General features: G+C 63.2%; 32 protein-coding genes (1 of these 32 cut by a window edge). 24 read left to right on the top strand and 8 right to left on the bottom strand.

Annotated features, from left to right (window positions below; all coding sequences use genetic code 11):
- The 17 genes from AC24GY_RS25680 to AC24GY_RS25760 all read left to right on the top strand — a co-directional run.
- Window positions 1-498: the 3' portion of a putative polyvalent protein kinase domain-containing protein gene (locus tag AC24GY_RS25680; protein WP_487688870.1), read on the top strand. 18 nt of this gene lie to the left of the window's left edge; 498 of the gene's 516 nt are visible here — the last part of the coding sequence; the start codon falls outside the window, past its left edge; the stop codon is at window positions 496-498.
- A gap of 246 nt (window positions 499-744) precedes the next feature.
- Window positions 745-2,265 (top strand): hypothetical protein, encoded by a 1,521-nt coding sequence (locus AC24GY_RS25685; RefSeq protein ID WP_487688873.1) that lies wholly within the window; start codon window positions 745-747, stop codon window positions 2,263-2,265.
- Entirely contained in the window at window positions 2,262-2,534 is a 273-nt protein-coding gene (locus AC24GY_RS25690; RefSeq protein ID WP_487688876.1) for a hypothetical protein, read from the top strand. The genes AC24GY_RS25685 and AC24GY_RS25690 overlap by 4 nt, the downstream gene beginning before the upstream one ends.
- Window positions 2,535-2,635: 101 nt before the next feature.
- Window positions 2,636-2,908, top strand: a complete 273-nt coding sequence (locus AC24GY_RS25695; RefSeq protein ID WP_487688878.1) for a hypothetical protein — start codon at window positions 2,636-2,638, stop codon at window positions 2,906-2,908.
- Window positions 2,909-3,960: 1,052 nt separating this feature from the next.
- Entirely contained in the window at window positions 3,961-10,173 is a 6,213-nt protein-coding gene (locus AC24GY_RS25700) for a zeta toxin family protein (RefSeq protein WP_487688881.1), read from the top strand.
- On the top strand, window positions 10,145-10,339 hold the full coding sequence (locus AC24GY_RS25705) for a hypothetical protein (protein WP_487688884.1): 195 nt from the start codon (window positions 10,145-10,147) through the stop codon (window positions 10,337-10,339). Before AC24GY_RS25700 ends, AC24GY_RS25705 begins: the two co-directional genes overlap by 29 nt.
- 611 nt (window positions 10,340-10,950) lie before the next feature.
- Window positions 10,951-11,229, top strand: coding sequence for a hypothetical protein (locus tag AC24GY_RS25710; RefSeq protein ID WP_487688886.1), 279 nt, complete (start codon window positions 10,951-10,953; stop codon window positions 11,227-11,229).
- A gap of 507 nt (window positions 11,230-11,736) precedes the next feature.
- Window positions 11,737-11,997, top strand: coding sequence for a hypothetical protein (locus tag AC24GY_RS25715; protein WP_487688890.1), 261 nt, complete (start codon window positions 11,737-11,739; stop codon window positions 11,995-11,997).
- Window positions 11,998-12,376: 379 nt separating this feature from the next.
- Window positions 12,377-15,733, top strand: a complete 3,357-nt coding sequence (locus AC24GY_RS25720; RefSeq protein ID WP_487688893.1) for an SEL1-like repeat protein — start codon at window positions 12,377-12,379, stop codon at window positions 15,731-15,733.
- Between the two features lie 364 nt (window positions 15,734-16,097).
- Window positions 16,098-16,253 carry a hypothetical protein gene (locus tag AC24GY_RS25725; RefSeq protein WP_487688896.1) on the top strand — a complete coding sequence of 52 codons (156 nt, stop codon included), beginning with the start codon at window positions 16,098-16,100 and terminating at the stop codon, window positions 16,251-16,253.
- 48 nt (window positions 16,254-16,301) lie between these two features.
- Entirely contained in the window at window positions 16,302-16,724 is a 423-nt protein-coding gene (locus AC24GY_RS25730) for a hypothetical protein (protein ID WP_422318506.1), read from the top strand.
- 218 nt (window positions 16,725-16,942) lie between these two features.
- A complete protein-coding gene (locus tag AC24GY_RS25735) occupies window positions 16,943-18,070 on the top strand; it encodes a sialidase family protein (RefSeq protein WP_487688899.1) in 1,128 nt (375 codons plus the stop codon).
- Window positions 18,071-18,332: 262 nt separating this feature from the next.
- A complete protein-coding gene (locus AC24GY_RS25740; protein ID WP_487688901.1) occupies window positions 18,333-20,558 on the top strand; it encodes an RDD family protein in 2,226 nt (741 codons plus the stop codon).
- A gap of 340 nt (window positions 20,559-20,898) precedes the next feature.
- Window positions 20,899-21,585, top strand: coding sequence for a CerR family C-terminal domain-containing protein (locus AC24GY_RS25745; RefSeq protein WP_422316249.1), 687 nt, complete (start codon window positions 20,899-20,901; stop codon window positions 21,583-21,585).
- On the top strand, window positions 21,582-22,682 hold the full coding sequence (locus tag AC24GY_RS25750; RefSeq protein WP_487688905.1) for an efflux RND transporter periplasmic adaptor subunit: 1,101 nt from the start codon (window positions 21,582-21,584) through the stop codon (window positions 22,680-22,682). Before AC24GY_RS25745 ends, AC24GY_RS25750 begins: the two co-directional genes overlap by 4 nt.
- A gap of 252 nt (window positions 22,683-22,934) precedes the next feature.
- Window positions 22,935-26,075 carry an efflux RND transporter permease subunit gene (locus AC24GY_RS25755; RefSeq protein WP_487688908.1) on the top strand — a complete coding sequence of 1,047 codons (3,141 nt, stop codon included), beginning with the start codon at window positions 22,935-22,937 and terminating at the stop codon, window positions 26,073-26,075.
- A 471-nt stretch (window positions 26,076-26,546) separates the two neighbouring features.
- A complete protein-coding gene (locus tag AC24GY_RS25760) occupies window positions 26,547-27,953 on the top strand; it encodes an efflux transporter outer membrane subunit (protein WP_487688911.1) in 1,407 nt (468 codons plus the stop codon).
- Between the two features lie 495 nt (window positions 27,954-28,448).
- On the opposite strand, the gene AC24GY_RS25765 is transcribed toward AC24GY_RS25760, so the two are convergent.
- The 4 genes from AC24GY_RS25765 to AC24GY_RS25780 are packed head-to-tail and all read right to left on the bottom strand — an operon-like array spanning window position 28,449 to window position 33,185.
- Complete coding sequence (locus AC24GY_RS25765) at window positions 28,449-29,693, bottom strand: ABC transporter permease (RefSeq protein ID WP_422316606.1); 1,245 nt, start codon at window positions 29,691-29,693, stop codon at window positions 28,449-28,451.
- A complete protein-coding gene (locus AC24GY_RS25770; protein ID WP_422316608.1) occupies window positions 29,690-30,466 on the bottom strand; it encodes an ABC transporter ATP-binding protein in 777 nt (258 codons plus the stop codon). The genes AC24GY_RS25765 and AC24GY_RS25770 overlap by 4 nt, the downstream gene beginning before the upstream one ends.
- 2 nt (window positions 30,467-30,468) lie before the next feature.
- The gene (locus AC24GY_RS25775; protein ID WP_487688914.1) at window positions 30,469-31,596 is read right to left on the bottom strand and encodes an efflux RND transporter periplasmic adaptor subunit; all 1,128 of its coding nucleotides are present in this window, start codon (window positions 31,594-31,596) and stop codon (window positions 30,469-30,471) included.
- Window positions 31,593-33,185: an efflux transporter outer membrane subunit gene (locus tag AC24GY_RS25780; RefSeq protein WP_487688917.1), complete on the bottom strand. Its 1,593-nt coding sequence runs from the start codon at window positions 33,183-33,185 to the stop codon at window positions 31,593-31,595. Before AC24GY_RS25780 ends, AC24GY_RS25775 begins: the two co-directional genes overlap by 4 nt.
- 4 nt (window positions 33,186-33,189) lie before the next feature.
- On the opposite strand from AC24GY_RS25780, the gene AC24GY_RS25785 reads away from it, so the two are divergent.
- Both AC24GY_RS25785 and AC24GY_RS25790 read left to right on the top strand, forming a co-directional pair.
- Complete coding sequence (locus AC24GY_RS25785) at window positions 33,190-34,341, top strand: sensor histidine kinase (RefSeq protein ID WP_487688920.1); 1,152 nt, start codon at window positions 33,190-33,192, stop codon at window positions 34,339-34,341.
- Window positions 34,338-35,066: a LytR/AlgR family response regulator transcription factor gene (locus AC24GY_RS25790; protein ID WP_487688922.1), complete on the top strand. Its 729-nt coding sequence runs from the start codon at window positions 34,338-34,340 to the stop codon at window positions 35,064-35,066. The genes AC24GY_RS25785 and AC24GY_RS25790 overlap by 4 nt, the downstream gene beginning before the upstream one ends.
- Window positions 35,067-35,285: 219 nt before the next feature.
- On the opposite strand, the gene AC24GY_RS25795 is transcribed toward AC24GY_RS25790, so the two are convergent.
- Window positions 35,286-36,188: a LysR family transcriptional regulator gene (locus AC24GY_RS25795; RefSeq protein WP_487688926.1), complete on the bottom strand. Its 903-nt coding sequence runs from the start codon at window positions 36,186-36,188 to the stop codon at window positions 35,286-35,288.
- A 129-nt stretch (window positions 36,189-36,317) separates the two neighbouring features.
- Here AC24GY_RS25795 and AC24GY_RS25800 point away from each other — a divergent pair, with 129 nt between their 5' ends.
- The 4 genes from AC24GY_RS25800 (at window position 36,318) to AC24GY_RS25815 (ending at window position 43,138) form a co-directional block, all read left to right on the top strand.
- Window positions 36,318-37,217 (top strand): carbonic anhydrase family protein, encoded by a 900-nt coding sequence (locus AC24GY_RS25800; RefSeq protein WP_422319203.1) that lies wholly within the window; start codon window positions 36,318-36,320, stop codon window positions 37,215-37,217.
- An 848-nt stretch (window positions 37,218-38,065) separates the two neighbouring features.
- Entirely contained in the window at window positions 38,066-40,249 is a 2,184-nt protein-coding gene (locus AC24GY_RS25805) for a peptidase domain-containing ABC transporter (RefSeq protein ID WP_487688930.1), read from the top strand.
- Window positions 40,212-41,627, top strand: coding sequence for an HlyD family secretion protein (locus AC24GY_RS25810; RefSeq protein ID WP_487688933.1), 1,416 nt, complete (start codon window positions 40,212-40,214; stop codon window positions 41,625-41,627). Before AC24GY_RS25805 ends, AC24GY_RS25810 begins: the two co-directional genes overlap by 38 nt.
- Complete coding sequence (locus AC24GY_RS25815; RefSeq protein WP_487688936.1) at window positions 41,624-43,138, top strand: TolC family protein; 1,515 nt, start codon at window positions 41,624-41,626, stop codon at window positions 43,136-43,138. The genes AC24GY_RS25810 and AC24GY_RS25815 overlap by 4 nt, the downstream gene beginning before the upstream one ends.
- 660 nt (window positions 43,139-43,798) lie before the next feature.
- On the opposite strand, the gene AC24GY_RS25820 is transcribed toward AC24GY_RS25815, so the two are convergent.
- On the bottom strand, window positions 43,799-44,812 hold the full coding sequence (locus AC24GY_RS25820; RefSeq protein WP_487688939.1) for a hypothetical protein: 1,014 nt from the start codon (window positions 44,810-44,812) through the stop codon (window positions 43,799-43,801).
- A gap of 437 nt (window positions 44,813-45,249) precedes the next feature.
- Here AC24GY_RS25820 and AC24GY_RS25825 point away from each other — a divergent pair, with 437 nt between their 5' ends.
- A complete protein-coding gene (locus AC24GY_RS25825) occupies window positions 45,250-45,753 on the top strand; it encodes a hypothetical protein (protein WP_487688942.1) in 504 nt (167 codons plus the stop codon).
- A gap of 146 nt (window positions 45,754-45,899) precedes the next feature.
- Here the strand turns inward: AC24GY_RS25825 and AC24GY_RS25830 are convergent, their stop codons facing one another.
- On the bottom strand, window positions 45,900-46,424 hold the full coding sequence (locus tag AC24GY_RS25830) for a hypothetical protein (protein WP_487688946.1): 525 nt from the start codon (window positions 46,422-46,424) through the stop codon (window positions 45,900-45,902).
- 244 nt (window positions 46,425-46,668) lie between these two features.
- Window positions 46,669-48,384 carry a hypothetical protein gene (locus tag AC24GY_RS25835; RefSeq protein ID WP_487688950.1) on the bottom strand — a complete coding sequence of 572 codons (1,716 nt, stop codon included), beginning with the start codon at window positions 48,382-48,384 and terminating at the stop codon, window positions 46,669-46,671.
- Window positions 48,385-48,681 lie beyond the last annotated feature (297 nt).

Below are 48,681 nucleotides of genomic sequence, written 5' to 3' on the forward strand. Positions count from 1 at the left end.
GTGCGCTCCTACATGGACCAGCACAAGATGAAGGGCGGCAGCGAGCATCGCGTGTCTCATGTTATTGATGCAGGCCGGGTTCTTAAAGACCTTGATGCGCACGCCATCGCCACCGAGTCCATCTACGATTATCTCACAGACCAGCAACTTGCCAATCACTTCTTTGGTGACGACATCCGGATAGAGGGCTTTTATCAGCATCTTGGACGTCTGCATGTCATCACCTCGCAGCCTTTTGTGAAGGGCACACATCCGACTTGGCCTCAGCTCAAGGCAGGACTGGTCAACCAAGGGTTCATTGACCCTTCACCGTACGGTCAAAGCGGATCATTCATCCTTCCGCATCCTGACCTTGGCCAGGTGGATGTCATCGATCTGCATACCAACAATGCAGTTTTAGGCACGGACGGTAGCATTCATCCCATTGACGTTCATTTCTACTTCGACAGCCATGCCGATAGAGTAAAGGCTCTGCAGAGTCTCGGATTGCAGCCGTAATTCAACAGGCCGCCTCGACCATTAAAGGGAGCGCTGACGACCGCGCCAGCACGCACCCCCGGTTCGCCATCGCAAACCCCGGCCACTAGCAGCCAACCATCACAACCTTCAATACCACAATCTACCACTAAGAGCGAACCGGGCTCGGGCCAACAACCGCAAACGCCTCCCTCCCGAGTGCCCACATTCGAAGAAGCAATCGAGGCACGCAACACCGCCGACAAGCTCAAGGCCCAAAAAGGCCCTTTGAGCCCGGACCAGCGGCAGACGCTGGATGCCGCAGAAAAAACCTTCGCCAGGAGAACCGAGCAAAACATCCTCAATCAGCAGGCCGGCATTGAGAAGCGCGGCGGAAAACTTCACCCCACCACCGCCAAGGCCCTGGCAGATGCCCAGGTCATCCTCGCCAGACCCGGCCCCGGGGGAAATCAAGGCAACTCCAGCCCCGCAGGTAATACCACTTCCCACCAGCCCCAAGCCTCCCCCAGCAATTTCAGCGGCGCGGACCTTGGGACCACCGGCAAGACGGCGGATGGAAGACTTCCCGGGCAGGCACCTGAACCGCAGCTGCAGGCCTCCCCCAACCAGTCACCACAATTCAAGGACTCACTGTCTTCGCCTCCGCCAAACCCCGGCTCTTCCTCACCCGGTCTCGGGCTGTCGCAGATGTCGTCATCCGGCGCAACCTTGCCATCACTGCAGCTCCAAAATCATGTGCGTGCTGCCATCGGCGGCCTCTCCGGGAAGTTTCCGGGACTCCAGGCTCATCTCCATGAATCCGCTGGACCCAATGGGTATAGCAGTGGGATGTGGCTGAACCCAGACAAATCCATCAAGTACCACATTCCGACTCTCGCCAAGCAATTCGTCGGAATGGATGCCCAAACGATAGGTCGGCATATTGAAGACTTGCTCGGCGCAAATGTGCAAGCGGCGTCTGGATATGTGACCCAAGCACCGAAGCCGAAATCCTCTCCCACAAGCCAGCAGGCACAGGGAATTCCCGGCCAGACAGCCCCTCATGCTCTGAGCACCATCAAGACCGCGCTGGATGCACACACAGACCATTGGAAGACATTGGCGAAGGATTTAAAGTCGGTGGAAGCAGGGATGAACGCCGCTGTTAAGCAGGGTGATCTCGCGAAGAAGCAGTTGCTTGAGCAAAAGAGATCCCACCTGAAAGAAGAAATTGCGAAGCTCGCAGAGAAGACTCGAGATCATGTCATGGTCCCGGAGGCAGTCCGAGGAAAAGTTGTTCTGACTCACGTCACACCGACGACGGCGGCCAAGGCGCAGGCGGGAGCGGAACTCACGCAGATGTACACCCACGCCAGCCTGCTGCCCACCGTCGGCGTGGTGGATTTCAATCGTAACCGAGCGGGCTACTTGCATGGCATGGTGCTAATCAATAGTCTGACATCACCGAGCCACGTTATGCACGAAATCGTCCATGGCATCGAGGAGCAGAACCCACGTGTGCTGAAGGCTTGCCTGGAGTTTCTCAAACTACGTGCCGGAAATGAGGGTCCGCAATCACTCGAAGATCTGACAGGCAATCCCGACCACGAAGACACGACGGTTTACAAGGATCGATTTGAAGAACTTGGCGGCGAACATTACATGGGTAGAATCTATCCAGGAAGCGATGGCACAGAGATCCTGACCATGGGCATCGAACGCCTTCACCGCAACCCAGTCGAATTTTACGTCAATGACCCTGAATACTTTGAGTTCGTCATAAAAACTCTTCAACACCCACATCCATGACTCCCCCCTATACCACAAAATTTGAGGCAAAAGCAGATGTATGGACCCTCGCCTTTGATGGCGTTACATGGACAGGAACGGGACCGGGATTTGAAGATGGCATTCTCCCGAGATTGATCGACGAAACCCCCTGGCACCAAGGCACTCATATCTTTGTGGATAGCGTAGCTAAACGCGTGCTCGACAGAGTGTTTCCAGAAGGCTGGACGAAAACCTCTAGCTATCGTGGCGAACTCGACGAATTGCCCCCATCCTGGATGAAAGGCTGAGGAGTTAGGATGAGTTTTCAGGGCCAGGAACGCAACCCTGTTGAGTTTTATGTCAATGACTCGGAATATTTTGATTTTGTCGTCCAAACCCTGCAACAACCATGAGCCTGCCCCATACCGGAAAATTTGAAGCCAAAGCGGACGTCTGGACAATGTCATTCGACGGAGACAACTGGACCGGCACCGGCCCAGGGTTTGAAGATGGCATCCTCCCGATATTAAAGCGCAGAACTCCTTGGCATCAAGGCACTCACATCACCTGCGACACCGTGGCCACGCGCGTCCTCAATGAAGCGTTTCCTGAAGGCTGGACCAAAACATACAGCAAAAATGACACCTGGGACTTCGAAATGCCACCGGGCGCGAAGGACTGACAAATGAACCCACGCGCCAACCAATAGCGCGGGACGTGCCAGCCTATTTGAATAATAAAGTCAGGACAGCTGCTCGGTGATGAATGCTCCTATGATTGAAGCCGCCTCAAAAAGAGAAATCGGTCGGCGTTCAGCTTTGTGACCGATGCTCTCTCCCTGAAACGGCAACGCTGTTGGCGGAACCAAGTTAACCTACGTCTAACTGAACATGCCAGCACCTAGCCCCCCCTCGGAGTAGTTGATTCACCTGCTCCACGCAGGTTCACCCCTGCGGGGCAGTCCTTCGGACTGTCTGAAACGCCTCCGTCCCTCGGCGTTTGTCCCTGATCACTCTGCCAAAGTACTGACGAACGCGTGTCGTGGTCAGTTTCAGCAACAACTTCGGCAGGCATGCGACCGTCCTGATGATGTCTGCGGCTGTTTATCGCAGAACAGTCCAAAGGACAAGTTGTGAGGATTTCGACAGATCATGTTACCTCCCTGCTGCGCACTGCTGCCATGCGGCTGAGGCGCCCTGATCCACCATCCGTCGAAAGCTGAATGTCCTACGCCAGCCCCGGCAGCCAGCCGTCCCCACCACACTTGAATACCATCATCTACCACTACAACACATTTTCCACTTGCATTCCCAAATCACGGCCCAATCCTTTTCAGATCTTTCAAACAACCTGACGCTGTGAAGAACTCGGAAGGTGCCACCGCCGCCCTGCGGCCATGCACTTCACATGCGTTCCTCTTCATCTCTCCGCCGCCCCCTTCCCTGCGCCACTGCCCGCCTGAGGCATCCGGCCAGCCTGCCTGCGCAGGGGCGGCACGCGGCGCCCTGCGGGCCACGGACTCCGTGCGCTGAACCCCGCCGCGCGCAGGAGCCGCAGTACAGCGCCCGGCCTGCAGGGATGCCGCTGCCGCATGCCCCCGCGCACGGGCGGCACAGCCCGGACCACGCGACGGCCATGCGCCTGCGCAGCCACGGACCCGCCCCGGCATGCGGGCTGAAAACTGACCTCTGAACACGACCCCCGCTGACACGGAAAAACTCACTGCTCCTACCCATGGCTATTTATTCTCTTCCCCTCGCCACACGCCCCCTCCTGATGGGAGGGAAGAAAAGTCTCGAGACTGACCCGGAAAAGCCAGACCCGGCCCTGCTCGCCAAGAAAGCCGCGCAAGCACCCGCTGCCACACCACCCGCTGCCGCACCACCCGCTGCCGCACCACCCGCTGCCGCACCACCCGCTGCCGCACCACCCGCTGCCGCACCACCCGCTGCCGCACCACCCGCTGCCGCGCCACCCGCTGCCAACACACCGCCGCCTGTTTCCAAGCCTTCCGCTGCCGGCACACCGCCTACCGCTGCCAGCACGACGACGCCTGTTTCCAAGCCTACCGCTGCCAACACGACGACGCCTGTTGGCAATCCTTCAGCCGCACCAAACTCCGCTGCGGCAGCACAGCTTGCCACCCTGCCCCCTTGGCTCAATGGACTGCCTGCACAGAATCCCGCCAGCAGCGGCGCGGCCAGTTCCCCCCTCATTCCCCTGGGTCCAGAGGCAGCCTCCGCTGGAAAGACCGCGCAGCAGCCGCAGCAGCAGCAGCAGACACCCACGGCTCCAGCCGCAGGGCAGCAGCCTGCCGCATCGGCTCAAACCCCAGCCACAGGCCAGCCAGCCGCCGCAGCGCCTCGGCCCGCAGGCACGCCTCCACCTTCCACCCCGGCCGCAGGCCAGCAGCCCAATGGCACACCGCCTCCCGCACCAGCCGCAGTCCAGCAGCCTGCTGCAGCCCCACAGCCCAGCGGCACGACTCCACCGGCAGCCTCAACGGCACCGGCAGCCCCAACGGCACCGGCCGCTCCGACAGCACCCGCAGGGCGTGCCGCAGCCACAGCATCGCAGGCCCAGCCGCGTGGCATTTCCGCCCATGGACGCGGAGACGCCGCCGCCGCAGTCAAGATGCAGAGCGACATCGCAAACGGCAAAGTCATCCAAGACGGCAAGGTCGTGCAGCATCCGGACAAGAGCGGAGATCTCTACCAGACTGGCTTCATCCAGCCCACCTTCACCGATGACGCGAAAAAGGGCACCACCATCCCCTACCGCGATGACCACGGCAAGGTGCACCACATCGGCGTGCAGGACATGCGCCGCATCACCGACGACGCCGGCAATGCCAGCTACAGCTTTCAGGTGAATGGCAAATACGTCCGCGTGCCGGAGGACAGCAAGGCGCCGCTCTTTCAGATCGATCCCCAAGACGGCAGACGCTTCACCACCGCCCCGGACGGCACCCGGCGCGAGCTGGGCTATGACAAAAACGCCGCCGCGCAGGCCGGCATCGCCCCGCGCGAAAAGGCGCGCAATGAAGCACGCGAAAAGCTGCTCACGCAGGGCGCAGCCCTCTCCCGCCAGCTGCAGGAAAAGCAGGCGCAGGCCGCCGCCGCCCAGCAGCGCATGGACGCCGCCAAGCAGAAATACGACAACCCCGGCAACGCCACCGATGCAGAGCGCCAGGCCAACTACGACGAACTCATGGGCGCCTTTGACGCCCATAACCAGCTGACCTCCGAGGTGCAGACCCTGCAAAAGCAGCACGATGATCACTACCAAAACCTCGTCCGCGATCAGCGCGCACGCCAGGCGGAGATCGACCAGTACAAAGCCTCCGCCGCGGAGCACCCCGAGGATGAGCAGTGGCGCAAAGACTCCCGCCACACGCGGGGAGACACCCGCCATACAGACGCGGACCTCATCGCCGAGGCGGAAAAGAAAGACCCCGCCACCGCCGCCGCCATGCGCAGCGCCCTCACCTCCCAGTACAACCAGCGCACCCTCGCCGCCGCGCAGAGCGCCTTTGGGAACCATGGCCGGACAGCAGGAGCAGGAAATACCATGACATTGCATGACATGCTCATGCACGCCCCGGAAATGAAGCAGGGCGGGTGGAGCCCCGTCAATCAGGCAGACGCCGCACGCGCCACCGCGCAGGGCACCTTTGGCATCACAGACCCTGAAAACGTACACGTCACGCCCGGTGCCGGCGGCGGCTACAGCCTCTCCCGCAAATCGGCCGATGGCAGCCCCGGCCAGCCCTTTGCCACCATGGATGGGCAGACCGGCCGCATCACCCTCCTCCCCGGGCCGGACGGCAGGTACAGCCAGGCCGCGCAGGATCTCGCCGCCCGCAGCACCCCCGGCAGCGCCCCCATTTACCTCGGCAAAGGCACCCCGCTTACCGAGGCGGAGCGCAGCGCCCTCATCGCCAAAGGCCAGCAGGCCACCGCCGCCGCCAAAGACCGCAGAGGCGCAGACGCCGCCCTCACAGCCGCAGGCCTCTCCCCGGAGGGCATCCAGAAACTGCGCAACGAAGGCCGCCTCTCCGTGCAGGACGCCAACTTTTTAAACAACAAGTTCAACAGCGGCTTCGGCTCCTACGCCCAGCGCGATGCCCTCGAGACCGCCCAAAAGCAGAGCGCCGGGCTGCAGCAGATGTACCAGGACACCAAAGCCCCTGCGGGCAAGCCCAGCTTCAAAAGCTGGATGGAAAAAGGCGATCCCCAGCGCGATGCCCAGGTGCAGGCCAAAGCCAAAGAACTCGGCATGAGCGAAGACGACGTGCGCCGGGCCATGGAAGACCAGCGCCGCACGGACTTCGCCACCCCGCTCACGCAGGAGGGCCACGATCAGCAGAGCGGCATGGCCAATGCCTTCCTGCGCGGCAGCGGCTTCTCCGGCCATGATCAGGACTCCACCCGCACGCTCACAGACGGCAGCCTCGTGGTGAATCCCGCCCTCACCGATGACAAGGCCAGGTTTGAAAAAGCCATCCAGGACAGCAACGCCAGCCCGGAGGCCAAAGCAGCCGCGCTCAAGAGCTGGCCCGCCCAGCATGACGCCTGGCTCACCCGGGCCACTGAAACGCTCAAGGCCAGCAAGACCCTCCCCGGCGTGGAGGACTACAATGAGTGGCTCACCAAAAACACCCAGGCCGGCCACTTCTCCCAGAAAATGCCGGACGGCAGCGTGCGCCCGTACACCGACAACGAGAAGACCCAGATCTACCTCGATGCCATGAAGAACCGCAGCGGCGTGCGCAAGTTCATGGACAACGTCAGCACCGCGCTCGTCGCCGGCGGCGGCCAGGTCGTCTCCGGCGTTCTCGGCGCCGCAGCCCTTGCCGGAAACACCTTCCAGGACATCACCGGTGTGAATGTGGGCGGGGAGGCAGCCAGCGAAGCCGCCGCAGCCATGGCCGCGCAAAATCAGGCCCTCACCCAGCCTCACGAGCTCACCGGCACCGTCGACGGCCCGGTCGGCCGTGTCGCCAGCAACCTGATCCAGGCCGTCCCCAGCATCGGCGTCACCGTCGCCACCGGCGGCACCGCAGGCCTCCTCCTCGGCGCGGCCCAGGGCGCAGGCAGCACCTACACAGACCTCCTTCAGACCCACATCAAGGCCGGAGACAGCATTGAAGAAGCGCACAAAAAAGCCGCCGGCGCCGCCATCGCCAGCGGAGCCGTCGGCCTCGCGCTCAGCAAGATCATGCCCGGCGGCGCCCAGGCCCTGAACAACCCCGCCGCCCAGGAGGCCGCCAGAAAGAGCTTCGGCGCCGCGGTCAAGTCCGCCATCAAAGGCGGCGCGGAAGAGATCAGCCAGGAGGCCATCGACGGCGGGTTCAACCACATCCTCACCGAGATGCACAAGGGGAAAACCTTCGAGCAGGCCGCCACCAGCTACGCCGAGCAGTTCCCCCAGAGCGCCCTCACCTCCGCCCTCCTCGGCGGCGGCGTGCAAGCCATGGCCGACAAAAAGAACGGCGGCCAGAACAGCGCATCCCCCCCCACAGAACCTTCCCCCTCCGGCTATGTGGACCCCGCCCAGCAGCGCGACGGGCCGGTGACATTCACCACCGTGGATGCCGAAGGCCTCGAAGTCACCCCGCCACCGCCCGGCTCACCGCCACCGCCGCCAGGCCCCCGCGTGCCCATCACCCCCATTGAGGTCGAACGCCGCGCAGCCACCGCCGCCCCTTCTTCACAGCAAACAATACCACAACCTACCACCCTGGACGCTTCCGGCTCCGGCAAGCCACCCCAACCCGCCGCCCCGGACAGCCAGCCACCGCAAAAGCCCGGCACCACCCCATCTTCACCCGCCGGAATACCAGATACTACCACCCCAAGCACCGCCGCTGCACCTCCCGGCATGGAACCCTCCAAGGAGGCGGCCTCAGCCGGCCCGGTCATGACGATGGAAAACGGCGGCCAGGTGCTCGACACCATCGATCGTCTCAAGGCCAAGGAGAAAAACGGCGCACTCACCAAGGACGAGCAGATCAATCTGCACCATGCCGAAAACATCCTCGCCCGCACGCAGGTCACCAATCTGGAGGCCAAGCAGAAAGCCCTCAGCAAACTGCCCATGCCCCGCGATCTTCATTCCACCGAGCTCACGGCCCTGGCAAAGGCCAAAGCCATGCTGGCAAGACCCTGGCCCGGCACAGCTCCCAAGCCTGAGCCACAGACAGCCCCCGCCACCACCACCCAGTCCAGCAGCGGCAGCCTCCCGCCCGGAGACACCTCCACCACCCACGGCGTCACCCCGCCCACAGGCAGCTCAACCGCCACCAGCAGCCATGCAGGCACGGGAAACACCACCGGCACGACAGCCACCGGCAGCACCACCTCCACAGCCAGCTCCGGTGACACCCCCGCCCCCGGCAGCGGCACCCACACCACCAACGGCGTCACCGCGCCTCCGGTCGGCCACGGCAACCGAATACCAGAGGATACCACACACCCCGAACACATCGACCTCGCAAAAAAGCGGGTGGAGAACCTCGGAAAAATCGCCGCCAAGCGCAAGCTCAACCCCCATGAGCAGGACATCTATGACAACGCCCTCCGCGTCCGCGACCGCAACACTCCCGCCCAGCCCGGCGACCGCAACAGCCCACTGCCCGAAGGCAGCCGCGACACCTCCAATCCCCAAGACCTCGTCATGGCCGGAGGCGACGGCCCCAGCAGCCATACTCAAAGCGCGTCCGCAGACGCACCACCACCCGCAGCCCCAGCGCAGCCGGCGAATGCCATCGGCACCACCATCAACGGCCCCAGCACAGCGAATCCCGATGCACCCCGCGCTTCCGTCAGCGACGGCTTGGGCAGCTCAAGGCCCCCCGCTGCGCCACAACAGCAGCCGGTTCCTCATGGTGGAAGCCCGACAAACGGTGGGGCAAGCAGTAGTGGCCAGCCGCCTTTGGCACTTCCAGCCTCCACTCAGGCTTCGACCTCATCAGGTCTTCCTCAAAGCGGCACAGCGCCTGCAGTTCCTCATCGTTCCGGATCGCATCCTGAACACACGGATCCGCGCCTGAAAGAGGCCTTCAAAAACTGGCCGCATGGCTGGGACGAGCAAGGCTTCCCCAATATGCCGCATACGTTGCCGGATGGTCATGACTTACTACAACCGACGCATGAGAAAGACACGGCCATCCTACCTGCCGATCATCATTTAGTCCAAGCGGGGCTGCTACCTGCGGGCAAGGCAGTTCCACGTTCCGTGTTGCATGCTGCCATCATGAACTACATCATACATAGAGCTGCACCACTGGCTCCGGGAGTTCGCCCAACTATCTATGTCAGTGGTGGCGGCGGCGGCGCTGGAAAGTCAACCATCTTGCACTTTTTGCACGAGCGTGGCGATTTGAATACTCATGGAGCAGTTGAAATTAATGCCGATGACATTAAGGAACTCATACCGGAATATGATGCCGTCAAAGCGACAGGGGACGGGCGTGCGGCCGATGTGGTGCATGAAGAATCCAGCACAATTAGCAAAGCTCTTCTTGAGCGCGCCATGTCAGCGAACGGACCACGTTACAACATAGTTTACGATGCAACACTCGCCAATGTGCCTAAGACCCGCAAACTCCTCGCCGCCTGGAAAGCGCGTGGTTATAACACACATCTCGTCGGAGTTACCATCGATCCGCGTGAAGGGATCACTCGTGCTTTCTTGCGTGCAAAAGACAGCGGACGGTGGGTGCCTGCATCCGTGCTTAAATCGGCGCATGACAGATTCAATTCTGCCGTGAAGGAATATGCCGACATAGCTGATAGCGCCAATATTTATGATAACACACAATCAGTACCTGTAGAGATAGCAAGCAAGACGCCTTCGCAGCCCCAACTATCCGTTGTCAATAAAGCTTTGTGGGATACCATCAACACCAGAACCAATGAAAAGCCGACCCATTACAGCAAGTGAGTTTAATGCCCATATAGCTGGCCAGAAAGCTGTGGACAAACTACGCTTTGGAAAATTCCATCCCAAAGCGGAAGAAGTACGTAGAGAGGCGATCGAGGCTTACCAGCAGCAGGCGCTGCCCGAAGCAACAGACCATGTAGTTAACTCTCAAAAGAGCAAATGCTGAACAAGATGTCCTGCATGAATGGCACTCAGTTAACAGCCTGAATCGTGGTTTATGAGAGAAAATGCCAGGTTGTGAGAGAAGATGCCAGGCATTTTGTAAGTCTATCGACATAAGCCATTGATGGATAGATATCCATGCTCGCTACAAGTGGCGATCCTTGCCGCGTGAAAGCATGCCGCAATGATCGCTCCGCCACCTCGCGGCCCGGCCTCCCCAACTCCCAGAAGCTGCATTCAGCCCCTGTCACGCGCCATACCCCGGCGGATCCAACCTGCTTTTTGAATTGTGAATGAATGACTTGCACATTCATCATACACTAAATGCCTGGCATCTTATTTGGCATCTTATTTTTTCCTGCGGTACCGCGCTGGAACTGAACAACCAAAGTTCCTGAGTAAACTCACAGGAGACCAAAGTTATCGCGCAGATGAATTTGCCTATGAAGATCAGTTTGCTGCCCGCGGTGGCGATCACTACATGGGGAAGGACTACGGGGGCCGGGGCACGGAACTCTTGACCCGAGGCATCGAAAGACTGCATGCTGATCCTGTCAAATTCATGCAAAATGACCCAGAATATTTCCGCTTCATCCTTCAAACTCTGCAACAACCATGAGCCTACCCCATACTGGAATTTACATCGCCGAATGTGACGGCCACCAAATCTGCTTCGACGGCAATAAGTGGTGGAGCGACGACTGGCCCTATTTTAATGAATGGCTGGCAGATGACTTTGCCGAGGAGTCTGAAAGCGAAACTCAGATGCACCGCACAGTAGCGGACATAGCGCGGCTGGTTTTAAAGTCTTGGTACAAGGACTACAAGGAGATCTACTTTAAGTCAGACACATGGGGACCTGAAGATGAGCTGCCGGAAGGAGCCATCGACTGACGAGGTTGAATTTTATCACTCGTACGCATCTAGGTTGTAGCGGCTAAGAGGCTGAAGTTTGAAGCTATCGCAGCAGAAGGAACTGCTGGGTATGGCCAACAACATTCTTGGCCGCCGCGCGCCTGCTGCGAAAGTGCAGAGATCGAGAAGACGGATTGCAAATCAATGCTTTGAACCGTGTCTGCTGCACAGAATGCCAGGCATGAATGGCACTCAGTTAAGAGCATGGATCGTGGGTTTGGCGACCAGGGAACCAAGCCACGCGACAGCGTCTTGGAGTGCGTGCGGCAAGCCTTGGCGCGACGCCGCTTTCGCAAGCCGGACGGTAATCTCAGACCAACGGAGCGCGCTACCCCCCGCGAAAGCGGTGTCGTCGATGCAGGCTTGCGCCGTGCATCTCTGTCACCGCACTCCAAGAAGCTGCCGCGTTCGCGTCAGTGCCTCACCAAAACACTGCCTAAGGGACTATGAAAACGAACGACGGCCCGCCTTAACTGAGTGCCATTCATGCCTGGCATCTGCTTTCCGTCTTCACCGGCCGGAGTACCAGATAATACCACCCCAAGTACCGCCGCTGCGCCTCCCGGCATGGAGCCGTCCAGGGAGGCCGCCGCCGCCGGGCAGGTCATGACGCTGGAAAACGCCCCCCAGGTGTTTGACGACATCGAGCGTCTCAAGTCCAAGCAGCAAAACGGCGGACTCACCAAAAAAGTTGCCAGGCATTTTGTGGAGACTTGCTGCACAAGCATTTCATTTTCAGCCTCATGACTCAGCATTGACGAAGCCTGCAGAGCTGCGCGCTTGGATGAGAAGCCGAGTCTATCGGTTGCAGACGCTAAGAAGCTGACCGGAGCAGATGCGGAAGAGTGTCAGGCGGCAGCCATTCTCGCCAGAGCAGGGAGGAGGTCGGTGGAAACGAGTCGGGCAGTAGCACGGGCAATCCTGCCCGTGAAGAGTGCGCCGCTTACGGGCAGGATGGCCCGTGCTACTTTTCGCGGTGGTGCGGCACGCCTGCAGAGGTGTGGGAGACGGTGGTGTGGAGGGGGATCGAGGTTCAGGGGAGCACAGGCGGCGAACGAGGGGCACCTCCAAGATATTCGGCACGTGACAGAGGTTTGCTTTGATGCTTCGATGAGAGTTAGGCACGATGACTACTCATGAAGCTTTGGATATTCTCGATCTTTCCGCACCCATCAGCCGGGAGACTTTGACGAGGGCGTATGAACAGGGAGGCCTGGTGTGGCAGCCGGACCGGTTCGAGGGAAATGCGCACCTGCAGACGAAGGCGGCGGCGATGCTGGAGCGCATGTATGAGGCCTATCTTTGGCTGCATGAGCTGCCGGACACGGAGTTTCCCTATCAGGGTCAGGGGGCGGCGGCGGCGGCCGGGCCCATGACGGCGCCGCCGAGGGTGCCGCAGGCGAGCACGCCCCGCCCGCAGACGCCGCTGGCCCGGGCCCCTGAGCCGCCGGTGATGCCTGCCATGCCACCGCCACCGCCGCTGGAGAAGGCGCCGCTGCCCGACAGTCAGGCCCAGCCGCTGCCGCCGCTGCTGCGGTCGGCCCCGAAGCCGCGGAAGATGGGCGCGATGACGAAGGTGGCCTGGGGAGTGGCCGCTGTGGGCGTGGTGGCGCTGCTGGGGCTGTTTGCACTGCTGCTCGCCCCCTCCAAGCGAGGCCGCGAGGCGGAAACCGCGCCTGCGGCTGTCGCGCCTGCGGACAGGCCACCGCAAAGCCTGAGCCTGGCGGAGGTGCAAGCGCTGGATCTGCCGGGGCTGACGGCGCTGGCGGAGCAGGGCAATGCAAAGGCGCAGCTGGAGCTGGGCAGGCGCTATTTCACAGGCGAGGCCGCGAGCCAGGACCCACAGGCGGCGGTGAAATGGCTGCGCAAAGCGGCCGAGCAGGGCGATGCAGAGGCGCAGCTCGGCATGGGTGCGGCTTACACTGCTGGCACCGGCGTGCCGCAGGATTTCGTGGAGGCCATGCGGTGGCTGCGCAAAGCGGCGGACCAAGGGCATGCGGAGGCGCAGCATATGCTGGGCATGGCCTACTATAATGGCCAGGGCGTGCCGCAGGATGCGATGGAAGCCGCCCGGTGGCAGCAAAAGGCGGCGGAGCAGGGCCTTGCCGACGCCCAGGCTGAGCTGGCGGCCCTGTACACCCTGGGCAAGGGGGTGCCGCAGGATTCTGCGGCTGCCGCACAGTGGATCAGGCAGGCGGCGGAGGGCGGCAACTTGCAGGCGCAGAACCGCCTGGGGCTGATCCTGGCCCAGGGCGAGGGCGTGGCACCTGACCGGGTGGAGGCGTGCCTGTGGCTGAGCCTTGCCGAGTCCCAAGGGCTCGCCGTGGCGCAGAAGAATCTGCTGGTGGTGCAAAAAAAGATGACGAGCGCCGAGCTGCAGGCCTTTGAGCAAAAGTCAGCCGAGTGGCGCAAACGGCAGAGTGAGAGGCAGCAGGAGCGTGCCGCTGGGCTGGCCATGACCGCCCCACCGAGCGTTACACCTGCACCTGCGGCGACGGTGGGCGCTGCTCCTATGCAACCTGGCAACGCCATAGCGGCGCCTGCTGCTGCGGTGGCCAATTCCCCGTGGCGGGCAGATCTCCCGCTGGAAGAGCAGCGCACCCTGGCGGAGCAGGGGCTGCCTGAAGCGCAGTTTGAACTCGGCACGCGCTACGAAGACGGGAAAGGCGTGCCGCAGGATGCCGCCACCGCGGTGCAGTGGTATGCCAAAGCCGCTGAGCAGGGCTTTGCCAAGGCGCAGAACTACCTGGGCACGTGCTGCCTGCAGGGCATCGGCATGGCAAAGAACCCCGCCGAAGCGCTGAAGTGGTACCGCAAAGCGGCTGATCAGGGCTATGCACCCGGGCAGTACAGCGTGGGTTACTGCTACGTGCAGGGCGAAGGCGTGGCGAAGGATCTCGTCGAAGCCATGCGGTGGCACCTCAAAGCTGCCGAGCAGGGGCATCCGATGGCGCAGGAGAGGCTGGGCATGGCCTACGCGTCGGGCGAAGGCGTGCCGAAGGATCTCGTCGAGGCGCTGAAATGGCTCCTCCTCGCGGCGGCGCAGGCGGAGAAAGGATCCGCCGAAAAAGCCCAAGACGTGGCCGCGCAAATGAAGCCGGAGCAGCGTGATGAGGCGGAGCAGAGGGCGGCGGCGTTTCGCCCGGGTAGGTCTGCGTCGGCAGACTCCCCACCGCCAACGGCTGCTGCACCGCCAGCGGCTGCAACACCTGCTGCTGCTGTTTCTGAAAATCCCAAGTGGCGCCACGACCTGCCGCTGTCTGAGCATCGCAGGTGGGCGGAGGCGGGCAATGCGGCGGCGCAGCTCCACATGGGGTCCACCTATTCCCTCGGTAAAGACGGGCTGCCGAAAGACCTGGCGGTGGCGGCAGAGTGGTACCGCCGTGCTGCGGAGCAGGGACATGCCTTGGCCCAGGCGCTCCTGGGCGCCGCGTATTTCATGGGGAGTGGCGTACCCAAAGACTTCGTGGAGTCCATGAAATGGCTGCTGATCTCCCTGCGCAATGGCCACAAGCCCGCCGGCACGATGTACGCCATTGTGGAAGAAGATGCGACGCCCGGGCAACGTGCGGAGGCCTATCAGCGGTCGATCGACTTCAAACCCACCGGCCCCGTGGTGCCACCCTCCCCGCCGCCTGCTGCTCCTGCAGCCACCCCGCCGGCCCCGGCAGCGACCAATTCGAACTCCAAGACGCTGGAAGAAATCATCATGCTCGCAAATCGGGGCGATGCGGAATCCCAGTTCCTCGTGGGCTCACTCTGCGTCTCCGGGCTGGGGAAACCGCCGGATGCCACCGAGGGGGCGAAGTGGTACCGCAAAGCCGCCGACCAGGGCCATCCCATGGCGCAGTTCAATCTGGCGCGCGCCTGTTTCGCCGGCAGCGGCGTGACGAAGGATCCCGCAGCCGGAGTGCCATGGCTGCAAAAGGCGGCGGCGCAGGGGCTGGATGTGGCGCAGTATGAACTCGCCGCGTGCTATGAAAAAGGCGTGGGCGTGGCGCAGGACGCCGCCACTGCCGTGCAGTGGTACCGCAAAGGCGCTGAGCTGGGATACGCGCCGGCGCAGACAGCCCTGGGCCTGTGCTACACGCACGGCACCGGCGTGCCAAAGGACCCGGCGCTGGCCGTGGCATGGTTCACCAAAGCCGCAGCCCAGAGATATGCCAAGGCGCAGAACCACCTGGCCACCTGCTACGAGTCCGGCTTTGGAGTGGCGGAAGACCGTGTCGAAGCCCTGAACTGTTATCGCAAAGCCGCAGAGCAGGGCCTTGTGCAGGCGCAGGCAAATCTGGGCGTTTACTACGAGTCCGGCACCGGCACGGCGGCGGACGTGGTGGAGGCCATGAAGTGGTATCTTCTGGCCGCCGCGCAGGGGGACGCCCACGCTGCGGAGGGAGCCCGAAACCTGGCCCCCCGGCTCACCCAGCAGCAGCGCGCCCAGGCCGAGCAGCGCGTGCAGGAGTTTCAGCAGGCCCGGAAGTGATGAAGGGGGAAAGAAATGAGCGCCGGGCCGGCCAAAATATAAAATACCCAAAGATAGCAGCTTGTTTGAAAATGTAGTCAGGATGGCTGCTCGACTCCGAAAAAGAAGAAGCGAGGCATGATTGGCCTCTTTTTTGGACATGCCGGCACCCCCGAAAATGGCGAAGCACGCCCTTCAAGGAACCGGTTCAAAAACCAGCCTCCCCTTCCACTGCGGCACTCGCCGCCCGCTTTGTCACATTTCCGTTTCACCCATCCGGCTTCTCATTCGCCTGCCCGTTCGCAGCATTTACTTTTGCACGTTGCATACTTCATGCTCGCACCGTACGATCTCCTCCTAGTCCAACCCGATAAGCAGCCATCCAATGAACTCCCCCGCCAAACTCATCGCCTGCGCCGCCGCCTTCGACCCCTTTCACGCCCTGACCGCCACCCGGCAGCCCACCGTCGTCAAGACCAGAGGGTTCATTGCCGCCCATGAAACACACGGCACCATCGCCGCGGCAGCCGTCAAACGCTGATCCTCAAACCAACGGTTCACCCTCATCACCACGTGTACTGAGCACGCCATGAAACGCATCCGTCATACCATGCAGTGGTTGTTCACAGCTCCCGAGGAGCCCGTCACTCCGGGGCGCATCATCGGCTGGTGGGAGCGGCGGCGCATTCCATTCAATGCCATCCTCGGCATCATTGGCTTTGCCTCGCTCCTGCTCTTCACCTCCTGCATTGAAAATGCCGGCGTCCTCCAGCCCGGCGAAGACGCCGTGGAGCCCGCCGCCATCGTGGTCGTCCCCCTCATCGCCAATGCCGCCTACACCGGCGGCTGGCTCATCGACTGCCCCCTGCGCCTCATGCGCCCCACCCTCAGCCCCCGCTTCACCCCGCGCCTCTTCCGCCTCGGGCTGCTCTTCTCAGTCTTCGTCGTCACCTTCCCCGCCCTCCTCTGGAGCAGCTACCGCCTCCTGCAGCTCGTGCACCTGCTGCGCTGACTTCTCTCCATACCAGCACCTACCACCATGCGCCCGAGATGCGCCTGGATGCCCCCTGCCCCAATTGAACGCTTCATGGCAGAAACACCCGTGAAGTCACCTTGAGATAAAGCCCCCTCACTTGCCCGCTGGATGCATGGAATCAAGGCAGCGCCCCTTCCCCGCCTCATTTTTTAATCATCAATCGCGCGTTCTGGTCGCGTTAAAGCCCCATGCCCATGCTCCGCCGCACACGCCCCTGGCTTACTCTCCTCCTGCTCGCCCCGGCTCTCACGCTCCTCTGCGGCAGGCCCGCCGCGGCTGCAGACGCTGTGCGCAAGCCCGTGCTCGTCACCTCCAAACGCATCTGGGACAAAGGCGCCTACAATGCCTTCACCGACCTGACCCGCTACCGCGACCAATGGTTCTGCTGCTTCCGCGAAGGCATCTCTCACGCAGGCGATGACGGCAAGGTGCGCGTCCTCCGCTCCACCGATGGCCTCGCCTGGGAATCCGCCGCGTTCATCGCCGAAGACGGCGTGGATCTGCGCGATCCCAAATTCTCCCTCAAGCCCGACGGCCAGCTCATGATCGTCGCCGGCGGCTCCATCTGGAACTACGACACCCAGCCCCCGCTGCTCAAGACCAAGCAGCCCCGCGTCATGTTCTCCACCGACGGCCTCACCTGGACCCCGCCCGCCAAAGTCCTCGAAGAAGGCCAGTGGCTGTGGCGCATCGACTGGTTTCAGGGCCGGGCCTACGGCATCAGCTACTCCTACCTCCGCGCCCAGCACCCCGATCCCGCCGTGGCCGCCGCCGCAGAGGCAGACGGCCCCGTGCCCCCCGGCCCCTATCCATGGAAAGCCCAGCTCGTCACCAGCACTGACGGCTTGAAATGGGACCTCGTCACCCACCTCGATGTCCCCGGCCGGCCCAATGAAGCCACCGTGCGCATGCAGCCCGATGGCGAGATGATCGCCCTCGTCCGTCGCGAGCGCGGCACCCTGTTTGGCTACATCGGCACCAGCCGCCCGCCCTACCACGAATGGCAATGGCATACCACAGAGCACCGCCTCGGCGGGCCAAACTTCATCATCCTCCCGGACCGCACGCTCATCGCCGCAGGCCGCAGCTACCGCAAGCCCTTCTCCACCGTCATCGCCAGCATGGACCGCCAGCACTACGACATCGCCCTCACCCTTCCCAGCGGCGGCAGCGACACCGGCTACCCTGGCATGGTATGGCATAATAACGAGCTCTGGGTCAGCTACTACTCCTCCCACGAAGACAGCACCGGCAAGCCACCGCCCAACCGCCACGTCGCGCTCCCCGCCGCCATCTACATCGCCCGCATCCGCCTGGAATAACCAAGGCCTCGCAGGCAAGGGCCGCGCTACCTCCCCCAGCCACGTCACCGGGCGTTGCGGCAACATGGTTTCGGTGGCTCCCATGCCACTCTTCAACACGGGCCACTCATACGCGCCACGGCGAGTTTGCGCACACCCTTGCTTTGCCCGGCCATTCACTAGCGACCAGCCATTCTCGGCAAGTGCGCTGCAAATGTTATGTAGTTGTAAAACTACCACTGGCATCTATTTCCTTCAATGCTTCGATGGCCGCCCCGTCCCTATGACCACTCACGAAGCCCTGCGCATTCTCTCCCTTCACGCACCCATCACACGGGAGACTCTGAACCAGGTCTATGAGGCGGCGCTGCGGGACGCGGGAGACGACGACATCCACCCGATTTACCAGGCTTACTCGCATCTCTTTGACCTCGCCGACGATGCGTTTCCCTTTCAGCCGGAAGGCGTCGCGGGCATGGCCTGGCAGCCGCAGCGCCCGGGAGTGCCCGCTGCCGCCACACCACGCCCCCGGCACATGCAGATCCAGCCGCAGACCCAGCCGCAGCCGCAGCCGCAGCCGCAGCCGCAGCCGCTACACGAAGAACGACAAGCCGAGCCGCCGCAGCCACAGGTCGCAGCACCGCAACCGCAGCTGCAACCGCAAACGCACTCTCAGCAGCCCCCGCCGCCACCGCTGCAGCCGTATCAGCCACCGCAGGCACAGCCGCACTCCCCGCAGCAGGCGAGGACCTTTCGGCCGCCGCCTGTCATCTCGACGCTGGCAGCAGATCCCCTGCTCCTGGAGGGCGGCCCTGCGCCATTCTATTACCGCATCTGCGCCGGGATCATCGACTTGCTCGTTTACGCCATCGTCGCCGGTTTCTGCGGGTTCAATCAGGCCTTTTTAAACTCACGGGCACCCGGGCCGGAAAACACCTCCACGCAGCTCCACCTGATCATGGTGTTCCTCTTCATCCTCACGCTGCTGTACTTCGTGCTCATGGAAAGCTCCGCGCAGCAGGGCACGCTGGGAAAGCAGGCCTGCGGACTCATGGTGGCAGACTTAAACGGCCAGCGCCTCAGCCGAGCCCAGGCGCTGCGCCGTTTTTTGGCCAAGCCCTTCTCCATCCTCACACTCGGCATCGGCATCCTCATGGCCCTGTGGACGCGCAATCGCCAGTGCCTGCATGATCTGGCGGCCAAGGCCATCGTCCTGCGCAAGGAATCCACCAACGGGCGACCCTTCGCCATCACGGCAGTCAGCCTCGGCTTGGCCGGTGTGGTCGCCATCACCCTCTACATGAAGTTTCTGGGCGGCACGGAAATCTCCGTCCCCGCAGACGCCGGCGCACCACCGCCCACGGCCGATGCAGCGCCTTCACCCGCCCCCGCCGTTCCCACCCCTTCCGCTCAGGCGGATCTGCAGACGCAGTATGACATGCTGAACAACGGCGTGAAGTACCTGGTCGGAAATGGAGTGCCTGTGGACAACGAGGAGGCCGTGAAATGGTTCCGCAAAGGTGCAGAAATGGGCGAGTATCAGTGTCAGGGCTGGCTGGGCCAATGCCTGATGAAAGGCACCGGCGTTCAGCAGGATGTGCCGCAGGCATTAAAGTGGCTGCGCAAGTCCGCAGAGCAGGGCTTCCCCGTGGCCATGGTTCACCTGGGCAATGCCAGCCGTGAAGGCAATGGCGTGCCCAAGGATGCCGCTGAGGCCGTGCGCTGGTACCGTCTGGCGGCAGCAGGTGGAAATGACGAGGCCCAGTATCAACTCGGCATGGCGCACTACACCGGCGAAGGCGTCGCTGTAGATCTCCCGGTCGCCGCCGAGTGGTTCCGCAAAGCCGTCGAGAATGACAACCCTTCTGCGCGATACATGCTCGGATATCTCTATGAATTCGGCGAGGGCGTCGAGAAGGACGCCGCCAAAGCCGTGGAGCATTACCGCAAAGCCGCAGACTGGGGGCTTTATACGGCGCAGTACAATCTGGCAAGCTGCTACTACAACGGCACCGGCGTGACCAAGGATGTGCCGCAAGCCATGATGTGGTATGCCAAATCCGCGAACCAAGGCTACTCTAAGGCGCAGTACTGGCTGGGCACCTGCCACCAAAACGGCACCGGCGTGCCGAAGGATGCCGCGCTGGCCGTGAAATGGTTTCAGAAGGCTGCGGATCAGGGGCTCGCGGGAGCGCAGAATGACCTGGGCATCTGCCATGCGAACGGCACCGGAGTGGCGCAGTCTCCCATCATCGCCGTGACGTGGTACACCAAGGCCGCCGAGCAGGGGCTGAAAGAGGCCCAGTTCAATCTTGCAGGGTGCTATGAGACCGGTTCGGGCATTGAGAAGGACCTCGTCAATGCCATGAAGTGGTATCTCCTCGCCTCCGCTCAGGGCTATCCGGACGCCGCCGCCAAGGTCAAGGAATTGCAGCCCCTCCTCACCGTGGAGGACTACGTCCGCGCCCAGGTCCGCGTGGATGCGTTTCAGAAGACTCTGAAAAAGTGAACTGTGAAGAGATGCCCGGGTGCTTTGATTGAGAACTGCATATTTCCGGTGTCATGCACTTCACCACAACGCACGGCGCATTGGTGCGAGCAAGACGTTCCGCCGTGGACCGCCCGTTTCTTTGAAACAAAAAATTCGTGGATACATCCGCGCTCTCACCATGCCGCGTTATGTCTGATGTCAGCGTTGAAGTTCAACCGCACCGCAGATCCGATGCGCTGACCTGGGCGTGAGTCTGCAAGGACTCCACGCCCTCTTTTTTTGATTTCGCCAAATCTCCCGAGGCCCAAAATCATTTGACGATTCGCGCTTCGCAAGTTAAACACCCGTTTATAAACGCATGTTTAACTCTCCCCCATCCCGTGAACATGATGCCGAGGCGCGCCGCGAGCGCCTGCTGACGGCCGCCGCCACCGTCTTCGCCAAAGACGGCTTTGAGAAGGCCAGCCTCCGCGCCATCTGTCTCAAGGCGAAGGCCAACGTGGCCTCCGTGAAGTACTACTTTGGCAGCAAAGAAGGACTCTACCGCGAAGTCTTCCTCTCCTCCTGCGCCAGCAAGATGGACAAAGATCCGCCCGTCACGCTCGCAGACGGCGCTTCACCGGAAGACACCCTGCGCAGCTGGATCCATCACCTCCTGGACCATATGCTGCTCAAGCGCGCCGCCAATCCCGTGAAGAGCCAGCTCATGGCCCACGAAATGCGCGAGCCCACCCCCTGCCTCAACGAATTCATCAAGCTCGTCGTCGGCCCCTTCCATGAGGAGCTGCAGCGCATCATCGCCGCCGTGCTCGGCAGAAAGAAGGTGGATGAAGACTGCATCCTCTACTGCCATCACATCATCGGACTCTGCATTCACTACGATCACTGCCGCGTCTTCGTGGACCGCCTCGGCCCGCCCGTGCCGAAGACAGCTCCCGAAGTGCAGCGCCTCGCAGACAACATCGCCGACTTCGTTCTCGGCGCCCTCACCACCCGCCGCGCCGCCCAGCCGAAACCCGCCTCACGCTCGAAAAAACAGTCATGACCTCCCCCCTCCTCAAATACGCCCCCGCACTCGCCCTCAGCGCGCTGGGTTTCGCCTTCACCGGCTGCAGCAAAGCGCCCGCTGCCGCACCTGCCGCAGCACCAAAACCTGTGGCCGCCATCTCCGTCAAAACCGCCGCCGCACAGCAGGGGCCCATGCCGCGCTACCTGCGCCTCACCGGTGAAATCACCGCCGCACAAAACGCCGCCGTCGCAGCAGACACCACCGGCAAAGTGATCGAGACCCCCGTCGAGCGCGGCACCATCGTCAAAACCGGCGATGTCCTCGTGCAGCTCGACAGCCGCACCGCCGAACTCAATCTAGCCGAAGCCGAAGCCAATGTGGTGCAGGCAAAATCCAAGCTCGATCTCGCCGAGAGCGAAGTGAAGCGCAACGCCCCGCTCGCGCAGATGAAGGCCGTCGCCGAAACCGACTTCGCCCGCATCAAGGCAGATCGCGATGGTGCCGCCGCCAGCCTCTCCGCCGCGGAAGCACGCCGTGACATGAGCAAGAAGACCCTGGAAGACGCCACCATCCGCGCCCCGTTTGCCGGCACCGTGTCAGAGCGCTTTGTCACCGCAGGCGAATACGTCATGGCAAACTCCAAGGTCGCGCAAGTTGTCGATCTTCAGCACCTGCGCCTCCTCGTGAATGTCGCGGAGCCTTCCGTCGGACTCATCCGCGTGGGGCAGACTGTGGAGTTCAGCGTGTCCCCTTTTCCCGGCGAAGTCTTCACCGGCACCGTCAAGTTCATCGGCGCCACCGTGCGCGCTGAAACCCGCGATCTCCAGGTGGAGGCCGAGGTGCTCAACACCGACGGCCGCCTCCGCCCCGGCCTTTTCGCCGAAGCCCGCCTCGCACTCCCGCCGCAGACCGCCGTCACCATTCCCGCCAACGCCGTGCGTGCGGAGGGTGCCAATCAAAAAGTCTGGGTCGTCGAGTCCGGCCAGCTCACCGAACGCCTCGTCGAAATCGGAGAGACCGACAAAGACCGCATCGAAATCCGCCGCGGCGTGAAGCAGGGCGAAAACGTCGTCCTCTCCCCCGGCCCCGATGCCGCCGACGGCGTCCCCGTGCAGACCACGCCTCAATCCTAACGCACCACCATGAGCGCACCCGAGGCCTCCAACGCGAATGGTATTAATTCCCACGTAATACCATCTACGATTCTCAGCCCTCCGCCAAACACTCTTCCATCTCTGCTCCCTCTGCCTCTCTGCCCCTCTGCGGCAAACCGAACGTCCACAGCATCTCTACTCCGCCCATGAGCTTGGCCCACCTCCCTCAAGCTCCAACCGACAGCGCCGCCATCCCCTCCCCGGCTTAATCCCCCTTCCCCTTTCTAACTCATGCAATGGCTCGCCCGCATCTGTGTTCAGCGCCCCGTCCTCGCCAGCGTCATCGTGCTGGTGTTTGTCGTCGTCGGCCTCATCGGTTACACCCGCCTGCCCGTGGACCGCTTTCCGAAGGTGGACTTCCCCACCGTCGCCATCACCACGCGTCTCAATGGCGCCACGCCGAAGGAGGTCGAAACCCAGATCACCGACAAGATCGAAGAAGCGGTGAACACCGTCAGCGGCATTGATGAACTCCGCTCCGTCTCCAGCGAAGGCATCTCCCAGGTCATCGTCGTCTTCCTGCTGGAAAAGAACGTGGACGTCGCCGCGCAAGAAATCCGCGACCGCGTGAACCGCATCATCGTCGATCTCCCCGACGATGCCGATCCACCCATCGTCGAAAAGCTCGACCCCGATGCCTCGCCCATCCTCAACGTCGCGCTCACCGCTGACCGCCCCGCGCGCGAGATCACCGAATACGCGGACAAGGTACTGCGCCGTCAGCTTGAAAGCGTGCCCGGCGTCGGTCAGGCCACCCTGCTCGGCGGCCGCAAGCGCCAGATCAATGTGTGGATGGACCCGGTGCGCCTCCGCTCCTTCAATCTCACCGCCATCGATGTGCAGAAGGCGCTGAAGTCGCAGAACGTGCAGATCCCCGCAGGCACTGTCAAAGACGCCGCCAGCCAGGAAGGCCTGCGCGTCCTCGGCAAGGCCGCCTCCGTGGCCGAGCTGCGCCAGATGGTCGTGCGTGAAAAAGACGGCGGCCTTGTGCGACTCGGCGATGTCGCCCGCGTGGACGATGGCGAAGAAGAGCCCCAGACCGCCGCACGCCGCAATGGCATCCCCAGCGTCGTCATCTCCCTGCGCAAGCAGTCCGGCGAAAACACCATCAAGGTGGTCGATGCCGTGCAGGAGCGCCTGGACGAAGTGAAGAAAATCCTCCCCGCCGGCTACTCCATCAATGTCGTGCGTGACAATTCCCTCGTCATCCGCACCAGCACCCACGCCGTGCAGGAGCATCTCATCCTCGGGGCCGTGTTTGCCGCGCTCATCGTGCTGCTCTTCCTTGGAAACACTCGCGCCACCGTCATCGCCGCGCTGTCCATTCCCACCTCCATCATCGCCGCCTTCGGCGTCATGTGGGCGCAGGATGTCACGCTCAATCAGATCAGCCTCGTCGCCCTCGCGCTCGCCGTCGGCATCGTCATCGATGACGCCATCATCGTCGTGGAAAACATCGTCCATCACATGGAGGAGAAAGGCGAAAACGCGCATGACGCCGCCATCAATGGCACGCGCGAGATCGGCCTCGCCGTCATGGCCACCACGCTCTCGCTCCTCGCCGTCTTCGTCCCCGTCGCCTTCCTCAGCGGCATCGTCGGCATGTTCTTGAAGAGCTTCGGCCTCACCATGGCCTTCGCCATCGCCGTGTCATTGCTCATCAGCTTCACCCTCGTGCCCTCCCTCGCCGCACGCATGCTGAACCGCCGCCGCAAGAGCTGGATCGAGCGCGCTCTCGACCGCGTGGTGAATGTTTTCTACCGCCCCATCGAGGCCGTTTACATGATCATGCTGCGCTTCTCCATGCGCCACCGCTGGGTCGTCATCCTCGCCTGCTTCGGCGCGCTCGCCTCCCTGCCCACGCTCATGGGCATCGTGCAAAAAAGCTTCATGCCACCCACGGAAGAAGCCGAGTTCATCGTCAACATCCGCGTCCCCGAAGGCACCACCCTCGCCTCCACCGATCTCCTCGGCGAGCGCGTCGCCCGCAGCATCCGCGCCCTGCCCGGCGTCGAGTCCACCCTCCTCACCATTGGCGACAACGACCAGCGCGTGCCCAATCTCGCCGGCATCTACGTCCGCCTCACCGATCCCGACACCCGCAAAGCCACGCAGCAGGACATCATGGATCAGGTGCGCAAAGAGATCCTGCCCAAGTACCCCGCCGAGTGGCGCATGACCGTTCTCGCCGTGCCGCCGTTCAACACCGGACAGTCCAGCGCCAACATCCAGTTCTATGTCGCAGGCCCCGATCTTGATCGCCTCACCGCCGCCACAGATGTCATCATGAAGGAGGCCAAAAACATCCCCGGCATCCGCGACTTGGACTCCACCCTCATCAGCGGCAAGCCCGAGATCACCGCCAGCGTGGACCGCAGCAAAGCAGGCCAGCTTGGTGTGAACATCGCCGATCTCTCCACCACCCTGCGCCTCCTCGTCGGCGGCCTCGATGTCTCCACCTACGACGAAGCCGGTGAGCAGTACGACATCCACCTCCGCGCCGAAGCCGGCTACCGCAACAACCGCGAAGCCATGGCCCAGCTCTCCGTCCCCAGTGCCAGCGGCGTGCCCGTCGCACTCGACAACGTGCTCAAGCTCGAGCAAACCTCCGGCCCCTCACAGATCGACCGCCTCAACCGCCGCCGTCAGGTCACCATCAGCGCGAACAACGCACCCGACGTCGGTGAAAGCAAAATCGTCGATGCCATCGATGCCATCGTGAAAAAGCAAAACCTTCCTGCTGATTACAGCAGCGGCGTCGCAGGCCGGTCCAAGGAAATGGCCCGCACTGGCAAAGCCTTCGGCATGGCCTTCCTCATGGCCTTTGTCTTCATGTATCTCATCCTCGCCGCGCAGTTTGAGAGCTGGATCCATCCCCTCACCATCCTGCTCGCGCTGCCGCTCACGCTGCCCTTCGCCATCCTTTCCCTCATCATCTTTGGCCAGTCGCTCAATCTCTTCTCCATGCTCGGCGTCCTCGTCCTCTTCGGCATGGTCAAGAAAAACGGCATCCTTCAAATTGACCACACCATCCAGCTTCGCGCCAAAGGACTCGATCGCCTGGAGGCCATCCTCAAAGCCAACAAAGACCGTCTCCGCCCCATCCTCATGACCACCCTCGCCTTCGTCGCCGGCATGGTGCCCATGATGTTCGCCCGCGGCGTCGGTGCCGCGTTCAACAACGCCACCGCAGGCGTCATCCTCGGCGGCCAGACCTTGTCCCTCCTCCTCACCCTCCTCGCCACGCCCGTCATCTATTCCTACTTCGACGACATCGTCGAATGGCGAAACCGCCGTGCTGCCAAACGCGAAGCCCGCCGCGCCGCCCGCGAAGACGCCCTGCCTCCCCAGCCCGCTCCGTCCATCGCCTAGCGCCTCACTCGAACTCGTCCTCGATCCTACCGCCCCGCATGCCCTCAGCCCCGCGTTACGCCAAGCAAGTATTGTAGTCCCGCCTTCAGGCGGTTCCGGTCACGGCCTCGCATACACTCAAAGCTCGCCGAGAAACCTCAAATGAATCGCCCAATCACAAAACCACACCTCATTCGCAGCAGCCGCTCCGGCCGTAGGTTGGGTGTGTTTGGCGCGCATGGCGCTCTTCCTCGCTCGAACACCACTCCGCCAAACCGCCCGACTGCGAGGACGTTCGTACGCCACAGCGCCTGCCGTACGCTGCTGGACGGGCGGGCTGTCGCCACACCCATCCTACGATCCCGCATCGGCTGCGCCTAACCCGCGCGACACTTCTACCGAGAAGCAAACCTCCCCAATTCCTCATTCACGTTTCGCGCTCTGATCCAGCATCCAGCATCGGCTCCTCAGCCTCAGCCCCCTCATCACCTCATGGCAATTCCCCTCCCACGCCTCTGCCTCGTCCCCGTCCTCCTCATGGGGCTCGCGGCCTGCACTGTCGGGCCCGATTACAAGAAGCCGGACACCACCGACATCACCCCCGCCACCTGGCGCTGGCAGCCCGGCGCCCCGCGCGATGACTCCCCCAAAGGCGAGTGGTGGAAAGTCTTCCGCGACAGCGAACTCAACCGCCTCGAAGCCCTCGCCATCGCGGACAATCAAAACCTCCGCGCCGCCTTCGCCCGCATCCAGCAGGCACGCGCCAATGCCCGCGCCGCCGCCACCGATTGGTATCCATCCTTCGATCTCAACTCACGCAACAAGCGCGAGCGCACCTCCGGCCATCTGCCCACGCCCGTGCCGGTGAAGATCCCCTCCGCGCAGATCAACACCTACAGCGAAACCCTCGACCTCAGTTACGAGCTCGATCTCTGGGGCAAGGTGCGCCGCTCCTTTGAATCCGCCCGCGCCCAGTCAGAGTCCAGCGCCGCAGATTTCAACAACGTCCTCCTCACCCTCACCGGAGACGTCGCCGCCACCTACTTCCAGCTTCGTGCGCTGGATGCCGATCTCGCGTCTCTGCGCCGCACCATCGCCCTGCGTGAAAAAGGCCTCGCCCTCATCCAGCAGCGCTTCACCGCCGGCACCATTCAGGAGACCGACGTCGCACGCAGCAAAACCGAAGTCGCCACCGCCAAGGCCGAACTCGCCGACATCAAACGCCAGCGCCAGGAAGCCTCAGACAATCTCTCCCTCCTCTGCGGCGTCCCCGCCACCACCTTCACCCTCGCCGAGCGCCCCCTGCACGGCTCACCGCCCGTCATCCCCGCCGGACTTCCCGCCCACATCCTGGAGCGCCGCCCCGATGTCGCCGCCGCCGAGCGCATCGTCGCCTCACGCAATGCCGACATCGGCGTCGCCACCGCCGCTTATTTCCCCGCCATCAGCCTCACCGGCCAGGGCGGTTACCTGAGCAAGGACACCACCAGCCTCTTCACCGCAGACAGCCGCGTCTGGTCCATCGGCCCCAGCCTCAGCCTGCCCGTCACCGGCTTCGCCCTCATCCATGCCAATGTCCGCAGAAAACGCGAAGCCCGGGAGGAAGCCATCGCCAATTATCGTCAGGCCGTGCTCTCCGCCTTGAAAGACGTCGAGTCCACCCTCGCTCAAACCCGTTACCGCGCCGAGCAGTCCGCCGCCCAAAACGAAGCCCTCGCCGCCGCCTCCCAGGCCGCCGAACTCACCCACGCCCGCTACGACAGCGGCACCGTCGGCTACCTCGAATTCCTCGACGCCGAACGCACCCGCCTCCAGACCGAACGCCAGGCCAATCAAGTCACCTCCCAGCGCTTCATCAGCACCGTCCGCCTCATCAAAGCCATGGGCGGCGGGTGGTAACACACGACCGTAAAACGAACTTCCAAATTCGTTCCCTCAGTGTCATGCGGTGCCATCTTTGACAGGATTAACAGAATTCCAAGATTTCAGGATTAAAGGCCCATGACTCTGCGCCACCAGAAGCAGGTTTGTACACCATCGCAAACACATCAGCCGCAGAGCCGCCCGTCAGAAAAAAATCCTGCAATTCTGCCATCTTGTTAATCCTGTCTAAACAGCCACCAAGCCACGATCGATAATCATCTTCGCGCAGCGCTATCTCTCACGCTCTGACAAATCATCCTCAGTGGTCATGCGGTGTCATCTTTGACAGGATTAACAGAATTCCAAGATTACAGGATTAAAGCCAAATGACCCTGCGCCTCATGTTTTTAATCCACCCGAAAACACACCGAACGCCGAGCCAGTCTTCAGAAAAAAATCCTGAAATTCTGCACTCTTGTTAATCCTGTCAAAACAGCCACCAAGCCCGCAGTGCGTCTCCGCAGACTCGTATCATTCAAATCTCAGCGCGGCGATCGGGTTCATGTTCGCAGCCTTGCGGGCTGGATAGAAGCCAAAGAACACGCCCACGCTGAAGCTGATGCCAAAGGCCACCACCACGCTGCCGAGGGAGACGGAGGGATGGAAATTGGGGATCATGCTCGCAGCAGCACTGGCGGCGAAACCGAGTGCCACGCCGATGGCCCCGCCGAGCAGGCTCAGGGTGACGGACTCGATGAGGAACTGCAGCAAGATGTCCCGCGGCTGCGCGCCCACGGCGATGCGCGTGCCGATCTCCCGCGTGCGCTCGGTGACGCTGACGAGCATGATGTTCATGATGCCGATGCCACCGACGAGCAGCGACAGCCCCGCGATGCCGCCGAGCAAATAGGTGAGCGTGCTGGTGATGCTGTTCACCGTGTCAGCGATCTCCTTCTGATTGACGATGTCGAAGTCGTTCTTGCGGCCTTCGCCCAGGTGGTGGCGCTGGCGCAGCAGCGCGGTCACCTGCTCCTGCGCGGCGTTCATGAGCCCGTCGCTGCTGATCTGCAGCGTGACGAGCCTCGGATACTTGTCTCCCGTGAGCCGCCGCATGGCCGTGGTGTAGGGAATGAGGATGCGGTCGTCCTGATTGGCGCCGCCCATGCCTGCGCCCTTGCTTTCAAGCTGGCCGATGATGGTGAAGGGCATGTTCTTGATCCGCACCGTCTGCCCCACGGGGTCCAGCGGGCCAAAGAGCTCCCGTGCCGTGCGCGAGCCGATGACCGCCACGCGCGCGGAGCTGCGCACCTCCCTTTCCGTAAACATGCTGCCGCGCGCCAGCGGCCAGTCGCGTATGCGCAGGTAGCCGGCGGACTCTCCGGCGATGGTCGTGCTCCAGTTCCGTCCGGCGGCAACGGCCTGCGCTGAGAGCGTCACCTCGGGGCTCGCGGCCTGCACGCTGCGCACCTCCCGGCGGATTGCCTCCACGTCCTCCAGCGTCAGATTGCTGGATTCGCCGCTGCCTGCGGCGGCAGCGTTTGTGCGCCGGCTTTTGGAAAACACCATGAGCAGATTGGAGCCCAGGGAGGACACCTGGTCCTGAATGCGCCGCTGCGTGCCGCGCCCCAGCGCCATGATGGAGACCACCGAGGCCACGCCGATGATGATGCCCAGCGCGGTGAGGATGCTGCGCAGCTTGTTCCGCCGCAGCGCGCGGAAGGCGATCATGGCCGTGAGGCCTGCACGCAGCAGCGGAGATGTGAGCGCGCGCATCATGGCGTGGTGGAGAGGCTGGCGTGTTGTTCGGACGCATCCAGCGCGGCACGCTGGACGCCGGCAAAGAGGCGCGCGGTGCACGGCTCATCACGAATGACCCTGCCATCACGCATGACGATGATGCGCTTGCAGTACGCGGCGATGTCCAGTTCATGCGTCACCATCACCACGGTGATGCCCGCGTCATTCAGCTCCTGAAACAGGCCCATGACCTCGATGCTGGTGCGTGTGTCCAGGTTGCCCGTGGGCTCGTCCGCCAGCACGAGCTCCGGCCTGTTCACCAGCGCGCGGGCGATGGCCACACGCTGCTGCTGGCCGCCGGAGAGCTGGTTCGGGTGATTGTAAAGGCGTGCGCCCAGCCCCACTTTTTCCAGCGCCTCGATCGCGCGCCGCCGGCGCTCCCGCAGCGGCACATGCGGGCTGGTGTAAAAGAGCGGCAGCTCCACATTCTCACACGCCGTGGTGCGGGCCAGCAGGTTGAAGCTCTGGAAGACAAAGCCGAGCTTCTGATTGCGCAGGCGCGAGAGTTCCGCGCGGCCCAGCTTCGCCACATCCACACCATCCAGCAGGTAGCTGCCTGCGGTGGGCTGGTCCAGGCAGCCGAGCATGTTCATGAGCGTGGACTTGCCGGAGCCGCTGGAGCCCATGATGGCCACGAACTCGCCGCGCCCGATTTGCAGACTGACCCCATTCACGGCGCGCACCTCCACATCGCCCGTGCGGTAGATCTTCTGGAGGTTTTCCAGCTCAATGACTGTCTCCTTCGTGCTCATGGCTATATGGATGGCGGCGGGCCTCCCGCGTCCTCTTTGGCTCCGCCCCGGCTGGCGGTGATCACGCGCGCACCGGCCTCCAGGCCCTCCAAGACCTCCGTCTCGCTGTTGTCCGTGATGCCCGTGGTGATGATCGCGGCGCGCAGCACGGGCTCTTTCTCCGTGCCTTCCAGCACGTACACCAGCTGCTGCCTGCGCTGGAGCTTTGCATCGGCGGAGCCCGTGACCTTGCTGCCTTCCGGCGGGGTGAAGCGCAGCGCGGTGTTCGGCACCTTCAGCACGCCGCTTCTCTCCGCGGTCAGGATGGAAACGTCCGCCGTCATGCCGGGAAAAAGCCGCTGCTCTGGATTCTCCACGTCGATGAGCGTTTCATAGGTCACCACATTCTCCTTCGTCGTGGGGGAGATGCGCACCTGCACCACCTCGCCGCTGAAGACATCATCCGGAAAGGCGTCCACGGTGAAGTCCACCTTCTGCCCCATCTTCACACGGCCGATGTCCGCCTCGGAGACCGTGGCGCTGATGCGCATTTTTTTAATGTCCTGCGCGATGGTGAAGAGCACCGGCGTGTTCATGGCCGCGACGACCGTCTGGCCTGCGTCCACCTTTCGTGAAACCACGATGCCGTCCACCGGCGCGGAGATGCGACAGTAGCTCAGGTCCGTTTGAGCCTGATCGAGCACCGCCTCCTTGATGGTCACGGTGGCATCCGCCTGCCCCAGCTCCGCCACGGCCTGCTCCACATCCAGCGCCATGACTCCGCGCAGGGGAAAGAGCTCCTTCTTGCGGGCCAGGTTCTGCTTCTTCCACATGGCGCTGGCCCTGGCTCCCGCCAGCTCTCCTTCGGCGGCCTTCACCTTGGCGGCATAGATGGAGGTGTCCAGCTCCGCGATGAGGTCCCCGCGCTTCACGATGGAGTTGAAGTCCGCGTTGAGCTTCATGACACGGCCGGACACCTGGCAGCCCACGTCCACGCTCACCACCGCGCTGAGCGTGCCGCTGGCCATCACCACGGCGCGCAGGTCTCCTTTGCCGACGGTGGCGGTCTCATAGCGCAGCATGCCCGCCCCCGGTGGTTTGCAGGCTGAAAGGGCAACGAGTGACAACAAGATGAAGATGCGTGGGTTCATTTCCAGCCGCCTCCGACGGCCTGATAAAGTTTGATGCGTGCGGCCACCGCGTCATAGCGTGAGCCGATGAGGTTTTGCTGCGCGGTGAAGAGATCCTGCTGCGCCGTCATCACATTCAGATAAGTCGCCACGCCGCGCTGATCCCGTGCGGCGGCCAGGTCATAGCGCCGCTGCTGGGCGGCGGTCAGCTCCTCCAGCGTGCGGATCTGCTCCCGCGCCGCACGCTGCGCCACCAGCGCATCCGCCACCTCCCGGAAGGCGCTTTGGATGGCCTTCTCGTAGTTGGCCACCTCGATGCGCGTGCGCACCTTTGTCGCGTCAAGGTTCGCCTTGTTCCGGCCGCCGGCAAAAATGGGCAGGCTGATCTGCGGCGCAAAGCTCCACACCGCCGTGTTTGCGCCGAAGAGGCTCGTGAGCTCCGCGCTGGTGGTGCCATCGGAGGCGGTCAGCTTCACGGTCGGGAAGAAGGCCGCGCGCGCCGCACCGATGTCCGCATTGGCCGCACGCAGCGTGTGCTCCGCCGCGAGGATGTCCGGCCGCCCCAGCAGCAGCTCCGAAGGCAGCCCTGCGGAGACCGCCTTCACCGGTGCATCCGCCAGCGCCCTGCCCTGCGGCAGCCCATTCGGCAGCGGCTGGCCGAGCATGAGCACCAGGCCGTTCTCCGCCTGCGCGCGCTGGCGCTGGTAGGAAATGATATTGGACTTCGCCGTGAGCACCTGCGTCTCGGACAGGCGCAGGTCCAGCTCCAGCAGGCCGCCCGCTTTGAAAATGCTCTCATTGAGGCGGTAGCTTTCCTCCACCACGGCCAGTGTCTTCTTCGTGTTTTCGATGAGCTCATCCAGCCGCCTCACAGTATAGTATTGCGTGGCCAGCTCTGCAATGAGCGTCACCTGCGCGGCGCGCTGCGTTTCCGTTTTGGCCAGGTAGGTCTCCAGCGCCTTCGCGCTCAGGCTGCGGATGCGGCCAAACAAGTCCAGCTCATACGAGGTGGTGCCCACCTTGGCGGACCACTGCTCCGTGGTCAGCCCGGCCAGGTGGCTCTGCGCCAGATCGCCTGTCGCGGACACGGTGGGCAGCAGCGGCGCGCGCTCGATGCGGTACTGCGCCCGCGCCTCCTCCACGCGCAGCATGGCCACGCGCAGATCGCGGTTGTTTGCCAGCGCGATGTCGATGAGCCGCACCAGCCGTGCGTCACCACCGAACACGCTGCGCCATGGCAGCTCGCTGCTGCCGGCCTCGGTGCCGCCACCCTGCGGAAAGCGCGCGCTCACCGGGGCGGCGGGGCGCTCCTGCTTCGGGATGAAGCTGCAGCCTGCCAGCAGCATCTGGCAGCCCAGCAGGGCCAGCGCGCAGCACCGCGTCTTGCGGAGAAATGGGGGCTGTTTACTGAAGTTCATGGATTCAATCATCACGCCATCCACATTTTCTGCGGCAGGATTCAGACCAGCGGATGAATCCGCATGACAAGCGGCATCCGGCGTGGATGAGCGGCAGCCGCCGCTCATGGGGCTTTTCCACCGTTCATCACTGCTGGAGGCCTCCCGGTCACTGCCGACTGGCATTTCACCCGGCGTGGCGCAGAGTGGCATGGAAATGAACGAGGCACTGCAGAGCACCGGCACCACACCGCCCTTCGCCGGGCGCGGCTATCGCCTCATGCAGACGGGGTTCTGGTCCTTGTTTGCGCTGATGGTCACCGTCACGCTGATCTCCGGACCGCCCGCCATCGCCTTTGATGCTGACGCCCCGGCCACGGCGGAGGCGCTCAGGCAGGCCTTTTCCGCGCTGCAGCCGCTCATGTGGCTGCAAAACGTGGCCATGATTCTCTGCGGCATTCTGGCCACGCACCAGCTGCATCTTCTCTCCCTGCGGCACCGCTGGGATCTCTCCCCGCTGAAGCGTCTGGTGCCGGTGGTCATGCTCACCTGCGTGGCGTTCGCGGCCGTCATTTCAGTCATCCTCAATGCCCTGCGCTGGTGTTTTGCCCGGATGGGGATTGGCGCGGAGGTCGCAGGCCGGGGGCTGCTCATTGAGCTGATCGCCACCGGTGCCGTGGCCCTCTTCCTCCTGGGCATGTGGGCCGCGCTCTATTATGCCTGCCAGGCCTTCACGCGGCTGCATCAGATTGAGGTCGCCTCCCTCCGCCATGCCGCCGCCATCAAGGAGGCGCGTCTGCAGACCATCGCCACCCAGCTCAATCCGCATTTCCTTTTCAACTCTCTCAACACCCTCCGTGCGCTCATCGATGAAAACCCGGAGCAGGCGCGTGATGCCGTGACGCGGCTCTCGCTCGTGCTCCGCGCCTCGCTGACCTCCAGCGATCACAAGCTCATCCCCCTGCGCGATGAACTCATCGCCGTCGATGCCCTGCTGGGCCTCGAACTCGCACGCTACGGCGACCGCCTGCAGGTGGAGCGGCACGTCGGCAGCGGTTGTGAAAAGGCGCTCGTTCCGCCGCTGCTGCTCGTCACTCTGGTGGAGAATGCCGTGAAGCACGGCGTGGCCGCCAAACTGGGGCCGGGCTTTCTGAGCTACGAGGCCAGCCTGGACTCCGGGGCCCTGAAGCTGGTGGTGAAGAATTCCGGTGCCCTCGTGGAAAACTGGCAGGACAAAGGCGGCATCGGCCTCTCACACACGCGGGAGCGCCTGACCCTGCTCTTCGGCAGCGCCGCCACCATGACTCTCAACCAAACTGCCGGCGGAGTGGAGGCCTCCGTCCTACTCCCGCAATCGCAGCAACCATGAAAGCCCTCCTCATCGACGACGAACGCATGGCCCGCCGCGAAATGCGCCGGCTGCTGGAGGCACATCCCGAAATCGAGATCGTGGGAGAGGCCGACAGCGGCCACGCCGCGCTGAGCCTGCTGCCCGCGCTGAAGCCCGACGTCCTCTTTCTCGACATCCAGATGCCCGAGATGGACGGCTTTGAATTCGTCAATGCCATGAACGCAGGCGGCCACAGCCCGCAGGTCGTCTTCTGCACCGCCTATGATGCGCACGCCCTGCGTGCCTTTGAGGTGAATGCCGTCGGCTATCTCCTCAAGCCCGTCGATCCCGCCCGCCTCGCCGCCGTCATTCAAAAGCTCCACGATCCCGCCCCTTCTGATGCCGAAGCGCAGCAGGATGAGCCGCCTCTGCGCGAAACTGACCGCGTGCTGCTCAAAGGAGAGCAGCGCACGTGGTTCGTGCCCGTGCGCTCCATCTACCTGCTGCAGTCTGAGGGCAACCACACGCATGTCTTCTTTGAGGGCGGCAAAGTGCTGCTGCCCCGCTCGCTCGGCACTCTGGAGCAGCGCCTGAACCTGCCCATTTTCTTCCGCGCCAACCGCGCCCAGCTCATCAACACCCGCGCCATCACCGACGTCACCGAATGGTTCAGCGGCGGCCTCCAGGCCACACTGGCCTCCGGGGACAAGGTGGAGATCTCCCGCAGGCAGGCCGCGCTGTTTCGGAAGCAGAAAGGTCTTTGATCATCCAGAGGCCGGTGATGCGCTCTCGTTCACGCTGCGGCATATTTTGCTCAGGGGTCGTGCGGTGCCATCTTTGACAGGATTAACAGAATTCCAGGATTCCAGGATTAGAGGCCCATGACTCTGCGCCACTGCCACCCTTCAGAAAAAAATCCTGCAATTCTGCCCTCTTGTTAATCCTGTCTAAAACCGCCACCAAGCCACCCACCAACACTCGCATCACCCACCGCCCACTCTTCTCCGCTCGATCTTCGGTTTCATCAGCTCTCGCAAAATCATGTTCGGAAACCGCCGGCTCGGCGTGATCGCATAAAAGCTTTCCTTGATCTGCGGAAACTTGTGTCGCTCCACCAGTTCCCCGCTTTCCAGTTCGTCTTTGACCACCACGGGCGGCACCAGCGTCACGCCGTGCGTTTCACGTGCCATCAGTCGCAGCATGGCCATGTCATCCACTTCCGCCGCGATGATGGGCCGGATCCCCGTCTGATCCATCAGCACATCAAACGCCGTGCGGATGCTGCTCTCCAGACTTGGCAGCACGATGGGCACCGTTTCCAGATCCTCGGGAAAACGAAACGGCTTCATGCCGCGCTTCTTGTGCCCCACCAGGCTCACCGCCTGCTCGTCCAGCAGATGGCTGTGCCAGCCCGTCTCCGCATCACGCCGAACCGGTGTGTTGGACAGCACCACATCCAGCGTGTGCGTCTGCAGCTGCGCCAGCAGCTCGCGCAGACTGCCCGAGTGGATGATCAGCTCCACGTCATCCCGCGGAATCAGCGGACGCAAAAAGCTCAGCTGGAAATTCCGCGACAAGTTCGATGCCGCCCCCACGCGCAGCAGCCCACGGCTCCGCCCCGCGCGATTCTTCAGCAGGTCCGTCAGCTCCTCCCCGCTGTGGAAAATCGCATTCGCATACTCCAGCGCGATGCGCCCCGCCTCCGTCAGCACCAGCGCCTTGTGCTTCCGCTCAAACAACGCCAGCCCCAGGCTCTCCTCCAGGCTGCGGAGCTGCACGCTCAGCGCCGACTGCGACAGCTTCAGGTGCTTCGCCGCCTGAGTCAGGCTTCCCTCCGTGGCAATGGCACGAAAGTAGCGCAGGTGGTGGTAGTTGAGAAAAGGCATGATCCATGCTTTTACCAAAGCGAACGATGTCTGCCAATTCTTGAATTGGAACGAATTGCATGCACGCCAGAGATAAACCATAGAACCACCTCACCCCCTCCAGCACCTTTTCTCATGAATCAGCCCCACATGAAACGCGTCTCCATCATCTGCGACCCCGCCGTGGAGGAGCACGTGGACGCACTGCTCGAAGAGATCGGCGCCGAGGGCCACATGACCGTCCCCGTGCGCGGCATCGACTCCCATGACGCCGATCCCGCAGACAGCGTCAAAGTGCAGATCGAAGTCACCCTGGACGCCGCCCGTGCCGAAATACTCCTCCAGCGCATCCAGAGCGATCTCATCGCCTCCGAGCCCTCCATCGCCGCCTACGCGAGCGACATTCCGGAGGAAGACATCGCGGACAGCCACGTCACCACCGCCGAGGAGCAGGCCCGCCTGACCCCGGATGAGGTGCTGCAGCACTTCAAAGACGGCAACAGGCGCTTCCGCAGCGGCCAGGTCACCCGCCGCGATCACCCCGCGCAGGTCCGCAAATCCGCCGTCGGCCAGTATCCCAAGGCCGTCGTGCTCAGCTGCCTGGACAGCCGCGTCCCTGTGGAGGACGTTTTCGATCAGGGCATCGGCGATGTCTTCGTGGCCCGCGTCGCGGGAAATCTGGTGAATGAAGACATCCTCGGCAGCATGGAGTTCGCCTGCAAAGTCGCCGGAGCCAAGATGATCCTCGTCATGGGCCACCAGCACTGCGGTGCCATCAAGGGTGCCATCGACGACGTACAGCTCGGCAACCTCACCACCCTCCTCGCCAAGATCAAACCCGCCGTGGCCCTGAGCAACAACTTCCCCGGCGAGCAGGTCTCCTCAAACCCCCTCTACATGCGCCACGTGGCCCGCAACAACGTCCGCCACGCCGTCTCCCAGATCCGCACCCTGAGCCCCATCCTCAAGGAGATGGAGGACAAAAAAGAGATCAAAATCGTCGGCGCCTTCTACCGCCTCACCGACGGGACGCTCGAGTTTATCGAGTGATTCAACGCTGGGCCTTGTGCTGCGATGTGCACAGCTCCGTTAAAAACACACATCGCAGCTCGTAAAGCACCCGCCCACTCATGCCACGCGCCAGCGTCTTGGACTGCGGTGGCAAAGATGCAAGGCGCAAGCCTGCATCGTCGACACCGCTTTCGCGAGGTGAATAACTACCTCCGGCCTCAGCGCACCGTCCAGCCTGCGAAGGCGGCGTCGCGCCCAGGCTTGCCGCACGCACTCCAAGACGCTTCGCGCCCGCGAAAGCACCAGCCATAAAGCCACGCGCCAGCGTCTTGGACTGCGGTGGCAAAGATGCAAGGCGCAAGCCTGCATCGTCGACACCGCTTTCGCGAGGTGAACAACTTCCTCCGGCCTCAGCGCACCGTCCAGCCTGCGAAGGCGGCGTCGCGCCCAGGCTTGCCGCACGCACTCCAAGACGCTTCGCGCCAGCGAAAGCACCAGCCCTCAAGCCACGCGCCAGCGTCTTGGACTGCGGTGGCAAAGATGCACGGCGCAAGCCTGCATCGTCGACACCGCCTTCGCCCGGTAAATCACCCTCACCAGCCCAGCGCTCCAGGCGCGCGGACCTCCGAGTCCGCAGCACCCCGCAAGCACAAGCGCCGCTCCGCATCCACCCTGCCGCCATCCCTCATCCGCAGCCAGCGTCCCCGCATTCCCAGTGCCCTGCATGCAGCCACCGTCGCTGCGTAAAAACACACCTCCACACCCCATCCCCCTAAGCCACAGCGCCATCATCTCCGCCTGATTACATTCATCGCTATTTTTTGCAGTCAAACAGGTGAGTCCACCTGTGCTAGCAACACGTATAAGACGCGAAATTTCCTTCAATTTTGACACCGCCATCCACTCCCCCGCCCATCCTTTCTCCCACGACTCTGCTGCAGCTCTCCGCCATCCTCGGCAGTGAGATCACACCGGAGCGTGCCCGTTTAGCCATCCATCACGCCACGCAGGCGCAAAGCGATCCCCTCGCGCAGCTCAGCGCCGCCGCCGCCGGTGCAGGCATGCAGGTCTCCCCTGTGCGCCTGCCCCTCAGCGAGGCCGTGTGGCAGGCCCATGCGGACTCCCCCGTGGTGATCTGGAGCAGCGCCGAAAGCCGCTGGCTCGTCATCACCTACGCCGGATGGTTCAGCCTCCGCCTCGCAGACGGGGAGCATCCCACCCATCGCCTCACCGTCACGCGGCAGGCGCTCGCAAATCTCGTGGGTGTGGAAAGCGTGCACACCGTGGTGGAGGCTGGTATCGTCCATCTGGACCGCGCCACGCAGGAACTCAGCGCTGCAACGCCGCACGGGCACGGACACGCCGCGCATCATGACCACGCAGGCCTCAGCCCCGCGCGGCGCTTCATCGGCATGCTGCTCGCAGAGAAGCAGGAAGTCCGCACGCTGCTCATGTTCTCCGTCATCTCCGCGCTGCTCTACCTCGCCGTGCCCATGGCGGTGGATGCCATCGTGAGCAATCTCGCCTTCGGCGGCCAGGCACGCCCCTACCTCCAGGCCCTCGTCATCGTCTCCCTCGCGCTCTTTGGCTGCCTCGGTTTGCAGGCCGTCGTCACCGGCTTCCAGTTTTATGTGTCAGACATGATTCAGCGCCGCATCTTTGTGCGCGCCGCATCAGACCTGGCCTACCGCCTGCCACGAGTGAAGGCGCAGGTGCATGATGAAGTGCACGCCCCGGAAATGGTGAACCGCTTCCTCGATGTCGTCACCGCGCAGAAGTCCACCGCCCTGCTGCTGCTCGATGGCGTGAACCTCGTCTTTGGCGGCCTCATCGGCATGCTGCTGCTCTCCGTTTACCATCCGCTGCTGCTCATCTTCGCCGCCATCCTGCTGCTCCTCATCATCCTCAGCCTCTGGCTTCTCGGCCGCGGCGCGGTGGACACCAGCATCGAGGAATCACGCATGAAGTACGACCTCGTGAACTGGTTTGAAGAAGTCGCGCATTTCCCCTTCCTCTTCAAAGGCCCCGGCGGCAGCCGCATGGCGCATGAGCGCGCCAATGAACTCAGCACCGGCTACGTCATGGCGCGCGGCAGGCACTTCCGCGTGCTCATGCGCCAGGTCGCCGCGCTGCTCACGCTGCAGGTCGTCGCCTCCGCCGCCCTGCTCATCGTCGGCGGCTACCTCGTCATCAGCCAGCAGATCACCCTCGGCCAGCTCGTCGCCAGTGAGATCATCATGAGCGGCATCGTCGCCTCCCTCGCCAAGCTCGGCAAAAAACTCGAAGCCTGGTATGACGCCATGGCCGCCATGGACAAGCTCGGCCACGTCTTCGATCTCGAAACCGAGCGCGAAGGCGGTGAAAAGCCCGCCACACACGGCCTCGGTGCCGAGGTCGTCGCCAGCCAGATCTCCTTTGCCCACATCCCCACCCTGCCGCTCTTCAGCGGGCGCAGCTTCACCATCCCCGCAGGCGCCAGCGCCGCCATCGTGGGCCCCCATGGCGCCGGTGCCAGCTCCTTGCTCGACATCCTCTTCGGCCTCCGCCAGCCCTCCGCCGGCTTCGTCACCATCGACGGTGTGGACCTCCGCAGCTGGGACCTCGAAGCCCTGCGCGAAAGCACCCAGCTCCTCCGCCGGGACGAGATCATGGACGCCACCGTCGTGGAAAATCTCCGCCTCGGCCGCAGCGACATCGGCATGGATGAAATCCGCGCCGCACTGAAACAAGTCGGCCTGCTGGATGAACTCCTCGCACGCCCCGAAGGCCTGAATCTCCACCTCAAGATCGGCGGCGCACCCCTCTCCGGAAATCAGCGCATGCGCCTCCTCCTCGCCCGCGCCCTCGCCCAGCGCCCCCGCCTCCTGCTCATCGACGAATTGCTCGACAACATGGACGACGCCTCCTTTACCCAGCTCTCCGATGCCATCCTCGGCAAATCCCAGCCCTGGACCGTCATCGTCACCACACGTGATTCCCAGGTCAGCAGCCGCTGTGATCACCTCATCGAGCTCGCCCCCTGCCGCCTGAGCGATGGCACCACCCCGAAATCTTCCGCCACCGCCGCATGATCTTCTCGTCCTCGTCCTCGTCCTCGTCCTCGTCCTCCTACTCGTCCTCGATCCCAGCGCCCCGCACCCGCCCATGACGCCGACCTCCACCGCCCCCCTCTTCTCAGCAGCGCCGCCGCTGCCCGCGCTCAGCCTCGCCAGCCCAGCGCGCTTCACGCGCGTCTTCAGCCGCCTGCTGCTCACCAGCTTCGCCGTGCTCGCCATCGCGCTGCTGTTTCTGCCGTGGCGACAGTTCGTCGCCGGCACCGGCCGCGTCATCGCATTCAATCCGCTGGACCGCCGTGTGAATGTGGAGGCCCAGGTCTCCGGCCGCGTGCGCAATCTCCACATCACCGAAGGCCAGCGCGTGAAGAAAGGCGAGCTCATCATCGAGATCCAGGACAACGACCCCAACCTCATCAACAACCTCCGCGCCCAGCGCGAAGCCATCGAAAGCCGCCGCGACTTTGCCCAGGGCCGCGTCGAGTCCCTCACCGCGCAGATCACCCAGCAGGAGCTCGCCAAAGCCCAGGCCATCGATGGCGCGGAGCAGCGCGTGGCAGGTGCCAAAATCGCCGCCGAAACGGCTCTGCTCAATCACAAGCGCACGCAGGAGCTCTTCAGCAAGCAGCTCGAATCCCAGCGCAACATGGAGCTCGCCACCCTCCAGCGCGATGCCACCGCCGCCGATCTCAAGTCCGCCGAAGCCGCCCTCAAGCGCACCGGCAATGACATGGATGCCCTCATCGCCTCCATCCACGCCTCCAAAGGCAGCGCCCTCGGCGAAGTGGCCACCGCAGAGCGCGATCTCTCCGTCATCGACGTGCAGATCAATCAGAACCTCCGCCAGATCGTCGAGGCCCCGCGCGATGGCGTCGTCCTCCAGGTCGCCGTCACAGACGGCACCTACCTCCGCCCCGGCTCCCTCATCTGCGTCATCATTCCCGAGAGCGACAGCCGCAACGTGGAAATCTGGGTGGACGGCAACGACATGCCGCTCATCCACGCGCGGAAGGAAGAAAACGGCGTCGTCACTCCCGGCAGCCCCGTGCGCCTCGCCTTTGAGGGCTGGCCCGCCGTGCAGGCCATCGGCTGGCCGCAGCTCGCCATTGGCACCTTTGGCGGCGAGGTCGTCTTTGTGGATGCCAGCGATGATGGCCAGGGCCGCTTCCGCGTCCTCATCGGCCCCGCCGATGACGTGGTGGACCGTGGCGATGGCAAAGGCCCCGTCACCGTCGGCTGGCCCGACCGCGAGCGCTGGCTGCGCCAGGGCACCCGCGCGAATGCGTGGTTCCTCCTTGATGAAGTGCCGCTCTGGTTTGAGCTGTGGCGCCAGATCAACGGCTTCCCCGCCGTGAACTCCAACGCCGACGGCAAGCTCGACCCCACCAAGAAGTGATATTTCCTACCACACTGAACCCGACCAAGACCCAGACGATGCCAGCCCTCATCCCCGCCGCCGGAAACACCCTCAAGCTCACGCCGCAGGCCATCAGGCGCTGCCGTGCCGCCATGGTGGCCCTCATGCTTCCCTTTGCCGGACTCGAAGCCGCGCCGGAGGAGAAAGAGAAGGAGAAATCCCGCCCGCTGCTCCTCCCGGAAGTCCTGCAAAGCGTCAAGACCCAGTACCCGCCCTACCTCGCCGCCATGATCGAGCAGGACATCGCCAACGGCCGCGTCCGCCAGGCCATGGGCGCCTTTGACCTCAACCTCAATGCCGGCGGCACCTTTGCCCCCGCCGGCTACTACGACGGCCAGACCGCCTACACCATGCTGGAGCAGCCCCTCACCAACTGGGGCGGCGGCGTCTACGGCGGCTATCGCCTCAGCAGCGGCTTCCTGCCAAACTACAACAAGGACCGCACCAGCACCGATGGCGAAGGCATCCTCGGCTTCCGCATCCCCCTCCTGCGGGACGGCACCATCGACCGCCGCCGCGCCACCCTCTGGCAGGCGCAGATAGATCAGGAACTCGCCGACCCCATCATCTTCCGGCAGTACCTGGACTTCATTCGCGCCGCTACCATCTCCTACTATGGCTGGCTCTCCGCCGGCCAGCGCCTCACCCTCACCGAAGAGCTCCTCCGCGTCGCCAAAGAGCGCGACTCCGCCATCGCCCAGCAGGTGAAAAACGGTGCCTCAGCCCCCATCGTCCAGGTGGACAATCAGCGCCTCGTCGTCAGCCGTGAGATCGCCGTCGTCCAGGCCCGCCGCCGCCTGCAGGCCGCCACGATAGAGCTCTCCCTCTTCTACCGCGATCTCCGCAGCGCAGAGCCCATCCTCGCCCCGCGCACCCGCCTCCCCTCCGCCTTCCCCACGCACAGCCACCCTGCGGAATCCCAGCTCACCGTGGACATCGCCAAGGCCCTCATCTTCCGCCCCGAGATGCGCCGCATCGAGCTCACCCTGGAGAAAACCGGCATCGAGCGCCGCCTCGCCAAAAACAATCTCCTCCCCAGCCTCGAAGTCGGCGTGCAGGCCGCTCAAAGCTCAGGAGGCAGACTCCCCTCCGCGCTGGAGCGCACCGAGATCGAAGCCAAGGTCGAGTTCAAGATGCCCCTTCAGCGCCGCGAAGCCAAAGGACGCGTCGAAGTCGCCGACGCCCAGATCGAGCGCCTCAATCAAGAGATGCTCTTCGCCCGCCAGCGCATCACCGCCGACGTGCGCGACTCCCACAGCGCCCTCCTCGCCGCCCACGAAGTCCTCCTTCAGACCCGCCGCAACGTCGATCTCGCCCAGCAGCTCGCCACCGCCGAAGCCGAGCGCCTCAAGCAAGGCGCCACCGACCTCCTCGCCCTCCAGATCCGCGAGCAGGCCAGCTTCGACGCCAAAGTCCTCGAAGTCGAAGCCCAGTCCGAATACTTCCGCGCCCACGCCAACTACCGCGCCGCCATCGCCGCAGACAAATAAGCAAGCCCTCAGGCCTGGCATGAAAAGCAGCTCTTCATTGTCTTGAAAGCTGCCCCCCCAATCAGCGCCCCAGCCTTTTGGACTGCGGTCGCGAAGATGCAAGGCGCAAGCCTGCATCGCAGCTACCGCTTTCGCGGGGTGAATCACGATCTCCTGCCTCAGCGCACCGTCCAGCCTGCGAAAGCGGCGCCACGCCCAGGCTTGCCTGTCCTGCGAAGCTTTAGCGAAGAAGGGCCGCACGCATTGATTGATTCGCTTCGCTCACCCTGCGGGCTCCTTGCAGTCGTCTGACTCACTTCGTTCGGCTCGCTGCGCTCACCCTTCGGGCAGCCTGCGGCTGTCTACCTCCGCTGCGCTCCGGTTCCAAGACGCTTCGCGCTCGCGAGAGCACCAGCCCTTGCAACCACGCGCCAGCGTCGTGGACTGCGGTGGCAGAGATGCACGGCGCAAGCCTGCATCGGCGACACCGCTTTCGCGGGGTATGGATCATTCTTCGACCTCAGCCTGCTTGCCGGCCTGCCGGTGAAGCCCCTCAAAAGACGGAGCAGGCAGTGTCACCCAGGTTCCTGTTCAAACCCCTGCGCCACCGCCGCCCCCAAAATGGGGTCAGTGTGCAAATTCTTGACAGATCCCCCCCCTTAATCATCCTCATAAACCAGATCACCTCCTGCCCCGGCAGGCCCTCTTCTGCGGAGCCGGACGCGTCTCAAAAAACTTCGCTCCCACCGCGCCCTTCGGCAGCACGATGTTCTTTCCGGCGCGCTTCATCTCCATCAGCTCCGCCATGGAGATGGCATGATTTGGCACCACCGTGCCGCTCTGCTTGGGCACAATGATCTCCGGCCCTTCCTCACCCACAAGGTAAGGCTTTCCAGCACGCACCGGCCCTCCTTTCGCGCGGCCTGGCGGTGTCTTATCATCCTCCCCCGCACCACTCATGCCCCCGTTCGCCACCGCATTGCGCCGCGCCATATCCGCCTGCCTCTGCGGATCCGACATCGAGCGTCCCACCGGCCTCGCCGCCCTGTTCGCCAGGCTGTTTTGGCCAAACGTCTCCGGCGTGGGTTTGTTCACCGTGTCGAAGTTCGTCATCCCAATGCCCGGCCTCGTCGCATAGTTCAGCGTCTGGCTTGGCGTGTTGCTCTGCCCGGCGCTCAGGTTCATGCTCGGATTCATGGGACTCTGCCTGATCGTCGAACCATTGGGCGTCAGCCCTCCCCCTCCCGCCACCTGCTGTGGCTGCTGGCCCATCGTCATCCTCGCCGCTCCGCTCACGTCACCGTTCGCCACAGCATTCCGCCGCGCCATCTCCGCCTGCCTCTGCGGATCCGACATCGAGCGCCCCACCGGCCTCGCCGCCCTGTTCGCCAGATTGTTTTGGCCAAACGTCTCCGGCGTGGGTTTGTTCACCTCGTCGAAGTTCGTCTTCCCAATGCCCGGCCTTGTCGCATAGTTCAGCGTCTGGCTTGGCGTGTTGCTCTGCCCGGCGCTCAGGTTCATGCTCGGGTTCATGGGACTCTGCCCGATCGTGGAACCATTGGGCGTCCGCGTGTCTGCAGGGCTCGCGGGCGTCGTGGTCGAGGCGCCCGCCCCTGCGGGTTTCTTCTTCGTCGGATCGAGATCCGATGCACTGTTTGTATTCTTGCTATAATTATAGGGTGAAGGTGTGGCCATGATTCAGTGTCCTCTCAGTGTTAATTAAATGTTTGCTCTCCCGTCCTCTCTCAACGCCTCGTCGCCGCTCCCATCGCAGACACCCGCGAGGTGCTGCCGTCGCGGGTGATCTTCTTCCTGGGTTCGTGCGTCGTCGTCAGACAGCATGTTTTGAAATGCCATGAAACACCCTTGGGTCCGGATTTCAGAGTTCAAGTACTTTGATATTTTTTTCTGGTATCTTTCGGTATTTTTTCATCCCGTTGCACCCGCTTTCCAAATGCACGCCCCAGGCCGGCGGATGGATTTAACTCACGAAATCCCTCAAACCATCACTCCCAGCCCTGCACGGCCCCTCACTCCGCCGCGATAAGCCCCGCGCCTATCCACTTTTCACGCCATCCGCTCCTCGACAAACCGCGCCGCAGTTCAATACTCCCCCGCCCCCTTTGATCCCCATGAAATTAGCCGACCCCGACTCACTGCCTGCGACTTCCCCCAGAACCATGGCGGTGCTCATTCTCATCCTCATCGGCCTCATGGTCGCCACGGTCAAGACCGCCCTCTATCCTTCGCCGCCCGCCGCGTGGGATCGCCTCCACGAGACCGGCACCCTTTCCCAGGCCGAGGCAAACACCCTCCTTTCCGGCAGCGGCGCCCACATCGAATCCATCAAGGCCGGCGATCCCGTCACCACCGAGACATGGTATAAAAACCACCGCACCGGCACCTGGACCATTCTCATCCGCTTCGCCAAAACCCCCAAGGGAGACGCCGTGCAGTCCGTCCACATCCGCAGCGACATCAGCCACCTCCCCTACTTCACCCGCACCTGGGACTACCCTGACACAAGCTCCCAGTCAAAGAGCGCTCCTTCCGCAAGCGCACAGCCACCTTCACCACCAGCTTCCGCAACCGTCACGGCGCAGCCTGCTCCCGCCGCAAACACGCCAGCCAAGTAGCGCCTCTGCACCGCGCTACTCATCGGCAGCTCACAGGCAAAGGACGTATCTGCCCCATGAGTCCATGCACGCTGCGCACGGAATGCTTCTTCGCCACCGAGGCACCGGCTCCAGCCACGGTCCACCACCGTTAGCTTCTCCCTTCCCTACTCCTCCCGGCACCAGTCCCCGTTGCTAAACACCACGCAGCGCCCCTCCGCGCCATCAAAGACCACCGCGTGCTCAGACCCCAGCACCACGCACGCCGCCAGCACCACCCGCGCCATCTTCAGCGTGATGGGCACCCGCGCCGCCACCCGCATGATTCGCGACGGGTCCATTCGCGGCCACGAGGTGAAGTCCGCCTCATCATCCGCGCCGCCCTCGCTGAATGATCCCACGCTCATCAGCGCCTGCTTCATCATCCAGAAGAAGTGCCCGAAATTTCGTAGCTCCTCCTCTTCCGTCAGCCGCCGGTCCAGCTTCTCACAGTGCTTCTCAAATTCCCGCAGCAGCCCCTCCATCTCCTCCTCCGGCAGAAAGTGCTCCATCACCTCAGTCACAGCCGCAGCCCTCGCGGCACTTGAGTGAGAGCCAGAAACAGGAGGCAGCACAGCATTCATAAACAACCGCCGCCAACCACCCGCCACCACAGCAGGCACCAGCAGCACTTTCTTGGACGCAGCGCCCACGCAAAAAGTCAAAACTCCCTGCATGAAGTACGACAGGCACTCCTGCCTGTCGGCCAGCGCCCCCTCATCTCCCAGCCACCACGAGCCATCGCCGCCCAGAAGTAGAATGGGTGTGGCGACAGCCCGCCCGTTCACCAGCGCGTGACAAACACACCATCGCCCGATGCCCCGCGTCAGGCGCTTTGGTCAAGTTGCACCCACAGTGTCCCCGCACGCCCAGCGCCACAGGGGCGCGGGCTTCCGCTCACCGCACCCTCTTATAATCCACCGGCCTCCGCCTCCTTCGCGTCGCCGGCTTGTACAGCGTCGCGCTCCCCTTGCAGCGGCAGGCCATCGCCAGGCCCATCACATCATCATCGTGGCAGCCGCTGCGCGCCTCCTCGCGCCCGTTCTTGCTCCACATGAAGTTCTTGCACTCCGCCAAAATGTGCGGGCAGAACACATCCAGCGTCTCGTTGTGAAACGCCAGCGCCAAACTGTCGATCACATCCCTGCGCTGGTCCCGATCCTTCAGCTTCCACCCCAGCATGAAGTTCTGCTTTTCGCGGTCATACGGGTCCACCACCTGCCGCTTGTACAGCGGCACCCCCGCATCCTTGAGCCGCTCCAGCACATGCAACCCCATGTTCACCTCCAGCACCACCAGCGCTCCGCCGTAGTACTCGGACAGCAGCGCGATGTAGTCCGCCGTCAGCAGCGTCGTCCCCGTAAACGGCGGCCGCACACGCGCCACCACCGCATCCTTGTAGCACGCCCCGCCCGCCTCCTGGTACTCCGTGCGAAGCACACCGATCGAGTGCCGGTCCGGGTCACCGCTCGCCGCCTGGTCCTCCCCCGTCATCGGGTCACACCACACGATGTAGCTGCACCCCGGCTGCGGCTTTTCCCAGATGTGAAAGCTGCCAAAGCCGCTCGCATCCAGCTGAAACTCCACCCCGTCTCCCACCGCCACCAGAGAGCCCACCTCCGGCTCATGCAGCTGCGACGCCAGTTCCAGCCGCCGCAGCGCCGCCACGTTAAAGCGCGGCCTGCCTGAAGAAAGAAAGCAGCTCACCTCATCCTCCGGATAGAACTCATCAAACGTGTCCTCCGAGCCCGAGCACTCAGACTCCATGATCGCCCGCCGCCACGCCATCTGCTCATGCGTCCACCCATAGCGCCGACGCCCGTTCGCCTCACGCGGAGTCATCGTCGCATCGATCTTCGCCCGCATCGCCTCCGTCACCGGCTTCGCATTCTCTGCAAACTCAAACCACGCCGCAAACACCTTCACCCACCCGTTCCCCGGCGCCGCATCCCCCGCACGCCACGCCTTGAGGTAATCATCCAAAGACAGCGCCCCCTGCCACGTCTCATAGTGCCAGCCGCTCGCCCCGTCCGGCGTGCTCTCCGCGATCGCCAGCCCCGCATCATTCAGCGATGGCAGGATCGACGCCATGATCTTCCGGTCATCCTTCACCCCGCCGCGCGGATACTTCGCGCTCTCGCTAAACAGCACCGCCTGCCGCGGCTTCGAGATCCCCGGGTTCATCGACTCCGCGCTCGTGATCGTCGCCGTGCTCCCGTTCGCCCACTTCATCCGCCGCTCACGCGGCACCAGCGCATTGTGCCACGGGAAGCGGTCGTTCTCGCTGAAAGTCCGTATCCGCTCCAGGATGCCCTGGCTGTTCGCACTGATGTTCGCCAAAATCAGCGCATCCGTGTTCCGCTGCTGGCATAGGTGATAAATCACCTCCACGCTGAAGGTCGTCCCCCCGCACTGGCGGATCTTCGTCACGATCACGCGTATCGCCGGAATCCCCAGCGCCGTCAGTACCTCCACCGCCTCCGCCATCCGTCGCTGCAGCACATTCGCCCGCGGCGTCTCCAGCTTCTTCGTCGTAGCGTTCTGCACCTTCGTGCACGTCTCGAAATGAACCAGCGGCGAATGCGCCACCAGATGGAAATCAGCATCGTTCATAGTGTAACCATCAGCCTTGGGCCCGGATTTCAGATCTCAAGCGATTTCTTCACCATCCTGTCTTTTTACATCACTTAATACCACATCATGGCCTCTTCCAACCTGTTCAAAACATCCGGTCCAGCCCCGGCCTCAAATCACCCCGCCAAAAATCCTGTGAATCATGCCATTCTGTGAATCCTGTTCATCTGCTCACGCCACCACACCACTCCCGCCAACTCTGCCAGCAATCCCGTTCATCCTGCCCTCCTGTAAATCCTGCCCCATTCACCCACCAGCAGCCGCTCTTTTACCCCG

Source organism: Prosthecobacter sp. Pr1 (assembly GCF_057652315.1).

What these genes read in the sequence shown, in the direction of transcription:
- AC24GY_RS25705 (WP_487688884.1), top strand. Translation starts at nt 10,145, where the DNA reads ATGAAAAGCCGACCCATTACAGCAAGTGAGTTTAATGCCCATATAGCT.
- AC24GY_RS25765 (WP_422316606.1), bottom strand. Translation starts at nt 29,693, where the DNA reads ATGATGCGCGCGCTCACATCTCCGCTGCTGCGTGCAGGCCTCACGGCC.
- AC24GY_RS25755 (WP_487688908.1), top strand. Translation starts at nt 22,935, where the DNA reads ATGCAATGGCTCGCCCGCATCTGTGTTCAGCGCCCCGTCCTCGCCAGC.
- AC24GY_RS25710 (WP_487688886.1), top strand. Translation starts at nt 10,951, where the DNA reads ATGAGCCTACCCCATACTGGAATTTACATCGCCGAATGTGACGGCCAC.
- AC24GY_RS25715 (WP_487688890.1), top strand. Translation starts at nt 11,737, where the DNA reads ATGCCTGGCATCTGCTTTCCGTCTTCACCGGCCGGAGTACCAGATAAT.
- AC24GY_RS25725 (WP_487688896.1), top strand. Translation starts at nt 16,098, where the DNA reads ATGAACTCCCCCGCCAAACTCATCGCCTGCGCCGCCGCCTTCGACCCC.
- AC24GY_RS25730 (WP_422318506.1), top strand. Translation starts at nt 16,302, where the DNA reads ATGAAACGCATCCGTCATACCATGCAGTGGTTGTTCACAGCTCCCGAG.
- AC24GY_RS25745 (WP_422316249.1), top strand. Translation starts at nt 20,899, where the DNA reads ATGTTTAACTCTCCCCCATCCCGTGAACATGATGCCGAGGCGCGCCGC.
- AC24GY_RS25795 (WP_487688926.1), bottom strand. Translation starts at nt 36,188, where the DNA reads ATGCCTTTTCTCAACTACCACCACCTGCGCTACTTTCGTGCCATTGCC.
- AC24GY_RS25775 (WP_487688914.1), bottom strand. Translation starts at nt 31,596, where the DNA reads ATGAACCCACGCATCTTCATCTTGTTGTCACTCGTTGCCCTTTCAGCC.
- AC24GY_RS25800 (WP_422319203.1), top strand. Translation starts at nt 36,318, where the DNA reads ATGAAACGCGTCTCCATCATCTGCGACCCCGCCGTGGAGGAGCACGTG.
- AC24GY_RS25760 (WP_487688911.1), top strand. Translation starts at nt 26,547, where the DNA reads ATGGCAATTCCCCTCCCACGCCTCTGCCTCGTCCCCGTCCTCCTCATG.
- AC24GY_RS25690 (WP_487688876.1), top strand. Translation starts at nt 2,262, where the DNA reads ATGACTCCCCCCTATACCACAAAATTTGAGGCAAAAGCAGATGTATGG.
- AC24GY_RS25695 (WP_487688878.1), top strand. Translation starts at nt 2,636, where the DNA reads ATGAGCCTGCCCCATACCGGAAAATTTGAAGCCAAAGCGGACGTCTGG.
- AC24GY_RS25780 (WP_487688917.1), bottom strand. Translation starts at nt 33,185, where the DNA reads ATGCCACTCTGCGCCACGCCGGGTGAAATGCCAGTCGGCAGTGACCGG.
- AC24GY_RS25835 (WP_487688950.1), bottom strand. Translation starts at nt 48,384, where the DNA reads ATGAACGATGCTGATTTCCATCTGGTGGCGCATTCGCCGCTGGTTCAT.
- AC24GY_RS25740 (WP_487688901.1), top strand. Translation starts at nt 18,333, where the DNA reads ATGACCACTCACGAAGCCCTGCGCATTCTCTCCCTTCACGCACCCATC.
- AC24GY_RS25720 (WP_487688893.1), top strand. Translation starts at nt 12,377, where the DNA reads ATGACTACTCATGAAGCTTTGGATATTCTCGATCTTTCCGCACCCATC.
- AC24GY_RS25790 (WP_487688922.1), top strand. Translation starts at nt 34,338, where the DNA reads ATGAAAGCCCTCCTCATCGACGACGAACGCATGGCCCGCCGCGAAATG.
- AC24GY_RS25735 (WP_487688899.1), top strand. Translation starts at nt 16,943, where the DNA reads ATGCTCCGCCGCACACGCCCCTGGCTTACTCTCCTCCTGCTCGCCCCG.
- AC24GY_RS25785 (WP_487688920.1), top strand. Translation starts at nt 33,190, where the DNA reads ATGAACGAGGCACTGCAGAGCACCGGCACCACACCGCCCTTCGCCGGG.
- AC24GY_RS25700 (WP_487688881.1), top strand. Translation starts at nt 3,961, where the DNA reads ATGGCTATTTATTCTCTTCCCCTCGCCACACGCCCCCTCCTGATGGGA.
- AC24GY_RS25825 (WP_487688942.1), top strand. Translation starts at nt 45,250, where the DNA reads ATGAAATTAGCCGACCCCGACTCACTGCCTGCGACTTCCCCCAGAACC.
- AC24GY_RS25820 (WP_487688939.1), bottom strand. Translation starts at nt 44,812, where the DNA reads ATGGCCACACCTTCACCCTATAATTATAGCAAGAATACAAACAGTGCA.
- AC24GY_RS25770 (WP_422316608.1), bottom strand. Translation starts at nt 30,466, where the DNA reads ATGAGCACGAAGGAGACAGTCATTGAGCTGGAAAACCTCCAGAAGATC.
- AC24GY_RS25810 (WP_487688933.1), top strand. Translation starts at nt 40,212, where the DNA reads ATGGCACCACCCCGAAATCTTCCGCCACCGCCGCATGATCTTCTCGTC.
- AC24GY_RS25750 (WP_487688905.1), top strand. Translation starts at nt 21,582, where the DNA reads ATGACCTCCCCCCTCCTCAAATACGCCCCCGCACTCGCCCTCAGCGCG.